Source organism: Corynebacterium gallinarum, assembly GCF_014837045.1.
GTDB classification, from domain to species: domain Bacteria; phylum Actinomycetota; class Actinomycetes; order Mycobacteriales; family Mycobacteriaceae; genus Corynebacterium; species Corynebacterium gallinarum.
The window spans coordinates 1-56856 of sequence record NZ_JACSPR010000007.1 but is presented as its reverse complement, the minus strand read 5'-3'; the positions used below and the strand labels follow the sequence as shown (position 1 = coordinate 56856).

General features: G+C 62.8%; 55 protein-coding genes and 2 tRNA genes (1 of these 57 only partly in view). 33 read left to right on the top strand and 24 right to left on the bottom strand.

Annotated features, from left to right (window positions below; translation table 11 throughout):
* Together H9627_RS10375 and H9627_RS10370 are read left to right on the top strand one after the other, a co-directional pair.
* Positions 1 to 1231 carry the 3' portion of an ABC-F family ATP-binding cassette domain-containing protein gene (locus tag H9627_RS10375; protein ID WP_191733969.1) on the top strand. It extends 677 nt beyond the left edge of the window, so 1231 of the gene's 1908 nt are visible here — the last part of the coding sequence; its start codon lies beyond the left edge, outside the window; it ends in the stop codon at positions 1229 to 1231.
* A 5-nt stretch (positions 1232 to 1236) separates the two neighbouring features.
* Complete coding sequence (locus tag H9627_RS10370; RefSeq protein WP_191733968.1) at positions 1237 to 2073, top strand: pyridoxal kinase; 837 nt, start codon at positions 1237 to 1239, stop codon at positions 2071 to 2073.
* A 7-nt stretch (positions 2074 to 2080) separates the two neighbouring features.
* On the opposite strand, the gene H9627_RS10365 is transcribed toward H9627_RS10370, so the two are convergent.
* Positions 2081 to 2560, bottom strand: a complete 480-nt coding sequence (locus H9627_RS10365) for a TlpA disulfide reductase family protein (protein ID WP_191733967.1) — start codon at positions 2558 to 2560, stop codon at positions 2081 to 2083.
* Positions 2561 to 2680: 120 nt separating this feature from the next.
* Here H9627_RS10365 and H9627_RS10360 point away from each other — a divergent pair, with 120 nt between their 5' ends.
* From H9627_RS10360 to ppk2, 3 genes are all read left to right on the top strand, one after another.
* On the top strand, positions 2681 to 3004 hold the full coding sequence (locus H9627_RS10360) for a putative quinol monooxygenase (protein WP_191733966.1): 324 nt from the start codon (positions 2681 to 2683) through the stop codon (positions 3002 to 3004).
* Between the two features lie 99 nt (positions 3005 to 3103).
* Positions 3104 to 3427, top strand: coding sequence for a putative quinol monooxygenase (locus H9627_RS10355; RefSeq protein WP_191733965.1), 324 nt, complete (start codon positions 3104 to 3106; stop codon positions 3425 to 3427).
* A gap of 106 nt (positions 3428 to 3533) precedes the next feature.
* Positions 3534 to 4553, top strand: coding sequence for a polyphosphate kinase 2 (gene ppk2 / locus H9627_RS10350; RefSeq protein ID WP_191733964.1), 1020 nt, complete (start codon positions 3534 to 3536; stop codon positions 4551 to 4553).
* A 25-nt stretch (positions 4554 to 4578) separates the two neighbouring features.
* Here the strand turns inward: ppk2 and H9627_RS10345 are convergent, their stop codons facing one another.
* Entirely contained in the window at positions 4579 to 5391 is an 813-nt protein-coding gene (locus tag H9627_RS10345) for an HAD family hydrolase (protein ID WP_191733963.1), read from the bottom strand.
* A 112-nt stretch (positions 5392 to 5503) separates the two neighbouring features.
* Between H9627_RS10345 and H9627_RS10340 the strand changes: the two genes are divergently transcribed.
* Together H9627_RS10340 and H9627_RS10335 are read left to right on the top strand one after the other, a co-directional pair.
* Complete coding sequence (locus tag H9627_RS10340; protein ID WP_225213751.1) at positions 5504 to 6580, top strand: enoyl-CoA hydratase/isomerase family protein; 1077 nt, start codon at positions 5504 to 5506, stop codon at positions 6578 to 6580.
* An 84-nt stretch (positions 6581 to 6664) separates the two neighbouring features.
* Positions 6665 to 7387 (top strand): hypothetical protein, encoded by a 723-nt coding sequence (locus H9627_RS10335; protein WP_191733962.1) that lies wholly within the window; start codon positions 6665 to 6667, stop codon positions 7385 to 7387.
* On the opposite strand, the gene H9627_RS10330 is transcribed toward H9627_RS10335, so the two are convergent.
* The gene (locus H9627_RS10330) at positions 7380 to 8585 is read right to left on the bottom strand and encodes a DUF6882 domain-containing protein (protein ID WP_191733961.1); all 1206 of its coding nucleotides are present in this window, start codon (positions 8583 to 8585) and stop codon (positions 7380 to 7382) included. The two genes, H9627_RS10335 and H9627_RS10330, sit on opposite strands and share 8 nt — an antisense overlap.
* A 150-nt stretch (positions 8586 to 8735) precedes the next feature.
* On the opposite strand from H9627_RS10330, the gene H9627_RS10325 reads away from it, so the two are divergent.
* A complete protein-coding gene (locus H9627_RS10325; RefSeq protein WP_191733960.1) occupies positions 8736 to 10190 on the top strand; it encodes an alpha/beta hydrolase in 1455 nt (484 codons plus the stop codon).
* A 111-nt stretch (positions 10191 to 10301) separates the two neighbouring features.
* Here the strand turns inward: H9627_RS10325 and H9627_RS10320 are convergent, their stop codons facing one another.
* Together H9627_RS10320 and H9627_RS10315 are read right to left on the bottom strand one after the other, a co-directional pair.
* Entirely contained in the window at positions 10302 to 10889 is a 588-nt protein-coding gene (locus H9627_RS10320; protein WP_191733959.1) for a TetR/AcrR family transcriptional regulator, read from the bottom strand.
* Complete coding sequence (locus H9627_RS10315) at positions 10873 to 13266, bottom strand: MMPL family transporter (protein WP_191733958.1); 2394 nt, start codon at positions 13264 to 13266, stop codon at positions 10873 to 10875. The genes H9627_RS10320 and H9627_RS10315 overlap by 17 nt, the downstream gene beginning before the upstream one ends.
* A gap of 234 nt (positions 13267 to 13500) precedes the next feature.
* Between H9627_RS10315 and rraA the strand changes: the two genes are divergently transcribed.
* A complete protein-coding gene (rraA, locus tag H9627_RS10310) occupies positions 13501 to 14013 on the top strand; it encodes a ribonuclease E activity regulator RraA (protein WP_191733957.1) in 513 nt (170 codons plus the stop codon).
* 150 nt (positions 14014 to 14163) lie between these two features.
* Positions 14164 to 14826 (top strand): hypothetical protein, encoded by a 663-nt coding sequence (locus H9627_RS10305; RefSeq protein WP_191733956.1) that lies wholly within the window; start codon positions 14164 to 14166, stop codon positions 14824 to 14826.
* Between the two features lie 97 nt (positions 14827 to 14923).
* Here H9627_RS10305 and H9627_RS10300 read toward each other — a convergent pair whose 3' ends face one another.
* The 5 genes from H9627_RS10300 to pth (H9627_RS10280) form a co-directional block, all read right to left on the bottom strand.
* Positions 14924 to 16072 carry an NAD(P)-dependent alcohol dehydrogenase gene (locus tag H9627_RS10300; RefSeq protein WP_225213749.1) on the bottom strand — a complete coding sequence of 383 codons (1149 nt, stop codon included), beginning with the start codon at positions 16070 to 16072 and terminating at the stop codon, positions 14924 to 14926.
* Positions 16073 to 16147: 75 nt separating this feature from the next.
* Positions 16148 to 16669, bottom strand: a complete 522-nt coding sequence (locus tag H9627_RS10295) for a DUF2199 domain-containing protein (protein WP_191733955.1) — start codon at positions 16667 to 16669, stop codon at positions 16148 to 16150.
* A gap of 201 nt (positions 16670 to 16870) precedes the next feature.
* Positions 16871 to 18511: a peptide chain release factor 3 gene (locus tag H9627_RS10290; protein WP_191733954.1), complete on the bottom strand. Its 1641-nt coding sequence runs from the start codon at positions 18509 to 18511 to the stop codon at positions 16871 to 16873.
* Positions 18512 to 18546: 35 nt separating this feature from the next.
* Entirely contained in the window at positions 18547 to 19020 is a 474-nt protein-coding gene (locus H9627_RS10285; RefSeq protein ID WP_191733953.1) for an SRPBCC family protein, read from the bottom strand.
* Between the two features lie 116 nt (positions 19021 to 19136).
* A complete protein-coding gene (gene pth / locus H9627_RS10280) occupies positions 19137 to 19817 on the bottom strand; it encodes an aminoacyl-tRNA hydrolase (protein ID WP_191733952.1) in 681 nt (226 codons plus the stop codon).
* Between pth (H9627_RS10280) and H9627_RS10275 the strand changes: the two genes are divergently transcribed.
* From H9627_RS10275 to H9627_RS10260, 3 genes are all read left to right on the top strand, one after another.
* Complete coding sequence (locus H9627_RS10275) at positions 19816 to 20832, top strand: nitronate monooxygenase (protein ID WP_191733951.1); 1017 nt, start codon at positions 19816 to 19818, stop codon at positions 20830 to 20832. The genes pth (H9627_RS10280) and H9627_RS10275 overlap by 2 nt on opposite strands.
* A 50-nt stretch (positions 20833 to 20882) precedes the next feature.
* On the top strand, positions 20883 to 22325 hold the full coding sequence (locus tag H9627_RS10270; RefSeq protein WP_191733950.1) for a glyceraldehyde-3-phosphate dehydrogenase: 1443 nt from the start codon (positions 20883 to 20885) through the stop codon (positions 22323 to 22325).
* A 319-nt stretch (positions 22326 to 22644) separates the two neighbouring features.
* Complete coding sequence (locus H9627_RS10260) at positions 22645 to 22830, top strand: hypothetical protein (RefSeq protein ID WP_191733948.1); 186 nt, start codon at positions 22645 to 22647, stop codon at positions 22828 to 22830.
* Here the strand turns inward: H9627_RS10260 and pth (H9627_RS10255) are convergent, their stop codons facing one another.
* The 6 genes from pth (H9627_RS10255) to H9627_RS10230 form a co-directional block, all read right to left on the bottom strand.
* Complete coding sequence (pth, locus tag H9627_RS10255; protein ID WP_191733947.1) at positions 22831 to 23364, bottom strand: aminoacyl-tRNA hydrolase; 534 nt, start codon at positions 23362 to 23364, stop codon at positions 22831 to 22833.
* A 139-nt stretch (positions 23365 to 23503) separates the two neighbouring features.
* Positions 23504 to 24112, bottom strand: a complete 609-nt coding sequence (locus H9627_RS10250) for a 50S ribosomal protein L25/general stress protein Ctc (RefSeq protein ID WP_191733946.1) — start codon at positions 24110 to 24112, stop codon at positions 23504 to 23506.
* Between the two features lie 259 nt (positions 24113 to 24371).
* Positions 24372 to 24992, bottom strand: a complete 621-nt coding sequence (locus H9627_RS10245; RefSeq protein WP_191733945.1) for a DNA alkylation repair protein — start codon at positions 24990 to 24992, stop codon at positions 24372 to 24374.
* Positions 24993 to 25020: 28 nt separating this feature from the next.
* Positions 25021 to 25998: a ribose-phosphate diphosphokinase gene (locus H9627_RS10240; RefSeq protein WP_191733944.1), complete on the bottom strand. Its 978-nt coding sequence runs from the start codon at positions 25996 to 25998 to the stop codon at positions 25021 to 25023.
* Positions 25999 to 26009: 11 nt separating this feature from the next.
* On the bottom strand, positions 26010 to 27470 hold the full coding sequence (gene glmU / locus H9627_RS10235) for a bifunctional UDP-N-acetylglucosamine diphosphorylase/glucosamine-1-phosphate N-acetyltransferase GlmU (RefSeq protein ID WP_191733943.1): 1461 nt from the start codon (positions 27468 to 27470) through the stop codon (positions 26010 to 26012).
* Between the two features lie 102 nt (positions 27471 to 27572).
* Positions 27573 to 28853 (bottom strand): MFS transporter, encoded by a 1281-nt coding sequence (locus tag H9627_RS10230; RefSeq protein WP_191733942.1) that lies wholly within the window; start codon positions 28851 to 28853, stop codon positions 27573 to 27575.
* Positions 28854 to 28962: 109 nt separating this feature from the next.
* On the opposite strand from H9627_RS10230, the gene H9627_RS10225 reads away from it, so the two are divergent.
* From H9627_RS10225 to H9627_RS10195, 7 genes are all read left to right on the top strand, one after another.
* Positions 28963 to 30501 carry a multicopper oxidase family protein gene (locus tag H9627_RS10225; protein ID WP_191733941.1) on the top strand — a complete coding sequence of 513 codons (1539 nt, stop codon included), beginning with the start codon at positions 28963 to 28965 and terminating at the stop codon, positions 30499 to 30501.
* A 134-nt stretch (positions 30502 to 30635) separates the two neighbouring features.
* Positions 30636 to 31604: an ABC transporter ATP-binding protein gene (locus tag H9627_RS10220; RefSeq protein ID WP_191733940.1), complete on the top strand. Its 969-nt coding sequence runs from the start codon at positions 30636 to 30638 to the stop codon at positions 31602 to 31604.
* Between the two features lie 36 nt (positions 31605 to 31640).
* The gene (locus tag H9627_RS10215) at positions 31641 to 32492 is read left to right on the top strand and encodes an ABC transporter permease (RefSeq protein ID WP_191733939.1); all 852 of its coding nucleotides are present in this window, start codon (positions 31641 to 31643) and stop codon (positions 32490 to 32492) included.
* A gap of 13 nt (positions 32493 to 32505) precedes the next feature.
* Positions 32506 to 33720, top strand: coding sequence for a sensor histidine kinase (locus H9627_RS10210; RefSeq protein ID WP_225213748.1), 1215 nt, complete (start codon positions 32506 to 32508; stop codon positions 33718 to 33720).
* A complete protein-coding gene (locus H9627_RS10205) occupies positions 33717 to 34340 on the top strand; it encodes a response regulator transcription factor (RefSeq protein WP_191733937.1) in 624 nt (207 codons plus the stop codon). The genes H9627_RS10210 and H9627_RS10205 overlap by 4 nt, the downstream gene beginning before the upstream one ends.
* Before the next feature lie 250 nt (positions 34341 to 34590).
* On the top strand, positions 34591 to 35808 hold the full coding sequence (locus H9627_RS10200; protein ID WP_318247780.1) for a YihY/virulence factor BrkB family protein: 1218 nt from the start codon (positions 34591 to 34593) through the stop codon (positions 35806 to 35808).
* Between the two features lie 53 nt (positions 35809 to 35861).
* Positions 35862 to 37559 (top strand): SWIM zinc finger family protein, encoded by a 1698-nt coding sequence (locus tag H9627_RS10195; protein ID WP_191733936.1) that lies wholly within the window; start codon positions 35862 to 35864, stop codon positions 37557 to 37559.
* A gap of 16 nt (positions 37560 to 37575) precedes the next feature.
* On the opposite strand, the gene ggt is transcribed toward H9627_RS10195, so the two are convergent.
* Positions 37576 to 39633 (bottom strand): gamma-glutamyltransferase, encoded by a 2058-nt coding sequence (gene ggt / locus H9627_RS10190; protein ID WP_191733935.1) that lies wholly within the window; start codon positions 39631 to 39633, stop codon positions 37576 to 37578.
* A 198-nt stretch (positions 39634 to 39831) separates the two neighbouring features.
* Here ggt and H9627_RS10185 point away from each other — a divergent pair, with 198 nt between their 5' ends.
* The gene (locus tag H9627_RS10185; RefSeq protein ID WP_191733934.1) at positions 39832 to 40113 is read left to right on the top strand and encodes a hypothetical protein; all 282 of its coding nucleotides are present in this window, start codon (positions 39832 to 39834) and stop codon (positions 40111 to 40113) included.
* 237 nt (positions 40114 to 40350) lie between these two features.
* Positions 40351 to 41073: a hypothetical protein gene (locus tag H9627_RS10180; protein WP_191733933.1), complete on the top strand. Its 723-nt coding sequence runs from the start codon at positions 40351 to 40353 to the stop codon at positions 41071 to 41073.
* 101 nt (positions 41074 to 41174) lie between these two features.
* Here the strand turns inward: H9627_RS10180 and H9627_RS10175 are convergent.
* Positions 41175 to 41246: transfer RNA gene (locus tag H9627_RS10175), tRNA-Gln, on the bottom strand.
* 131 nt (positions 41247 to 41377) lie between these two features.
* Between H9627_RS10175 and H9627_RS10170 the strand changes: the two genes are divergently transcribed.
* The 3 genes from H9627_RS10170 to H9627_RS10160 all read left to right on the top strand — a co-directional run bounded on the left by H9627_RS10170 (position 41378) and on the right by H9627_RS10160 (position 47075).
* Entirely contained in the window at positions 41378 to 42094 is a 717-nt protein-coding gene (locus tag H9627_RS10170; protein WP_191733932.1) for a TetR/AcrR family transcriptional regulator, read from the top strand.
* Between the two features lie 5 nt (positions 42095 to 42099).
* Positions 42100 to 45744: a transcription-repair coupling factor gene (mfd, locus tag H9627_RS10165; RefSeq protein ID WP_191734039.1), complete on the top strand. Its 3645-nt coding sequence runs from the start codon at positions 42100 to 42102 to the stop codon at positions 45742 to 45744.
* Between the two features lie 251 nt (positions 45745 to 45995).
* The gene (locus tag H9627_RS10160; RefSeq protein ID WP_191733931.1) at positions 45996 to 47075 is read left to right on the top strand and encodes an endonuclease NucS domain-containing protein; all 1080 of its coding nucleotides are present in this window, start codon (positions 45996 to 45998) and stop codon (positions 47073 to 47075) included.
* Here H9627_RS10160 and H9627_RS10155 read toward each other — a convergent pair.
* Genes H9627_RS10155 through H9627_RS10145 form a run of 3 tightly spaced genes read right to left on the bottom strand, consistent with a single transcriptional unit; the run spans position 47059 to position 49195 of the window.
* Positions 47059 to 47418 carry a hypothetical protein gene (locus H9627_RS10155; RefSeq protein ID WP_191733930.1) on the bottom strand — a complete coding sequence of 120 codons (360 nt, stop codon included), beginning with the start codon at positions 47416 to 47418 and terminating at the stop codon, positions 47059 to 47061. The two genes, H9627_RS10160 and H9627_RS10155, sit on opposite strands and share 17 nt — an antisense overlap.
* Entirely contained in the window at positions 47419 to 47688 is a 270-nt protein-coding gene (locus H9627_RS10150) for a hypothetical protein (protein WP_191733929.1), read from the bottom strand.
* Between the two features lie 10 nt (positions 47689 to 47698).
* Positions 47699 to 49195, bottom strand: coding sequence for an amino acid permease (locus H9627_RS10145; protein ID WP_191733928.1), 1497 nt, complete (start codon positions 49193 to 49195; stop codon positions 47699 to 47701).
* 94 nt (positions 49196 to 49289) lie between these two features.
* Between H9627_RS10145 and H9627_RS10140 the strand changes: the two genes are divergently transcribed.
* Positions 49290 to 49559, top strand: coding sequence for an Rv0909 family putative TA system antitoxin (locus H9627_RS10140; RefSeq protein WP_191733927.1), 270 nt, complete (start codon positions 49290 to 49292; stop codon positions 49557 to 49559).
* A gap of 11 nt (positions 49560 to 49570) precedes the next feature.
* On the top strand, positions 49571 to 50170 hold the full coding sequence (locus tag H9627_RS10135) for a MazG nucleotide pyrophosphohydrolase domain-containing protein (RefSeq protein WP_191733926.1): 600 nt from the start codon (positions 49571 to 49573) through the stop codon (positions 50168 to 50170).
* On the opposite strand, the gene H9627_RS10130 is transcribed toward H9627_RS10135, so the two are convergent.
* The 3 genes from H9627_RS10130 to H9627_RS10120 all read right to left on the bottom strand — a co-directional run bounded on the left by H9627_RS10130 (position 50159) and on the right by H9627_RS10120 (position 51483).
* On the bottom strand, positions 50159 to 50542 hold the full coding sequence (locus H9627_RS10130) for a hypothetical protein (protein WP_191733925.1): 384 nt from the start codon (positions 50540 to 50542) through the stop codon (positions 50159 to 50161). The two genes, H9627_RS10135 and H9627_RS10130, sit on opposite strands and share 12 nt — an antisense overlap.
* 108 nt (positions 50543 to 50650) lie before the next feature.
* Positions 50651 to 51031 carry a hypothetical protein gene (locus tag H9627_RS10125; protein ID WP_191733924.1) on the bottom strand — a complete coding sequence of 127 codons (381 nt, stop codon included), beginning with the start codon at positions 51029 to 51031 and terminating at the stop codon, positions 50651 to 50653.
* 137 nt (positions 51032 to 51168) lie between these two features.
* Complete coding sequence (locus H9627_RS10120) at positions 51169 to 51483, bottom strand: hypothetical protein (RefSeq protein ID WP_191733923.1); 315 nt, start codon at positions 51481 to 51483, stop codon at positions 51169 to 51171.
* 184 nt (positions 51484 to 51667) lie between these two features.
* Between H9627_RS10120 and H9627_RS10115 the strand changes: the two genes are divergently transcribed.
* The 6 genes from H9627_RS10115 (at position 51668) to H9627_RS10090 (ending at position 56364) form a co-directional block, all read left to right on the top strand.
* Positions 51668 to 52456, top strand: a complete 789-nt coding sequence (locus tag H9627_RS10115) for a lytic transglycosylase domain-containing protein (protein WP_191733922.1) — start codon at positions 51668 to 51670, stop codon at positions 52454 to 52456.
* 245 nt (positions 52457 to 52701) lie between these two features.
* Entirely contained in the window at positions 52702 to 53979 is a 1278-nt protein-coding gene (gene eno / locus H9627_RS10110) for a phosphopyruvate hydratase (RefSeq protein WP_191733921.1), read from the top strand.
* A gap of 129 nt (positions 53980 to 54108) precedes the next feature.
* A complete protein-coding gene (locus H9627_RS10105) occupies positions 54109 to 54666 on the top strand; it encodes a septum formation initiator family protein (protein WP_191733920.1) in 558 nt (185 codons plus the stop codon).
* 35 nt (positions 54667 to 54701) lie between these two features.
* On the top strand, positions 54702 to 55256 hold the full coding sequence (locus H9627_RS10100; protein WP_191733919.1) for a DUF501 domain-containing protein: 555 nt from the start codon (positions 54702 to 54704) through the stop codon (positions 55254 to 55256).
* Positions 55256 to 56224, top strand: a complete 969-nt coding sequence (locus H9627_RS10095) for a Ppx/GppA phosphatase family protein (RefSeq protein ID WP_191733918.1) — start codon at positions 55256 to 55258, stop codon at positions 56222 to 56224. The genes H9627_RS10100 and H9627_RS10095 overlap by 1 nt, the downstream gene beginning before the upstream one ends.
* Positions 56225 to 56290: 66 nt before the next feature.
* Positions 56291 to 56364: transfer RNA gene (locus H9627_RS10090), tRNA-Leu, on the top strand.
* Positions 56365 to 56856 lie beyond the last annotated feature (492 nt).

The window sequence follows — 56856 nt, the reverse complement described above, 5'->3', positions numbered from 1 at the left end:
GCGCCGGCAGAACCTGGCCCGCAAGGAACTGGCCTGGCTGCGCCGCGGTGCACCGGCACGAACCTCCAAGCCGAAATACCGCATCGAGGCCGCCGAGGCACTCATCTCCGATGTCCCGCCACCACGGGACAAGGTCGAACTCATGGCCTTCTCCAAATCCCGTCAGGGCAAGGTGGTCATCGAGCTGGAGGATGCCCGCATTGAAACCCCCGACGGACGGATGCTGGTGGATGATCTCACCTGGCGCCTGGCACCGGGTGAACGCATCGGTCTGGTCGGTGTCAACGGTTCCGGCAAGACCACCCTGCTGCGTGCCCTGGCCGGCGAACACCCCCTGACTGCGGGCAAACGCATCGAGGGTCAGACCGTGCGCCTGGGATGGCTGCGTCAGGAACTCGATGACCTGGATCTGAAACGTCGTCTCATCGACTGCGTGGAGGATGTGGCCAGCTACGTCCAGATGGGGGACAAGCAAATCTCCGCCTCCCAGCTGGCGGAACGGCTCGGGTTCTCCCCGAAACGCCAGCGCACCCCCGTCGGTGACCTCTCCGGTGGTGAACGCCGCCGACTGCAGCTGACCCGTGTGCTCATGGCGGAGCCGAATGTGCTGCTGCTCGATGAGCCCACCAACGACCTGGATATCGACACCCTCCAGGAACTGGAATCCCTGCTCGACGGTTGGCCCGGCACCCTGGTGGTCATCTCCCACGACCGTTACCTCATCGAACGTGTCACCGACTCCACCTGGGCCCTGTTCGGCGATGGCAAGCTCACCAACCTGCCCGGCGGCATCGAGGAGTACCTGGCCCGCCGCGTCGCCATGGCGGAGGCGGAGGGCGCGGGTGTGCTCGACCTCGGTGCGGGAATCACCGCGGGTTCTGATGCTGCAGGTGCCGCAGGTGCCGCAGGTGCCGCAGGTGCTGGCACCGGAAATTCCGGCGCCGCACGTTCCGCCACCCCGGCGGCAGGTTCGGGGGCTTCCGGATCCGCGACCTCCGGGCTGTCCGCCCAGGAACACCAGCGCATCACCAAGGAGATGAACGCCCTGGAACGCAAGATGGGCAAGCTGGATCAGCAGATGGATAAGCTCAACCAGCAGCTCGCCGATGCCGCGGAGAAGATGGACACCGCGAAACTGACCGAGCTGGACACCACACTCCGTGCCGTCCGTGAGGAGCACTCCGAACTGGAGATGCAGTGGCTGGAGCTGGGCGAAGAGATCGAAGGGTAGGAACGATGGCACAGGTCGGAAGCGGACTCCCGGAACACGAAGCCGCCGCAGCGCAGCGGGAGCACCGCACGCACGCAGAACTGCGGCAGACCCCCGCGGATGTTCTCATCATCGGCAGTCAGGTGGTCTACGGCACGGTGGGCATGAGCGCGGCGCTGCCCGTCCTGCACCGCGAGGGGTTGCACGTGCTGGCGGTTCCGACCATTGTGCTCAGCGCCATGCCGCATTACGCCAACTGCCATGCGGTGCCCCATGATGCCGGGTGGCTGGCCGACACCCTCAATGACCTGGTGGTGCTGGGTCTGGTCGATGAGATCACCACGATCGCCACGGGGTATTTCGCCTCCGCGGAACAGGTGGAGGTGGTGGCCACGTGGCTACGCCAAATCCGCCTCAGCCACCCGCATATCACGGTGGTGGTCGATCCCACCATCGGCGACTATGACGTGGGGGTCTACACCGCGCCGGGTATCGACGCCGCCCTGCGTGAGCACCTGGTTCCCCTGGCCACCGGCCTGGTCCCCAACGCCTTCGAGTTCTCCCACCTGACCGACCAGGCTGACGATCCGGTGGCGGCGGCCCGCGCCATGCTGGGCGAGCACGGCCAGTGGGTCGTGGTGACCAGTTCTGAGGTGGCGGGGGAGACGGTCACCGACCTGATCATCACCCGCGACAGCACCACGCAGGTGAGCAATCCCCTGGTGGTCACCGGCGCGAAGGGGGCGGGCGATGTGTACGCAGCAGCGCTGGTCGCCGGTCTCCACAACAAGATGACGCTTGTCGACGCCGCCACCCACGCCGCCGCGACGGTTCACGCCGGGCTCACCGCCCGCGCGCTCTAGGCGGGGGTCAGTCCTCCTCGGCGAGCAGGCTGCCGATGAGCAGGCCCAGCACGAAGTCATCCACCTGACCGAACTGGACCTGACGGATCCGGCCCTTCCTATCCACCAGGATCGTCGACGGCGTGCCCTCCAGGCGGTACTTCTTCATGGTCGAGGGAATGCGCTGGCCCTCCCGGGGGCGGTCCACCGCGACCGGGAAGGTGATCCCGAATTCCGACATGAACACCTTCAACGCCGCAGGTGTCATGACCTCGTGGTGCTCAAACACACTGTGCAGGCCGATGACCTGCAGGGCGGACTCCTCTACCTTGCGGTGGATCTTCACCGCCTGGGGGAGGGAATGATTCACGCATCCCGGACACAGCATCTGGAAGACCTCGATGAGCACCACCTTCCCCCGTAGATCGTCCGGCGTCAGACCGGGATGATTGATCCACTCCGAGACATCCAGTTCCAGCAGTGGGGCGTTGTCCAGGGCCGATGACATGGGGACCAGCTCCTCAGGTGATGATGTAGGGCCTGTCAGTGGTGTGCCTCACATCCTAGCGGTTCCGCCCATCATTGGGTCACGGCGACGGGCAGCGGTCCTTTCGGTAGGGTTGGTCACATGATTTTAATCAACGTTCGTTTCCGCCCCCTGCCCGAGTACGTCGACACCTTCCGCGAGCAGGTCGCCGAGTTCACCGAGAAGACCCGCGCGGAGGAGGGCAACATCTTCTTCGACTGGTCCATCAACACCGATGACCCCTCTGAGTTCATCCTCATCGAGGCCTTCGAGGATGACGCCGCCGAGGCACATGTCAACAGTGAGCACTTCAAGGCAGCTGGCGAGCTGTTCCCGAAGATCCTGAAGGAGACCCCTCAGATCATCAACACCCTCATCGAGGGCAAGACGGACTGGGACCGCATGGCGGAGTTCTCCGTCGGATAGCACATCCCTATTACCACCCCTGCGAAGTGAGGTCCGGCCCACAATGATATCAGAGTGTGGGCCATGGCATATTTGATAAAACGGCGGTAAGCTGGGGATATGCATATCGTCAACATCAGATTCAAGCCCAAGGCAAAGTACGTCGAGACTTTCCGCTACACCGTCGACAAATTCACCGAAGAGGCCAGGACCAATGAGAATTGCCTCTACTTCGAGTGGTTCCGCAGCACCGACTACCCCGGTGAATATGTCCTGATCGGTGTGTTCACCGATGAGGGCGCGGTCAGCTTCAAAAAGGGTGAGCCCTATATCCGGGCTCAGGAAACCCTGCCACCGCTGCTCCAGCAAACACCCCTCATCGTGGAAAGTGAATTTCCCAGGAAGAAGGGGTGGGAGCGGTTCCACGACTTCACCGTCTACTGATCATCCCACCACCTTCCGATACAACCCCTCACCTGTGGCATCAACCGTGCTGACAGGGGAGGGGTTGCGTTATCCCGCAGGCCCCGCACCCTTGTAGGATTGGATCATGGACAAGATGGACAACGCCCCGATGCCCACCTTCGGCAAGGAGCTTCCGAAACTCGACAACAGGGCCTATAAGAAGGAGCTCAAGCGACTTCAGGCGGAACTCGTCGAGATGCAGCAGTGGGTCGTGGAAACCGGCTCCAGGGTGGTCATCGTGATGGAGGGCCGTGATGCGGCCGGTAAGGGCTCGGCAATCAAACGGATCACCCAGTACCTCAACCCCCGTACCGCCCGCATCGAGGCGCTGCCCACCCCCACCTCACGGGAGAAGGGGCAGTGGTATTTCCAGAGGTACGTGGAGAAACTGCCCGCCGCCGGTGAGATCGTCATCTTCGACCGTTCCTGGTACAACCGCGCCGGTGTTGAACGCGTCATGGGATTCTGCACCTCCCAGGAGTACCGCCGTTTCCTCCACCAGGCACCGATCTTCGAGCGCCTGCTCGTCGAAGACGGCATCCATCTGCGGAAATACTGGTTCTCGGTCTCCGATGAGGAACAGCTGGCACGTTTCCGCAGTCGCCTCAGTGATCCCCTGCGCCGGTGGAAGCTGTCCACCATCGATCTCCACTCGATCACCAGGTGGGAGGACTATTCACGGGCCAAGGATGAGATGTTCATCCACACCGACATCCCCTCGGCCCCCTGGTACACCGTCGAGTCGGAGGACAAGAAGCGTTCCCGCATCAATGTCATCTCCCACATCCTCAACACCATCCCCTACGAGAAGATCGAGCGCCCCCTGCCGGAGATCCCGGAACGACCCGAGCAGGAGAGTGATTATATCCGTCCGCCGCGCGATGAGTTCCGTTATGTCCCCGATGTCGCCGCCTGTCTGGAGGAGCACCGGGTAGCCGCGGCCAGGGAGAAGGCTAAGGCGGAGGAGAAGGTCCGGGAGGAGGCGGAGCGGGCGCTGGCTGAGGAGCTGGCGGCCGAGAAGGTGAAGGCCGCCAAGAAGGCCAAGAAGGCCAAGAACGCCAAGGCAGTGAAGAAAGCCGGGAAGTCGGGGAAGGACGGGAAATAATCCCGGTCCCCGGCCTCGACCGGGCCTAGTTCTTCCCGTCGTTCTTACCGTCCAGCATGTCACCCAGCACCAGCAGGACACCATCCTCGGCATTCGAGGGTGCCCTGCGGTCGGCGATGGCCATGATGTCCGGGTGGGCATTGTCCATGGCGTAGGAGGTGCCAGCCACCTGGAGAAGCTCCATGTCGTTGAGATAATCGCCGAACGCCACCGACTGGTCCACCGGGATGTTCATGGCCAGGCAGAGGGACACCAGGGCCCGGCCCTTGTCGGCTGACTGGTCCATGATGTCCACCCAGTGCTTACCGGAGACCACCACCTTGTTATCGGGGGCCGCGTCACGCAGGACCGGTGCGACCATGGTTTCCGCGTCCTCGAAGGTGAACACGGCCACCTTGATCACATCATCGGTGACCACCTCGTGCAGATCCTCCACCTCATCGAGGGCGAGGTAGTACTTGGAGCCCTCGGCGCGGAAGGCCTCGTCATTGCGCTCGACGTACGCGCGTTCAGGGCGACAGACGACCACACCCATGTCGATATCCGAGTCGCGGGCCGCGGTGATGACCGCGTGGACAGCCTCGGGGTCGATGGGGGTCATGGAGATGATCTCACCGTCGTGGACCACCACCGTGCCGTTCTCGGCAATATACGACATCGGTTCACCGGCGCGTTCGAACTGGTGACGCAGGGTGGCGAGCTGACGGCCGCTGGCGGGGGCGAAGGCCACACCGCGTTCCCGGAGGTCGTCCAGAAGGCTCCAGAAACCCTCGGGGATGTGCCCCTCGGGGTTGAGCAGCGTGCCGTCCATGTCGGTGACGACAAGGCGAAAGTCCATTTGGTTGGTTTCCTTTCCGATTATGTCTTGTTCAGCCATTGTCCCACACCTCCGGCTGCCCGGCCATACCTATTTTCAGCCAGCCCGGCCTGTGATATGTCACACTTGATCCATGGCTGATAACACCGATAACACCACGTCCCTCACCACCTCTGTCACCGCACCGCGTACCGATACCCAGGTGATCAACTACTTCGTCCAGCATTCCACCGGGGTGATCGAACTCAACCGCCCCAAGGCGCTCAACTCCCTCAACCAGGAGATGGTTGATCTCATCCAGGAGGCCCTGGATAAATGGATTGATGATGACGCCGTGCACCGCGTGCTCATCTACTCGACCACCGACCGTGCCTTCTGTGCGGGCGGCGATGTCCGCGCGGTCCGTGAGGCCGTCCTGGGGAACAATATCGAGGCCGGTGACCACTATTTCATCGAGGAGTTCGTGATGAATGATGATCTGGGCAATTTCCCCAAGCCGGTCATCTCCATCATCGATGGCGTGGTCATGGGCGGTGGCCTGGGGGTGTCCATGCACGGATCCCACCGGGTGATCACGGAGAAGGCGTTTGCCGCCATGCCGGAGATGGCGATCGGGTACACCCCCGATGTCGGTTTCACCTACTTCATCCAGCAGGTCACCACCCCGGCCATCGGCAAGTTCCTCGCGGTCACCGGATGGCGGATGAGCCCCGCGGACATGCTCTGGGCGGGTGTGGCCACCGACTTCATCGAATCCAGGGACGTGGAGGCCTTCAAACAGACCGTCATCGAGCGGTCCCTGGAGGAGGCACTCGAGGAGTTCCGGTCCCAACCGGAGGGGGAGAGTGACCTGGCACAGCTCGCACCCCGCATCGAGGAGACCTTCGGGCACGAGCGGTGGGAGCTTATCGACGAAGCCCTCACCCACCACCCCGATCAGGAGTTCGTTGATCAGGTCAGGGACCTCATGGGTGGGGCGGCCCCCGCATCGGTGGTGGCGGCCATCCTGCTCATGGAGGCCAACCGTGGGGTGGCCACGTTGCGGGAGGGGTTGGACAATGAACTCGCGCTCAGCCTGCACATGATCCGTCAGCCGGATTTCGCCGAGGGGGTGCGCGCCGTCCTGGTGGACAAGGACCGCAATGCCGCCTTCACCCCGGCTGATTATGCCGGGGTGGATGAGGCGGTGTTCCGCGACCTGTTGTCATGAGTGCGGGGTTTCCTCCCACCTTTTGCTACCTTTGACAGTGACCCATTTGGTTGATGGGCACCAACTTTTGAAGGAAGGTGTGGAGTGAAGCCGCTGGCGAAGATCCCCGTGCCGTGGGGTTGGTACCTCGGCATCGTCGGATTGATCGTGGTGAGCGTGGCGGTGTCTGCATCGATGCTCAGCCTGGTTCCGCAGCAGATGCCGGCCCGTGTGAGCAGTGGGCTGGTTGCCCTGGGCGGTTCCTATTCACCACCGATGAGCACCGGTACGCTCATCGCCCGGGTTACCGCCGGTCCGCTGCTCGTTCTGATCATCTCTGTGGGAATCTCGGTTCTGATCTCCTCCCAGTCGGCCCGGTTGTGGCAGAACCACCCCGACGCCTCAGCCGTTGCGGTGGGACGGCGCTGGGCTTTCCTGAACAATGTGCAGTCCTGCCTGGGCTGGTTCAGTTTCTTCACCGCGGCGATCCTGGCGGTGTCCTCGATCCGCTTCAACAGCCCCGGTTTTGTCACCGCCATCGAGATGTCCGCCTATGTGGTGTGTATCGCGGTGCTGTCCTGGGCGTTGTTGGTGTCCCTGCGGCGCGGTCAGCTCCTCATCGACCGGGCTCTGCCCATGGGCGAGGATGACACCAGCCTGAAATGGGGGTTGGTCTATCACAATCCGGCTGACCCACGGGTGTTCGTGGAGCTCGACGGTGGACAGACCACGGTGGTGAACATGGCCCGCCCGGCATCCTGGGGGCTGGTGGTGGCCATGGTCATCCCGGCGATCTTCATCGTGGGCCTGGTCATCTACGTCAGCTGATCGACCCGATCTGATTGCCCCGGAATTCCATGGTGATATGACGGTTGTCCACCGTGATCCGGGACCCGTCGAAGGGGACCTGACGTTGGGTGGCATAAGCGGCCACAGCGCGCCGGGCATCCAGTTCCTGGTCCAGCCGCGTGTGCAGGGTCGCTTCGATAGCCGCATGGGAGGCCGGGGGCAGGTGGAGCCGGGGATGGTTGATCAGCAGCACGGTCTGGAATCCCTCCCCGGTATCCACGGTGGCGTGGGTCCACAGCTGCAGCACCGGTTTGGCCACCGCCGTTAGATCGAGCTGGTTGGCCTGCGCCACCGGCAGGGTGGGACTGACCAGGGGCAGTAACCCGTTGTCCACACCGAACTGACGCAGGCCCCCGGAGCCCTGCCCGCGGACCCGGGTATCAGCCCAGGCCCAGCGCCACACCCCACCGTCAATGGTGGCCAGGGGCAGGGCGGACACCTCGAGTTGCCCCTCGATGACCGCGGTGCCCGCCTGGGGGTTGTACGACACCTGGCGGGTGGGGGACAGGGCGTCGAAAAGCAGCTGGTGCTCAGCTGAGGAGAACGCAGAATCCGCGCGCACATCGCGCAGGGTCAGGCCCCCGGTCACCTCGACGGGGCGGTCCTGCCGGAAGGTGACGGCGGTGCCGTTGCTCAACGCGGTGTAGCTGGGGTTCCTCTGGATGCCCAGCCCCCGGAACGCGGCGTAGGAGGATAATGCGCGGTGGGCATCGGCGTGCGACGGCAGGAGGGCCAGTCCCTCCACGAGATCGGTGCGGATGTCGGTGGGGTGGTGGGGATCATTGAGCACCACCAGAGCCTGACCCCGCTTGCCGAAGGGGGCGATGAAGGCGGGGGCATTACCGTGTAGGGTCCGCGCCGCCCGGATCAGTTCATCGGACAGCGGTTGGGTGCCGTGCAGCTCGGGGATGTCAAAGCCCGCGCCCTGGTCCTCGACCCAGGTGAACTGTTCCCCGTTGATCCACGCCACCACAGTTCCTGTGGTGTCGAAGGGCTCCCCCTGCGCGCGGTTGATGCGGACCTGGGCGATGGGGGTGTTCTCGGTACCGTTGACCAGGTTGAACTCCACTCCCCGGATCCTCCCGAGCCGCGTGGCGAAGGCGCGGTCGACACCGGTCTGGGCCAGAAAACCGTCGGTGATGATATCGGAGAGGGATGTGGGGGGAGGGATCTGCATTCCTCAAGGATAGGCAATCTCACCGCACCCGACACTGTCCGCCTGATCACTACCGCTACCGGTGACGGGTTTGGTTTCCGGCTGCGGGGTCTGTGAAGATGGAGCATAGTGCTTAGAACAATTCCCTTATATTTACGGAAAGAGCCATCCGTGCGCGCTGTAAAATCCCGAATTCTCACCACCGCCGTGGCCACCATGCTGGGCGTGGGCACCATCGCCGCAGGCACCACTGGCGCCTACGCCTATGACTACGGCATGGACCCCCGGGCGAATGGCAATCCCATTCGCGATATCACCGAACGGCCTGCTGGCATATCCGATATTCCTCTTATTGGTGACTGGTTGACATCGACAGGTTCATCGGATGCATCAGCGTCCAGCGGATTCATCACCTCCGCGCGTCCGCAGGAAGGCGACCCACGGTATCCCGACGGCAAGGCTCATCTGCCGAAGGCCCAGATTGATATGAACCCCGAGGTGCTCGCGCGTCTGGAACGGTTCGCCAACGTGGATGGGGAACGGATCCGACAGATCAACGCCTACTCGCCGTCCATGGAACGGTGGATCCCCCTGGTGTGGATCGTGCCGGAGGACACCTCCACGCCCCGCCCCACCCTCTACGCCCTCGGTGGAGCCGACGGGGGGCTGGGGTATGACAACTGGATCAACAACACCGACATGGTTGAGTTGATGAGCTCGAACAATGTTAACGTCATCCTGCCAATGCTGGGTTCTTACAGCTATTACGCCGACTGGGTGGAGGAGAATGATTCCCTTGGAGGCAAGCAGCAGTGGGAAACATTCCTGACCCACGAGTTGCCGGAGCCCCTGGAAGCCGCCATTGGCGGCGACGGCCAGCGCAGCCTGATCGGCATGTCCATGTCGGGTGGATCTGTGGTCAACATCGCCTCCCACCAGCCCAATTTCTACTCCTCGGTGGCGGCGCTGTCCGGTTGTGCGGAGACCAACTCCTGGATCGGGCGACGGGGTATTGCCGCTACCGTCTACAACGGCAATGCCACCCCCACCCAGATCTTCGGTGAGGTGGACAGTGATTATTCCCGGTACAACGACCCGGTGATCAACGCCCACCGGCTGGCGGACCAGGACAACCTGTACGTGTTCGCCGCCTCCGGTGTGTGGTCCGAGATCGATGTGGAGGGCGAGAACGCTCCCACTGACGAGGACGGCCTGAAAGACCGCCTCACCGCCGGTTTCCGCATCGAGGCCCTGTCGAATACCTGCACGCATAACCTCAAGGCGGCAACCGACTACCACGGCATCGACACGATCCACTACGATTTCCGACCCACCGGCACTCATGCCTGGGATTATTGGAATGAGGCTCTCCACCGCTTCTTCCCCCTGATGATGCAGGGCTTCGGACTCGATGGCGGCCCGATCCCGGACTACAACGACACCGGTCTGGACCAGTCCACCCTGTCGTCCACGTTGTCCTCGGGCAGCAGTCTCGCCGGTGCAGCCGGAGCACTGGAGGGCAGTTCGCCGAGCGCCGGGACGGGAAGCTCCACCCGTGAGTTCATCGCCGGCAGCTCGGCTCTGGACTCGCTGTCCAGCGCCACCGGCAGCGTCTACGAGGACTAGCGTTGTTCGTGGCAAAGGCCCGACCCCCAGCGTGGGAGTCGGGCCTTTACCATGTCGCGGGTGCTTGTCGACGCGGGACAGTAAGGCGTCGATAAGCACCCGCTGCGGGGATCACCCGTCGAGTCGCACCATCCGGCAGGCACGGCGCACCAGTTGCGCGCCGACCTCGATGTCGCGGGGTTCGGGGAGCCGGTAGTACCAGTCCAGTGCCACACGAACGGTGGTGGCGATGGTGTTGATGGCCACGCACGCCTCGAACTCATCCAGCTCCGGTGCCCGGGGGTGGACCGCCGGAAGCAGGGGAACCACGATGGCCCCGGCATTCGGGTGCTGCGGGGTGGGGCTGAGCGCCCCGATGATCTCCGAGATCCGGAACAGGGAGCCGAAGGAATCCAGTTCATCCTCCCCGGTGCGCAGATGCTCCACGACGAGGTGTTCCACCGCCTCCACCAACCGCATCTGCTCCGGGAGTTCATCGAGTTGATCGATGAGGTTGCTGATCTGGTCGGAGAGGAAACCCAGCAGGGCCTCCTCACGTGAGGCGAAATAGTTGTGGAAGGTCCTGGCCGACACCCCCGCCCGGGCGGCGATCTCAGCGATGATCAGGCCCTCCGGGCCGTGATCCAGGGCGAGCTCGGCTGCCGCCCGGGTCAGTGCGGTGCGGGTTGCGGCCTTCTTGGTCTCACGAAGCCCCGACACCGACGGATTCCTTCGGGTTCTCACGGAGCTCGCGGGTGCGCTGCTCATCGTATTCGCTTAAGGCCTCACCCTCGACGTCGATATTGGGCAGGATCCTGTCCAGCCACTGAGGCAACCACCAGGCACGGTCGCCGAGCAGGAACATCGTCGCCGGGATGATGGTCATGCGGACGATGAAGGCATCGAAGAAGATGGCGATCGCGAGAGCGAAGCCCATCGTCTTGATGAACGACATGTCCTGCGCGATGAAGGCCGCGAACACGGAGATCATGATCAGGGCGGCGGCGGTGACCACGCGGGCACCGTGCTTGAAACCGTTGGAGGTGGCATTGCCGGCGGTCTTACCCTTGGTGAAGCCCTCACGCATGCGGGTGACCAGGAAGATCTGGTAATCCATGGCCAGGCCGAAGACCAGGCCGATGAGCATGATCGGCAGGAAGGACAGGATCGGCTGCGGATCGCTGATGATACCCAGCCAGCCCTCCTGGAAGATGGCGACGGTGGCGCCGAAGGTGGCGGCCACCGACAGGCCGAAGCCGAGCGCGGCGATCAGCGGGACCCAGATGGAACGGAACACCAGCAGCAGGACGATGAAGGCCAGGGCCAGCACGATCCCGATGTAGGGGAGCAGGGCATCGGAGAGTCGCTCGGAGATGTCGTCGTAGATCGGGGTGACGCCGGTGATGCCGTAGGTGGCACCGGTCGCGTCCTCGAAGCCGGTGATATCGGCGCGCAGCTGCCCGAGGGTCTCGGAGGTGCGTTCATCAATGGCATCGAATTCAGGGGTGATGAGGATCTGCGCGGTGTCGAAATTCTCGGTGGTCTGGGCGACCTGGGCATTGGCGACGCCCTCGGTGCCCAGGAACTGTTCCACGGCCTGACCGAAGACCAGCGGGCGTTCCTGCTCCGGCACATCCACGGCATCCACCAGCGCGATCATCGGGGCGTTACGGCCCGGGCCGAACGCCTCGGCTGTCATGTCGTAAGCCTCGCGTGGGGCGGTGCCCGGGGTGGCGGTGCCGTCGGTGGGCATGGCCAGACGCATGCCGGCGGCCGGGATGGCGATGATCCCCAGCAGGATCACACCCACCAGCAGGTGGGTGACCGGGCGTTTGCGGATCCGGCGGACCCACTGCAGGCCCATGGTCGGGTGCTCATCCTCGGGGTCGGGGACCTTCGGTCCCGGCACGCGCGCGGCGAAGATCCTGGTGCCCAGCAGACCGACGAGAGCAGGCAGGAAGGACACGGCGATGAGCACCGCGAGGAACACGGTGGCACCGGCGGCCAGTGCCATGGCGGTGAGGAACGGGATGTTGATGATGGACAGGGCCACCAGGGCGATGAGCACGGTGATGCCAGCGAAGACCACGGCGGAGCCGGCGGTACCCACGGCCATACCCATGGCGTGGGAACGGGTGGCCAGGTCCATGGTGCGCAGACGCTGGGCGAGTTCCTTCGGTTCCAGGTCATTGGCCCCGGACTGGGAGATCAGCTCATTACGGAACCTGGAGACGATGAACAGGGCGTAGTCGATGCCCACGGCCAGACCGATCATGGTGGCCAGCACCGGGGTCATGTCATTGATGTCATCGGAGAACACGGTGGCCAGGGACACACCGAGGACACCGATGCCGACGCCGACGATCGCGGAGATCAACGGCATACCGGCGGCGATGAAGGAACCGAAGGTGACGATCAGGACGACGGCCGCGACCAGGAGACCGACGATCTCGGAGGTCATGTTGATGGAGGTCGCCGCAGCACCGAAGACGTTGCCGTTGTACACAACGGTGAGATCGCCCTCGTTGTACTCGTCGAGGATGTCGGTGACCGCCTCACGCTCCTCGGCGGTGATGTCCATGACGGCCGGTGCATCGAAGGTCATGGAGACAATGCCGGTGGTCTCATCGGGGCTCAGGGGGCTGATGGCGGCCAGGTCGGCGGCGATCTTCTCCTCCGGGATACCCTGAGCCTGCAGCTGTGGGGTCATCTGTGCGGCCAGGCCCTGGGCAGCCATCACGGGGTCGATGACGGTGGTCTCGGGATCGACGAGCACACCGGTGTCACGGACCTCCGCGAGCATGGCGTTGACCTCGGCGGAGATCTCGGGATCGGTGAGGGTGGTTCCCTCCGGGGCCTGGATCACCACGTTGCCGGTGGGGGCGCTGGTAGCGTCCTCCGCTGCGGGGAAACGTTCCTGCATCTTCTCCATGGTGACCACGGAATCAATGCCGGGGATGGAAAACGAGCTGGTGGTTGGTTTGGCGAACAGGCCTGCGAGGGTGCCGACAGCGATGAGCAGCACCATCCAGAAGGCCAGGAACGGCCATTTCTTCCGGTAGGCGGTCGAGCCCAACCTGTAGAGGAGTTTTGACATGGGTCCTTCACTTGTTGATCGGTCCAGCGGGGTGGTGGGGAAGTTCCGGGTCCGGTGGTTATTTGCACACCGGATGAAAACTTGCAGAACGGGTGCAAGTTTACGGGCGGGGGGAGGGGATCAGCCAGTCACACGGGCTGTTTGTGACGCATCCAACGTCGAGGAAGGGGCGTGATGGGTGTTGCGGGCCGGGAAACCAGGACAGGCGTACTGAAATGGTTTTATGCTGGTGTCATGACTGACACACATGGCTCCTTCATTCCCACCGCCGACCTCGTTGACATCATCGGCGACGACGTCCGCTCCTGCGACACCCAGTTCCGTAACCTCGGTGGCCGCACCGACTTCCACGGAACCATCACCACCGTGAAATGCTTCCAGGACAACGCCCTGCTCAAGTCCGTCCTCGGTGAGGACAATCCCGGCGGCGTGCTCGTCATCGACGGGGATGCGTCACTGCACACCGCACTCGTCGGCGACATCATCGCAGGCCTGGGTAAGGATCACGGGTGGGCCGGAGTGGTGGTCAACGGTGCCATCCGCGACTCCGCGGTCATCGGTGAGATGGAGTTCGGCTGCAAGGCCCTGGGCACCAACCCCCGCAAGTCCTCCAAGACCGGCGCGGGTGAGCGTGACGTGGTGATCTCCTTCGGTGGGGTCGATTTCATCCCGGGGCATTACCTGTATGCGGACTCCGACGGTATCGTGGTTACCGAAAACCCGGTGGAGGCCCCAGCAGGCACCTAGCCGGACGTGACGCCGGAACGGCGTAACGTTTCCTGCGGCCGATCCGACATCCCCCACGGTGAATCGGTCCCGTGGCCGCTGAACAGATCTGAACAGCTACCCGGGAGAGGGTTTTCACCACTGTTGTCGATCGAATGAAAGAGTGCCCCTGTGCTACTAGCCGTGAGTTTCGCATTGCTGGACTCAGTAAATGTCTTACTCATCGGAATCGTCGTGGCGATCGGGGCCTTTCTTCCCCGGTCCGGCAGATACGGGCTGATCGCCTTCCTGCTCATCCTCGGTGACTGGCTGGGGGTGTTCCTCCTGTGCATCGTGGTCATGGTCATCTTCGATGGGCTCGGGGATCTGATCCAACAGTTCCTCGACTCACCGGTGTTCGGCATCGTGCTCATCGTCGTCGGTGTGGCCTCCTTCATCGCCACCAAGCTGAGCAGGGGTGATGGCAATACCGACATGATTGAACGGTTCCTGGCCCCGGTGCGCAGGCCCTCGTTGTTGACGGTCGGTGCGGGCCTGCTCCTCGGCCTCATCCAGTCCGCGACCTCCGCACCCTTCTACGCCGGCCTGGCGGTGCTCAGTGCGGGTGATTTCAGCGTGGCCGTCCGGTACGGCGGACTGATCATCTACGCCAGCCTCGCACTCAGCCTGCCGACGATCATCGCCTTCCTGGTCGGTTGGGTCCGGGCCTACCCGGAGAGCCCCGTGGGTGTTCTCTTCGACAAGGCCGGGCAGAACAAGACCGCGCTGGCCAAATGGGCCGGATACCTGGTGGCCATCGTGCTGACGGCCATGGGTGCACTCTCATTGATCTAGATGGCGTAATACCGCCACGGCATGCGACAACCCCCGAGTCCCGGGTGCCTGAACCGCGCCCCGGGATCAGGGGTTGCAAGTATCTGCTCGTGCTGCTTTAACCGTTGGTCGGGGAGACCTCCAGGACCGCCTTGATGGTGCCACCCTCGTGGGCATCATGGATGGCCGTGTCGATCTCATCGAAGCTGTAGGTGGTGATCAGCCGGTCGAAGGGGAACCGGCCCTGTTTGTACAGGTCGATGAGTGCGGGGATCAGGGTGAGGCTGTTGGAGGAACCACCCAGGGTGCCCACCACCGTCTTGCCGAACAGTGTGCGCATGTGGTCGAGGGAGAAGCGTGCCTCAGCCGGTGCGCCACCGACGAGAATGAAGGTGCCCATCAGACCGACGGCATCCGCGGCCTGCTCGATCACCCTGATGCTGCCGGTGCAGTCCAGGACGTAGTCGGCCGGACCACCACAGATCTCGGTCACGGCATCGACGATGTCACGGTCACCGGTGTTGACGGTGTGGGTGGCACCGAGTTCGCGTGCAAGTTCCAGGCGGGAATCCTGCAGATCCATGGCGATGATCTTCGTGGCGGGCGTGTTGTGGGCAGCCATGATCGCCCCGAGCCCGACAGCCCCGGCACCGATGATGACGATGGATTCCCCGGGCTGGGGCTGCGCGGTGTTGAACACCGCACCCGCGCCGGTGGTGATGCCACACGCGAGTGGCCCCAGCAGCAGAAGGTCGATGTCCTTATCCACCTTCACCACAGCATTCGCACGGGTCAGGGAGTAGGTGGCGAAGGAGGACTGGCCGAAGAAATGCCCGGACAGCGCGGTGCCGTCGGCGCGGGTGTAGGCGGAGGACCCGGCATCGGGTCCATGCAGACGCACACCGGCGAGCAGTTCGGCCCCGATGTTGAGGCAGTAGCGGTGCTCACCGCGGATGCAGTTGCGGCATTCACCGCAGTAGGGCCATCCCATGATGACGTGATCACCCGGTGTCACCGTGGTCACCCCCTCACCGACGGCCTCGACAACACCGGAACCCTCGTGGCCCAGAACACCCGGGAGTGGCAGGGGCATATCCCCGGACTGGGTGTTCAGATCCGTGTGGCAGACACCGGTGCCGACAACCCTGACCAGCACCTCCCCGGGGCCGGGATCTGCAAGGGTGAGCTGCTCACGGCGGAAGGGGGCGCCGATTTCCTCAATGACATAGGCATCGATGTTCATGGGGGTGTCCTCATTTCTGGGCATGGGTATGAGTGAATGTGTAGCTACCCCGGAGTATAGGTAGGCAACACCAGGCGGGGCGCCGAATTGGTTTTACGGTCAGGCGGCCGTGCTGCCGATGACCGACACGGAGAGCTCCAGGCGCATCTGCGCCTCCCAGTCCTCCAGTCCATCGTCATAGGCACGCCACAGGTCATTGTCATCCTCGACCGGGTGGATGAGGGGCCGCAGGGGGAAGGGGCGGGTGACCAGACGGACGGGGATGTCGAAGGTGCCGGGGAATTCCGGTGCCTCATTGGCCAGTCGGCCTTCCAGCACCAGTGGGATATCCTGACGCTCATACCGCTGGTACCGGGTGAAATCCTGTTCGGACAGCTCCACCCAGAGCCCGTACTGCAGTGGTTCGGTCTCCCCGATGACCGGGATATCCAGGTTCGCACGGATGAAACTGCGCCGCGGTTTCGGATAGAGGACGCGGCAGACATCATCGCCGACCTGCAGACGCCAGGGCAGGGCCCGGTGGATCTTCTCCGCGATGATGTCCGGATGGATCCGGGCGATGGCAGGGATGCCGACGTGGGCGTGGTCGCAGTCGGGGCAGAAGTAGTGGACGGGTTTCATGACGGTCCTTTCGTGCACGGGTTGTTCAATCAGCCCTCACGCTAAGCCGCCTGGTGCAGCCCCGACCAGCATGGCCGTGCAGAACCTGTGGATGGTTCCCGACCGTGTCGCCCCCGCTGTGGATAACCCACCCCGGGAGCAGGTCACAGACAACGACAAAACCCACCCTGCGGACAGGGTGGGTTCTTGTCGCGACCGTGACTATTCCGCCACGAGGGACTCCAGCACGAACTCCGGGTGCTCCTTCTCGATGAAGGACAGACGCCACTTGTCACCGAACAGGGCGATCAGTTCGCCGTCGGTGCGGGTGAAGATCTCCACACCGCGCTGCTTGGACAGTTCCACCGCGGTCTCCGGGGTGGTGCGGCGTGCCACGGTGTACGGGATCGGATCGGCGACGGTCTCCACGTTGTACTCGACCTCCATGCGGGCCTGCATGACCTCGAACTGCATGGGGCCGACAGCGGCCATGACCGGGTTGGCCTCGCCACGCAGGTCGTTGCGCAGGATCTGGACAACACCCTCGGAATCGAGCTGCTCCAGTGCCTTGCGGAACTGCTTGTACTTGCCCAGGGACTTCGCACGCAGGATCCGGAAGTGCTCGGGGGCGAACTTGGGCATCGGCGCGTACTGGATCTTACGCCCGGCGTAGATGGTGTCACCGGGTGCCAGGGCACCGGCGTTGACCAGGCCCACGATATCGCCCGGGAAGGCTGTCTCCACGGTGGACCGGGTGCGTCCGAACACCGTCAGGGCGTACTTGGTGGAGAAACTGCGGGAGGTCTGCGCGTGGGTGACCTGCATGCCACGGTCGAACTCCCCGGAGACCACACGCATGAAGGCGAGGGTGTCACGGTGGTTGCGGTCCATGCCGGCCTGCACCTTGAACACCATGCCGGAGAACTCGTCGGTGACCTCACGGCGTTCATCCATGGCGGTGGTGGAGGCCTCAAGGGCCTTCGGGTCGGCATCGCGGCCCTGCGGGGAGGGTGCCAGGGCGCACAGGGCGTCCAGGATCTGGTGGACACCGAAATTGAGCATCGCGGAGGCGAAGATCAGTGGGGAGGTGGTGCAGCTGAGGAACATCTCCTGATCGTGCACGGCGCCGTCGGCAGCGAGCAGTTCAGCCTCCTCGGTGGCGTTCTCCCACACCTCACCCTCCCGTTCCGCGGCCTGGTCCGGGGTGTAGAAAGCCTCCGGGGCGATGGTGGAACCACCGGCGGTACGGGTGAACTGGATGTACTCCTCGGCTTCACCGTCTTCGTTGATGCGGGCTAGTCCACGGAAGTCGCCGGCCTCACCGACGGGCCAGAACAAGGGGGTGGGCTGGAGGTCGATTTCCTGGACGATCTCGTCGACAAGCTCAAGGGGGGTACGACCGACACGGTCCCACTTGTTGATCACGGTGATGATCGGCAGGCCGCGGGCTTTGCACACGCGGAAGAGCTGCAGGGTCTGCGGCTCGAGGCCCTTGGCGGCGTCGATGAGCATGACGGCGGCATCGACGGCCATGAGCACACGGTAGGTGTCCTCGGAGAAGTCGGCGTGACCCGGGGTGTCCACGAGGTTGATCATGTAGGGCTCGCCCTCGTGATCCTCGGGCGCGTACTCGAACTGCAGGGCGGAGGAGGCGATCGAGATACCGCGGTCCTTCTCCATCTCCATCCAGTCGGAGACGGTGGCCTTGCGGCCGGCCTTGCCGTGGGTGGCACCAGCCTCGGAGATGATGTGCGCATGCAGTGCGAGCGCCTCGGTCAGTGTTGATTTACCGGCGTCGGGGTGGGCGATGACGGCAAATGTCCGGCGGCGTTGTGCCTCTGATGCTGTGCTGGTGGTGCTCATGGATATCAAGAATAGCTGGTGGGGTGGGCCAGACCCTAGCTGGTACTGGTGGACTGCCTGTCGGCATCATCGTGTGCTTCCAGTGCCAGGTCATGGAGGCGCTGCAGAGTCTGGGTGATTCCCCTCTGGTTGCGCTTGGGAAAGCCCAGCAGTCCCATCATGAACCGGCGTGTGGAGGTGCTGGCATCCCAGGTCTCCGTGACGATGGTGCCACCGTCGACAGGTGTGAAGGCGTAGCTCCAGGTGTAATCACCTTGTGGTTTCCAGGTGATGAGGCGGCCTTCTTCATATTCGGTGACGGTGTTGGTCATGGTGTAGCTTTTTCCGAATTTCATTCCGATGCCAAAGGTGCTGCCCAAGTGAAGTTTGGTTGGCCCGTTGACATCGGCGCTCTTGACGCTGCCGGATCCATCGATACGTGGATGCTGACGCGGATCGGCCACAATGTCGAAGAGTGACTGTGCTGGAACAGGGATGAATCTGCTGGACGATACCCGAAATTTACTCATACCCCCCAGGGTATCAGGAGTATTGGCGTATCCGCTTCTGTGCAGGGGGTGTGGAGCGGGGGTCGATATGGCATGGGGCGCCACGGAGTGCCCTAGTGGGTGATCAATCGGCTCGATCAGCGGCTGTGAATCTCATTCTGAGCAGCCGCCAACCCCCGCGCGATGATCAGATCCACCGCATCGGCTGCCACATCGATACCGGGTTGCTGTTCCGTCACCGGGGCCAGGACGTAGTCGGGGACACTCATGCCCGTGGGTGGGCGGGAGATGCCGATGCGCACGCGCAGGTAATCACGGGTTCCCAGCTCCTGTGTCAGGGATTTCAGGCCGTTGTGGCCGTTTTCATTACCGCCCTTTTTTAGACGCACCTTACCGGCAGGCAGGTCCAGCTCATCGTGGATGACGATGATCCGCTCCGGCGGGATCCCCAGTTTCTCCGCCAGGGGTGCGACACCCTGACCGGAGTGGTTCATGAACGTCGTCGACCGCACCGCGAGGGCACGCTCGGCCGCGTCGGGCAGGGGAGCGGTGAGCACCTTCAGTCCCCGGACCGGGGCCAGTGGCGGGGCGGCGTTGTCGGTGCGCCTGTCCAGAAGCGTATCGACGCACATGTAACCCACATTGTGTCTCGTGGATTCGTATTTCGCACTTGGATTGCCCAGACCGACCACCAGCCACCGGGCCTCGGGCAGGTCGGTGTGGCCGGGGACCTCGGAAACCTCGGGGGTGCGGGAGGACTGGAAGAATGCCTGAATTCGGGAGAAGAAACTCACCCGGTCAATAGTATGGGGTGCCATGGGTATTCTCGATTCGCTGTCCACTCCCGTCATCATCGCCCCGATGGCCGGGGGACCCTCCACGCCCGCGATGGTCACCGCCGCCGCGGAGGCGGGTTCCCTGGGTTTCCTCGCCGGTGGCACCTCGAGCGTGACCCAGTTCCGGACGGAACTGGCGCAGGTGTCCGGCCGTTTCGGGGTGAACCTGTTCCGGCCACAGGAGCAGAAGCCGACACCATCCGATGTTGATGAGGTGGCCGGCCTGCTCACCCAGGCCTTCCGTGGGTATGGGCTCGGTGACCCGTCGGTTCCCACTGTGGACCTGAGCAACGGTTGGGAGGAGAAGTTCCGTCTCGCGGTGGCGGCGCGTCCCGCAGTGATCTCCTGCACCTTCGGAATCTTCACGCCGGACGAGTTCGCCACCCTGCACCAGGCGGGGATCCAGGCCTGGGTCACCGTGACCAATGAGGCGGATGCCCACGCGGCGGAGCGTGCCGGTGCTGATGTCCTCGTGGTCCAGGGCCCCGAGGCCGGTGGGCACCGGTCCACCTGGTCGCTCACGGAGGAACCGGATACGACACCGCTGGAGGAGCTGGTGCGCGCTGTGGTGGACAAGGTGCGGGTGCCGGTGGTCGCCGCGGGCGGGGTGACCACCCGCGCGGATGTGCGCCGGATCCTGGACCTGGGTGCCGATGCCGTGGCGTGTGGGTCGGCGTTCCTCCTGGCCGATGAGGCCGGCACCTCCGCAGCCAACCGTGAGCTGTTGCTCTCGGCCACCGATCGGGGTCTGGATACCATCTGTTCGAGGGGCTTCTCAGGGAGATACGCCAGGGGGGTGGCCACCAGGTTCGTGAAGGAGAATGACAGTTTACCCCCGGTCTACCCGTACCTGAACCCGATGATCTCCCCACTGCGTGCTGCTGCGGGGGCGACACGGAACTGGGATTATGCCTACTGCCTGGTGGGAGCCGGTATTGATAATATCAATCAGGGGTCGGTGAAACGGATATTGAGCACGATGAATCCTTCCGTGTGAGCTAGGCTGAGGGGGCTTGTTCTCCACCTACCCATCGAAGGACGCATTAAATGACGAACAACCACAAGGACTGGAACGAACGCATCGCAGTTGCGGAGCAGATGGTGCCCCTGATCGGGCGTCTGCACCGCAATAATAATGTCGTGGTGTCGGTCTTCGGTCGTCTCCTTGTGAATGTCTCTGACATCGACATCATCAAGTCCCACCGCTACGCACGCCACATCACCTCCAAGGAACTTCCCCTGGAGGACACCCTGGCGATCCTGCGCGAGCTGGCGGACATGAACCTCGGCACGGCGTCGATCGATCTCGGACAGCTGGCCTACAACTTCGAGACCTCCGAAGGCACCGATCTGCGTGCCTTCCTGGAGGAATCACTCGCGGATGTCATCGGCACCGGCCCGACCACCAAACATGCCGATGTCGTCCTCTACGGTTTCGGCCGCATCGGACGCCTCCTGGCCCGCATCCTCGTCTCCCGTGAGGCCCTCTACGACGGTGTCCGCCTGCGCGCCATCGTCGTGCGCAAGAACTCCGAGGATGACCTGGTCAAGCGCGCCTCCCTGCTGCGCCGTGACTCCGTGCACGGTGCCTTCGACGGCACCATCACCACCGATTATGAGAACAACATCATCTGGGCCAACGGCACCCCGATCCAGGTGATCTACTCCAATGATCCCACCACGGTCGACTACACCGAATACGGTATCGACAACGCCATCGTGGTCGATAACACCGGCCGCTGGCGTGACCGTGAGGGCCTGAGCCAGCACCTGCAGGCCAAGGGTGTGTCCAAGGTGGTCCTCACCGCGCCGGGCAAGGGCGATCTGAAGAACATCGTCTACGGCATCAACCACTCCGACATCGCCGAGGATGACACCATCATCACCGCGGCATCGTGCACCACCAATGCCATCACCCCGGTGCTCAAGGTCATCAACGACCGCTACGGTGTGGAGTTCGGACACGTGGAGACGGTCCACTCCTTCACCAATGACCAGAACCTCATCGACAACTTCCACAAGGGTTCCCGCCGTGGTCGCGCAGCAGGCCTCAACATGGTTCTCACCGAGACCGGTGCTGCCAAGGCCGTGGCCAAGGCCCTGCCGGAGCTCGCCGGCAAGCTGACCGGCAACGCCATCCGCGTCCCCACCCCGGATGTGTCCATGGCGGTGCTCAACCTGACCCTCAACCAGGAGGTTGACCGCGAGGAGGTCAACGACTTCCTGCGCCGGGTGTCCCTGCACTCCAACCTGCGTCAGCAGATCGACTGGATCCGCTCCCCGGAGGTGGTCTCCACCGACTTCGTGGGCACCACCCACGCTGGCATTGTCGACGGTCTGGCCACCATCGCCACCGGCCGCCACCTGGTGCTCTACGTCTGGTACGACAACGAGTTCGGCTACTCCAGCCAGGTTGTCCGCATCGTGGAGGAGATCGCCGGTGCACGCCCGAAGGTCTACCCGGAGCGCGCCCTGCCCGTCGCCCTCTAACCCCGGCTAGCCCGGAGAGTGATCCGGCTGCCCACCAGTGAGACATCACCGGTGGTGCAGCCGGATTTTTTGTTAGGTGTCCCTTGCCTCAGGCGCTACACTGGGAACCATGAGCAAGCGTAGGAAAAGACCCACCTCACGCGTGACGGTGACACAAAATCCGCTCGGGTTGAAACTGAAGAGTACGTGTTGCCGGAAGACACCACGGTGCACTAACTGCCCGGTGGTCTACACCCGACTGCTCAAGTCCGGGGCCCTGGAAAACGATGATATCGACCTGCCCCGCCGCCTCAAGGAAGCACGCAGGAAGTAGGGGGCCATGGGCAAATCCATGACCAAGGTGCGCAAACGCCTGGAATCCGGCAAGGTCAAGAAGAAGTGCTGCAAGGACAACCCCCGGTGTTCCTCGTGCCCGACCGTGGCGCACCGCCTGCGCAAGGCGGGCGCCCTCGAGCTTGACGACGCCGCACTGCGCAAGGCCCTCAAACACGCCCGCCGGTGGTGATCACAACGTCCTGATGTGCTCCTCGATGAGGTCCGCGGCATCCGCGGCCATGATCGGCACACTGTCCTGCTCCTGCTTGGAAAAGGGTTTGAGCACAAAGCTGGCCGGGTCCATCCGGCCCGGTGGCCTGCCGATGCCCACGCTGAGTTTCCAGTAGTCCTTGGTTCCCAGGGATTTGCTGGTGGACTTCAAACCGTTGTGGCCATGATCGCCGCCACCCTGACGCAGTTTGACCTGACCGAAATCCAGATCCAGTTCATCATGGACCACCAGGACATTCGCTGGGGAGATCTTGAAGAAGTCACACAGCCCGCGGATCGGGGTGCCGGACAGGTTCATGAAACTGCGGGGCTTGGCCACGATCAGACCGGGCAGCTGCGCGATCTCGGTATTGGACCGCTTGTGCACGCTGAAGTTCGCGTGGTTGCGGTCCACGAGTTCCTCCACCACCTCGAAACCGATGTTGTGGCGGGTACCGACATATTTCGGGCCCGGGTTACCGAGACCGACAACAAGAACAGGGGAGTCATTCACACACCCCAGTCAACCACGCCGCGTCCCCCGGTCAAACGGTGGGGTACGCGGGGTGGTCGGGGCGTCGACAAGCATGAGAAAAGGCCGCTGAGGTGACTGTGCACTGTCACCTCAGCGGCCCGGTTGGAGCAGAGGGGGTTTAAGCCTCGGACTCGCCCTCGGTCTCGCCCTCTTCGTCCTCGGCAGGAGCTTCCTCGACAGCCGGGAGAACGACGTTGACGATGAGCAGCTCAGCGTCGTCGATGAGGGTCATGTCCTCACCGAGCTTGATGTCGCCGGCGGTGATCTGGGAGCCGAGCTCCAGGCCCTCAACGGAGACGATGAGCTCTTCAGGGATGTTCAGGACGTCAGCCTCGATGCGGATGGTGTCGGCATCCTGGACGACCATGGTGTTCGGTGCAGGCTGGCCCTCGATGATGACCGGGATCTCAACCTCAACCTTCTCGCCACGGGTGATGGCGAGGAGGTCGACGTGGTCGATGTTGAAGGTCAGGACGTTCTGATCGATGTGCTTGATCATGGCGAGCTGCTTGACACCCTCGACGTCCAGCTCCATGACGGCGTTGACGCCGTTGCGGCGAACCAGGCCGGCGAAGTCGCGGTGGCTGAGGGTCAGGTGGAGGTTGTTGTCCAGGTCGGCGCCGTAGACAACGGCGGGAACCAGGCCGGCGACGCGGGCGCGGCGTGCGGAGCCCTTGCCGAACTCGGTGCGGTTGGCAGCCTCAATGGTTTCGAACTTGTTAGCCATGTGTTTCTCCTTGAATGGGATGATCCGGATCAACTCGGCCGCGACAACAAATAAAGCCCACGACCGACTCGAGTGTCTTGGTCGAGTCTTCGCAGGCGTGGGAACCAGCCGGTGGGTATCATGCCCACCCGGGTGGCTTCCATGGAAGTCTGAATCGCGTCGATAACGGCCGTGACCACTGTGGCGGATTCTCCCGCGTGATCGGCCCTCGCCGAGACTCAGACAGGCTAGCACGCCACATCAGCGGAAACCAAACCGGTCACAGGTTCTTCAGCGCCTCCCTGCGACTCAGGGAATGCAGGTCGGTTGCATCGACGAAGGCCCGGACCCAGGCGGGATCATGGTGGGCCAGATCGCGCAGTGCCCAGCCGACGGCCTTATTGATGAAGAACTCCCCGGATCCGAGGTTCTGCCGGATGATCCAGGCGAGCAGGTCCAGGTCGGTGTCGGTCTTCCTGCCCAGCTGGTGGAGGATCGCGACCCTGCGCACCCAGAAATCCCCGTGGGTTGCCCAGGCACGCATGGTGTCATCGGCGTGGTTGGCGCCGATGGGTTTGGCCAGGGCATCGACGGTGTCCCACCAGGATTTCGTCCGGACCAGACGCTCGGCGAGGTCCAGGTCGGTGATGCCGACCCGCCGGATGTGATCGCAGGCCACATACTGGTATTCCCGCTCCTCCGCGTCGAAACAGGCGGTGACCAGGTCGGTATCGAACTCACGGAGGGTGCGCAGGATCGGCATGGTGGCTGTCCTGCGCGCGGGTGTCCCGATCCCCAGAAACGGAAACCGACCCCGCATGTACGCCGTCATCTCGGCGGCACGTGCGGGGTCGGCCAGTGGCTCAAGAGCCTGCCGGATACGGGTGAAGGAATCAGGCATCCGAGGGCTCCTGGGTGAAGAGGGTGGGTTAGGCGTCGCCCTCGAAGAGGGTGGTGACAGAACCGTTCTCGAAGATCTCGTTGATGGTGCGGGCCAGTAGCGGTGCGATCGGCAGGACGGTCAGGTTGGCCCAGCCCTCGGTGGACTGCGGGAGGGTGTCGGTGGTGATGACTTCCTCGGCGCCACAGCTGGACAGACGCTCACGGGCCGGATCGGAGAACACACCGTGGGTGCAGGCGATGACCACGGACCGGGCACCGGCCTCCTTGAGCACGCCCACGGCACCGGCGATGGTGCCGCCGGTGTCGATCATGTCATCGAGCAGAACACAGTCCTTGCCTGAGACATCACCGACGACACGGTTGGACACGACTTCATTGGCCACCTCGGTGGAGCGGGTCTTGTGCACAAACGCCATCGGGGCATCCCCTAAGGTGTTGGCCCACTTCTCGGCGACCTTCACGCGGCCGGCATCCGGGGAGACAACCACGATGTTGGACAGGTCGTACTTGTCCTTGATGTAGTCGGTGAGGATCGGCATGGCGTGCATGTGATCGACGGGGCCGTCGAAGAAGCCCTGGATCTGGTCGGTGTGCAGGTCGACCGACACGATGCGGTCGGCGCCGGCGGTCTGGAGCAGATCGGCGATCAGGCGTGCGGAGATGGGCTCGCGGCCGCGGTGCTTCTTGTCCTGACGGGCATAGGGGTAGAACGGCAGGATGGCGGTGATGCGCTTGGCGGAGCCACGCTTGAGTGCATCGATCATCAGCAGCTGTTCCATCAGCCACTTGTTCAGTGGCTGGGTGTGGGACTGGATGACAAAGCAGTCGGAGCCACGGACGGACTCCTCGAAACGTACGTAGATCTCACCATTGGCGAAGTCGCGGGCGGTCATCGGGGTGACCTCCACCTCGAGATCGCGGGCGACGGCCTCAGCCAGCTCCGGGTGTGCACGGCCCGAGAAGAGCATGAGGTTCTTATGGTTTTCTTTCCAGTGAGCAGTCATGGTGAGTCTGCTTAGCCTTCCTGGTTTGGGACAGAGTTCTGTGCGGCTGCTGCGGCATCGGCGGCGGCCGTACCCGGGCGCTTCTTCTGCACCCAGCCTTCGATGTTGCGTTGACGTCCCCCCGACACGGCCAGGGCCCCCGGAGGAACATCATCCTTGATCACTGTACCCGCACCGGAATAGGCGCCATCACCCACGGTCACCGGAGCGATGAACATGGTGTCGGAACCGGTGCGCACATGGGAGCCGATGGTGGTGTGGTTCTTGTTCACACCGTCATAGTTGACGAACACGGAGGAGGCCCCGATGTTGGAGTACTCACCGATGGTGGCATCGCCGACGTAGGTCAGGTGGGGGACCTTGGAGCCACGGCCGATGGTGGCCTTCTTGGTTTCCACGAAACCACCGAGCTTGCTCTCCGCGCCGAGCTTGGTGCCCGGACGGATGTAGGTGAAGGGTCCGACGGTGGCGTCCTCGCCGATCTCGGAATCGGACCCGTGGGTGCGGATGACGGATGCTCCGGTGCCGATGACCATGTTGGTCAGGGTGGTGTCGGGACCGATCTCCGCGCGGTCACCGATGGAGGTGGTGCCCCGAAGCTGGGTGCCCGGGTTGATGAGCACGTCACGGCCGATGGTGACCTCCACATCGATCCAGGTGGTGGCCGGGTCGACGATGGTGGCACCCCCGCGCATGGCGGCCTCCACGGTGCGACGGTTGAGTTCAGCGCCGGCCTCGGCGAGCTGGACCCGGTCATTGACACCGGCGAGTTCGCGCGCATCGGCGGCGATGTGAGCGCGGACCGGGTGGCCCTCGCTGCGGGCGATGCCGAGGACATCGGTGAGGTAGAGCTCGCCCTGCGCGTTGTTGGACTTCAGCTGGGAGAGGGCGGACCGCAGGATGGTCGCGTCGAAGGCGAACACACCGGAGTTGACCTCGGTGATGGAGCGCTCCTCATCGGAGGCGTCCTTCTGCTCGACAATCGCGGTGACCTCACCGTCGGAGTTGCGGACGATGCGGCCGTAACCGGTGGGGTCGTCCAGGTTCATGGTGAGCACGGTGACCGCGGTGGGGGTGGCGGTGTGGGCCGCCAGCAGGGAACCGAGGGTGTCGGAGGTCAGCAGGGGCACGTCACCGTTGGTGACGATGATGGTGCCGTCGAATCCCTCGAGCTGGTCCATCGCGCATTGCACGGCGTGACCGGTTCCGTTCTGCTCCTCCTGGATGGCAACCCGGACCTCATGGCCCAGCTGCGTGGCAACGCCCTCAACCGCAGGACCGACCTGGTCGCGGCCGTGACCGATGACGGCCACGATGTGGGTCGGGTTCAGCCCCGCAGCCGCATGCAGGCTGTGGGAGATGAGGCTGCGACCCCCGATGCTGTGCAATGTCTTCTGAAGATCTGACTTCATGCGGGTTCCAGCACCCGCTGCCAGTACAACAACTGCGCTGGAGGAATCGCTCGCGCTCAAGATGACCTCAACTTCTAAAAATTTACCGGGGGCACATGTACGCAAGACAGCATAACGCCCGAAGCGGGCGGGGCGTGGTTATTCGCAGCTGTGGTGGCTCACTTATCCGGATTGTGGTGCGGAGACCTCTTCCAGGGTGCGGGAGAACACCACCCCCACCAGTCCGATGACGGCGAGGAAGATCAGTGCCCAGCGGGTTCCCAGCATGGCGATGGCACCCGAAATGGCACCCACGACCAGCAGGATCACACCCATCAGCGTGTTGGCCGCCGCGACATACCTGGTGCGCTGATCCCCTTCGGCCATGTCCACCACATAGGTTTTGCGCGCCACGCGGATGGCGGTGTGGGCGAGGTTGACCAGGAAGAACCCGGCCGGGAACGCGATCACGTTGACGATCGACGGGGCCCACTGCGCGCTGGCGACCAGGGCGAACAGCACCAGGGAGCCGAGCAGGGCACCACCGGCCATCACATCGCGGGAGGAACGATCAGACCAGATCCCGGAGATGCGACCACCCACCATCGAGGCCAGGCCTGAGGCGATGACGAAGAAACCGAGTGCGGTGATGTCCTGCTCCGCCTCCGCGGCGAGGGTGACGATGAACGCGGTGGACAGTGCGGTGACGAGCATGAGTGAGCGCACGATGACGAACTTCCGGAAGTTCACATCCTCCACGAGCAGGTCCGCGCAGTCCTTCCACCAGTGGTTCTTCTCCTCAGGATCCCAGGGTAGTGCCTCATCCCGGGTATCCGGTTCCCGGATGCCGGCGAAGATGAAGGAGGCGATCAACCAGGAGAAGGAACTGGCGATCACGGTGGCGGCCAGGACCCAGGAGGGGGAGTCCGCATCAAGCAGGAAGGTGATGGCCAGACCGACGGCCAGACCGACCGCACCACCGATCGCGGTGGCACGACCATTGATCAGGCCGCGGCGTCCCTTGGTGATGGTCTTGCCCTGGACATCCTTGGAGGAGATGGAACACATCGACCGGAACAGTGCCAGGATGCCCAGCAGGGCCACCACGGTGATACCGAGCGCCCACCCCTCGAGGAACAGTGCCGCGATCCCGATGCCCAGCCCGGAGAGGAACTGGCCGTTGGAACCGATGATCCACACCCGGCTGCGGGAGGCCTGCCGCAACACCCACGGGGTGATCGCGGCCTGCGGCAGCATGGACCCGGATTCACGGATGGGGACGAGCAGCGCGATGAAGAACCCCGGCGCGCCGCCGGCATGCAGCAACCAGGGCAGCACCGTCTTGGCGGCGATGATCTGGTCACCGACGTTCTGCAGGCCGTTGGACCAGATGAACCGCGATGCGTTGTGTTCCTCCAGCGCCGGGTCCGGGTTGTCCTGGTGGGTGGTTCCGTCTGTGCTCATGGCCGTCATTGTAGGCAGGGCCGGTGCCGGGGGTTGGATCACGCTTCCCTCGCTCAGTAGGATGATTACTAGTGTTTTCACCGTAGAAAATCAGGAGTGGGCCCACATCATGCAGCTGCCAGAGATCAACCGTCGGGCGTTCATCAAGGGTGCGGGAGCGACGGTGGCCATGGTGGCGGCCTCGCGGTTTCTGGTGGCCTGTGCCGGGGATTCCACACCCCGGGGTTATGGCGGTGAACCCCGTCCACTTCCCATCCCGCCGCTGGCAGAGGGCGAACGGGAGGGGAACCGGGTGATCTACCGGCTCACCGCCCAGGAGGGGCAGAGCAATATCCTGCCCGATGTGACCACCCGAACCTGGGGTTTCAACGGCGACCACCTGGGCCCGACGCTGACTGCCCGCAAGGGTGATGAGGTCACCGTCGAGATCACCAACGGGCTGGGGGAGATGACCACCATCCACTGGCACGGGATGAAACTGCCCGGCATTGCCGACGGTGGACCCCATTCGCCCATCGAACCGGGGGAGACCTGGTCCCCGTCCTGGACGGTGAGCAACACCGCGGCCACCCTCTGGTACCACCCGCACCCACACGGGTTGACCGGCCTGCACGCCTACCGCGGACTGGCGGGCGCCTTCGTCATCGAGGATGAGGTCTCTGATTCCCTCGACATCCCGAAGGACTACGGCGTGGATGACATCCCGGTGGTGCTCATGGACCACCGTTTCCATGAGGATGGTTCCCTGGACGAGGAGGATCTGCCCGACCTGGGTCTGCTCGGGGACACCCCGACCGTCAACGGCATCACCGGAGCGCATTTCGACGCCACCACCCGCCGCGTCCGTTTCCGTCTGCTGGATGGATCCAACATGCGGTTTTTCAATCTGGCCTTCTCCGATGACCGTCCCTTCCAGGTCATCGCCGGTGATTCCGGTTTCTTCGCCGAACCACTCGAGCGCAGCAGCCTGATCATCGGCCCCGGTGAGCGCTGGGAGATCCTGGTGGATCTGGAGCCGGGGGAGGATGTCACCCTGCGGTCGGTGGCGTTCCCCGGGAATTTCGGTGTGCCGGAGGATGAGTACACCCCGGATTTCGGGTTCGCGGATTCCTTCGACCTGCTCACCATCACCGGCCCCGCCGAGGAGGCACCGTCCACCCCGGCCATTCCCGGTGTGTTCGATCCGGCCGCCCGTCAGGATCCGGATGTCATCGACGCACCGGAGCGTACCTTCGTGCTCAACACCTTCTCCATCAATGACCAGATGATGGACATGCAGCGGGTGGATGTGGTCATCGACCACGACGGCCCGGAGATCTGGGAGGTCACCAACGACAACTCGGACTGGCCCCACAACTTCCACATCCACAACGCACGCTTCAAGGTCGTCTCCATGACCGGCACCGACATCGAGGTGCCTGTCGACGGGTGGAAGGACACCGTAGGCCTCCCACCCGGTGCCACCGCGCGCCTGGCTGTGGAGTTCGGTTACCACCCGGATCCCGCGTGGCCGTACATGTACCACTGCCACATGCTCTACCACGAGGACCAGGGCATGATGGGTCAGTTCGTCATCGTGGAACCCGGTGGGCAGCCGGCGGACCAGCTCGGGGGTGGGTCCCACGCACACGCGCACCACGTGGGGTGATCGGGGCGTCGTCAAGCACCGTTGAGCACCGGGTTGCCCATGACATTTGTCATGCCCGGGAGGTGACAAACCGGCATCACACTCCTGACATATGACTCTGGTGACGGCGGCAGATCCGGGGAAGAATCAGTGTCATGACAGGCACACTGAACACTCCGGACATTGCAGGGCAGCAGACCACCACCGTTATTGAGGTCACCGACCTCTCCCGCACCTACGGCAAGGGGGACAAGGCGTACCAGGCGGTGCGGAACTGCAGTTTTAACGTTCAGCGTGGTGAGGTGTTCGCCCTGCTGGGCACCAACGGTGCGGGCAAGACCTCCACACTGGAGATCATGGAGGGACTCGCCCCACCCACCGGCGGGCAGGTGCGCATCAACGGGCTGGATCCCCTGGCCGATCGGAACGTCCTGCGCCCGGAGCTCGGCATCATGCTGCAGTCCGGGGGTCTGCCCTCGCAGCTGACGGTGCAGGAGACCATGACGATGTGGCACGGCACGTGCTCGTATCCACGGGACATCGATGAGGTGCTCACCGACGTCGATCTCACCCACCGCGGGGATGTCAAGGTTGGCTCGCTGTCCGGCGGTGAACAACGACGCCTCGATCTGGCCTGCGCGCTGCTGGGGGATCCGTCGATCCTGTTCCTGGATGAACCCACCACCGGCCTGGACCCGGAATCACGCCGCCAGACCTGGGACCTGCTGCTCACCCTGAAGAAACGCGGCGTGACCATGATCCTGACCACCCATTACCTCGAGGAGGCGGAATACCTCGCCGACCGGATCGCGATTATGGACGCCGGGGAGATAGCCCTGGAGGGCAGTCTCCGGGAACTGGTGGGGCGGGTGCGCGCGGAGATCAGCTTCACCACGGACCACCGGCCCTTAGATCTCCCGGAGCTCACCGGTGCGGAGGTGCGGCGAGACAACAACCGCGTGGTCATCTCCACCACCCAGCTGCAGGACCACACCCTCCAGCTGCTGCAGTGGGCGGCGGATCAGGGTGTGGAGCTGGAGAATTTCGCCGCGCGCCCGGCCACCCTGGAGTCGGTGTTCATGGGCATCGCCGGCCACAACATCGCCGACAACATCGCCCAATAATTGACCCGTCACGAACCGACCCCAGGAGAAACAGACATGAATACCTCAGCCAGCTCCATCTCAGCCGCCCCGTCCGCCCCGTCTGTCCCGTCCAGGAACCGGCCTCCCAGTACCTCCCTGTCCCGGTTGAGATCACTGGGTACCGCCGAGTGGTTGCAGTTCCGCCGCAATAAGACACTGCTGTTCATCGCGGCCTTCCCTGTCGGCATCCCACTGTTTCTGTTCGGTGTCGGGGACCGTGGTGCCCTGGAGGCTGCCAACACCTTCGATATCTTTGCGCTGTACACCCTGTTGTTCGTGCAGTTCTACACCGTGTTGTCGATGGTGACCACCCGGCGTGATGAACGTGTGCTGAAAAGGCTGCGCACCGGGGAGGCCCGTGACGGGGAGATCCTCGGGGCGATCTGCGTGCCGGGTGCGCTGCTGACGGTGGTGTTCACCGTCATCGTGGTGGCCCTCCTGATGCTCATGGGTGCGCCGGCCCCCGTCAATCTCATCCCGGTCATCGTGGCCGTGCTCATCGGCATCGTGTTGGTCAGTGCGCTCGCGTTTATCACCAGCGCGTTCACCCGCAACGCCGAGGCCGCCCAGCTGACCTCGATGCCGGTGTTCACCATCGCCCTGATCGGCCTGGGGACTGTGCGGCCCATCTTCGGCGATGGGGTGGTGGCTGACATCATCAGCTACACCCCCTTCGCCGCGATCAGCGACCTGGTTCAGCTCGGCTGGGCGGGGCAGACCTTCACCGCGGCCATGAACGGTGCAGAGGCACTCGATTTCACCGGTGTCCTGGGTGCCGGCGTGCAACCACTGCTGATCGTGACGGCGTGGACGGTTCTGGCGGTTATCGCGGCACGACACTTCATGCGCTGGGACACCCACCGCTAACATGGGTTTTCCGATGACTGAACCACACTCGTCCACACACTCGTCCAGGTTGGAGAACCTCCTCACCCCACTGCACCGGTGGCGGGGACTCGGGGGCGTGGACAAATACGCGCTGTACACCCGGGTGTCCATGCAGCTCATTCCGGTGGCCGTGATCCTGAGCTACCTGGTGGGCACCGCCGACTTCCTCTCCACCGCAGGCATCCCCTCCTGGCGCCTCGTGGTGGAGGGTATCTATGTGGTGCTGCTCCTGATCTTCCCCATCATGATCTTCGAGGTGCACCCGGACCTCAACACCCGGCAACGCAGACCCGTGGAACCACTCTTCCGTGCAGGGCTGGCCATCACAGTGCTCGGCCTGGTGGTGTCACTGGCGTTGCAACATCCGTCTTTTTCCATGGCGGGGCGTCAGGCGGCGGTCATCATCACGGTGATGTCACTGTTTGCCCTGTCGATCGCCTATGTGCCCTGGTTGAGGCACTCCTGGCTCATCATCATCGGTCTCACCCTGATGGTCGGGATGATCGTGAACATGACCGTGCCGGCGTCCTCCTGGTGGTTGGTGTTTGCACCGGTCACGGTGGTCACGGTGCGCATGACCATCTGGACGGTCAATGTGATGAAGGAGGTGGAGCACTCCCGCGAGCTGGAGGCCTCCCTCCGGGTCACGGAGGAACGTCTGCGTTTCGCCCAGGAACTCCATGACACCCTCGGCCAGCACCTGGCGGCCATGTCGTTGAAATCCGAGGTGGCCCTCGCCCTGGCCACCCGCGGTGATGACCGGTTGGAGGATGAGCTGCGTGAACTGCAGACACTTGCACGCACCTCCATGTCGCAGATGCGGGAGGTGGTCCAGGGGTACCGCTCCATCAACCTCGCCACCGAGATCGACGGTGCCAGAAGCCTGCTTGACGACGCCCGCATCACCCTCCACGTCCACGGTGCCGCCGGTGACGTCCCCGCACCCCACCGTGAACTGGCAGCCTGGTTGGTGCGGGAGGCCACCACCAATGTCCTGCGCCACTCGGATGCCACCACGGTTGACCTGTACCTGTCGGACACGGATGTCCGCATGACCAACGACGGTGCCAGCGGCGCGGTGGGTAGACTCTCAGGCCTCGGTGCCCTGCGACAACGCGCGGACGCTGCGGGGGCAGCCCTGCAGGTGAACTGCGAGGGCGAGCACTTCACCGTCCGACTTCTCCTGGAAAGCGCGGTCCCGGCATGATCACCATTGCCATCGTCGATGATGAATCCCTCGTGGCGAGCTCCCTTGCCACCCTGTTGGGCCTGGAGGCTGACCTCGAGGTGGTGGCCGTCTGCAGCTCCGGGGAGGAACTACTCACCTGGTGGCGTGAACGGCAGGCCGCGGGGGAGGAGTGCGCCGATGTCTGTGTGCTGGACCTTCAGCTGGGTGGGATGGACGGCATTGATACGGCCGTGGCGCTGCGTGCGTTGACTGAGGACCTTCCCGTGCTGATTGTCACCAGTCACGCCCGACCCCGACAGCTCAAACGCGCCCTGACCAGCGGGGTCCGGGGATTTCTGCCCAAGACCTCCACCGCCGCCGACTTCGCCGACGCCATCCGCAGTGTGCATTCCGGCCGACGCTATATCGATCCGGAGCTCGCCGCCCTGACCATCAGCGCCGGTGAATCCCCACTCACCCCGGGTGAGGAACGCGTCCTGGAACTGGCGGGCAAGGGGCGGAGCGTCGAGGAGATCGCGGCTGCTGTACACCTGGCTCCCGGCACCACACGTAACTACCTGTCGCAGGCGATGGGCAAGGTGGGGGCACAGAACCGTTTCGAGGCGTTCACCCGGGCCCGTGAACTGGGGTGGCTCTAAACGCGATGGACGTGCCCCGGCCATGGCGAAGGCCCCGGCACCGTTGGATGCCAAGGCCCTCATGACCTGGTGCCAGACTGCAGCCACCAGGTGAAACTACAGTGATCATGGATATCACGGAGTATGCCTCAATGCTATCCGGTTGATGGTCACCGGGGAAGATGAAAAAGGTCTATACCCGCATGTTGTGATCATGGGGCAGGCCGCCATACCCACCACCGGGTCAGGGTCCTATGGGAGGATTGAGAATGTGGTACAACCCAGTGAATACCTGAACGCAACATTGATCGCGGCGGACACCGATACCTCCGGCGAAGAGATCGATGTGGACAAACTCCGTCCACTCTCCGCCGAGGGTTGGCGTCATGCGATCAAACGGGTGGCCAAGGAATTCTTCATTGAACGGTTGTGGGATCTGGGTGCCCTCCTGACCTATTTCTCGGTGCTGTCCGTCGCCCCGGGCCTCCTGGTGGCCTACTCCCTGGTCACGCTGGTGCTGGCCAGCGGACCCCTGGAAGTACTTGATCAGGCCAGGGAATTCATCGCCCAGCATGTCGCCGAGGACCAGCAGCAGATTGTCCTCAGCGTGGTGGATGCCGTGGCAGGCTCCGCCTCCGCGGGTCTGGTCGGCCTGATCGTGGGTATCGTCGTCGCGCTGTGGACCTCCTCGGCGTATGTGCGCGCCTTCTCCCGCTGCGCCAACACGGTCTACGGGCGCACCGAGGGGCGGTTCCTGCTGAAGCACTGGTTGATGATGGTGCTCATGAACCTGTCCTTGCTGATGGGTGTGGCCGCCATCCTGATCTCGCTGCTGATCAATGAGACCACGGTGATGCGCCTGTTCGGACCGATCGCCGCACCCCTGGGACTGACCGATGTCCTCACCTATCTTTCCGAGACGTTCCTGCCGGTGTGGAACTGGGTGAGATGGCCGGCGATCCTCCTCATCCTCATGGGGTTGGTTGCGCTTCTCTATCACCTCGCCCCCAACGTCAAACCCCATAAGTTCAAATGGTTGAGTGCCGGATCCGTCTTCGCCATCCTCGGAATCCTGTTCGCCGGTTGGGGTTTGAACATCTACTTCACCACGTTTGCCGCCTTCAACAGCTACGGCGCGGTGGGCTCGGTCATGGCGTTGTTCGTAGGCATGTGGATCCTCAACATCGTGCTCATCCTCGGCATCAAGATCGACGCCGAGGTCAGCCGCGCCCGCCAGTTGCAGGCGGGCCTGCCGGCGGAGGAGAACAACCTCGCACCACCCCGGTCAACCACCGCGGCGGTGCGGGACAAGAAGATCCGGGAGGGCATTGTCGAGGATGCACGACAGTTCCGGCTCAAGCATGTCGCAGAGAATGTGGCAGCAAACGGGGCCTCCGACCAGGAGGATGAACCGGAGGAGTCAGAGGCGGATACTCTGCGGATTGAGCATCGGGGTTCGCGGCGTGTGGGGTACCGCGAGGTGGAATAACTGCCGGTGCGGAAGTCCCGGCTGTCTGATCTCAGGCCCCCTATACTGACCCCATGACTTCACCCATCACCACTCTGCGTGCCGCCCTCAGCAGAGATCTCCTCGAAGCTAACGCAGGATCGGATGTCTTCGAACGGGGTGAGCAGCTGCTGCATGCGGTGACTATTGAGGGCGACGGTGATCGCCAGGTGGAGGGTGCTGTCCGGGGCACCCGCCTGTACGAGGTGGGGTTTCGGCTGGTGGGTGGGCAGATCCAGTCGTTTTGTTCCTGTCCCCATCACCAGCGGGGATTCTTCTGCAAACATCTGGTGGCTTTGGGCCTGGCCCTCCTGGATGAACCACTGGAACCGGGGGTATTGTCCTTCGATGATGACGCGTTCGACGATGTACCCGTTCCTGGGCAGCCCCTTGAAACCGACCCCGTCTCACAGATGCTGGCCACCCTCGACGGGGAGGATCTGCTCACCGTGCTCGATGCACTGCGTGACGCGGTGCCCGGGGTGGAGGAGTATCTGATGCAGCTATCCCACGCAGTCCTCACAGGTTCGGGTATCGCTGCCGATCTGACCCCGGAGGAGGTGGAGAACCACGTCAGGCAGCTGATCACCGACGCCTGCCGCGTGGGCCCCTTCGTGGACTATCACCGCGCCGGGGAGGTTGCCGACCAGCTTGGGCAGGTGGTCCATGAGATCGAAGCCCTCGCCATGGCGGGTCACCAGAAAGCACTCATCAAACAGTCAAGAAGGCTGGTGGATCGGATCTCCACGATCCTGGAGCGAACTGATGATTCCGATGGTTATCTCGGCGGGGTCCTGGAGGATGCCTCAGCACTGCATGCCTTCATCTGCGTCACGGGGGAGGCGCACCCGGGCAAGGTGGTGGATTGGGTGCTCAAGGTGCAGCTGACGGGTCCCGGGTGGCCGGAGGTCAGCATCGCGGATTTCTGGCCCATCCTTGATGACCGGGCGCAGGGGAAATACCGTCGGGGTCTGGAGAGCGCGCTGGATAATCCTGAGGGGGACAGGCACGATAGTCGACGCTGGTCAATCAGTCGCCACCTGGTTGAGTTCGCCGATGCCGCGGGCGATGTGGACCTGGCGGTCACCACCCTGGAGCACACAGGCAACCTCAAGGAGGCATTCCACCGGCTGGTGGAGGCCAACCGGATGGAACAGGCCCAGGACCTCTTTGAGCAGATGCTCGGGAACTGGCAGGGCCTGCCGGGTCACCGCCTTGCCGCTGGGGAGATCATGGACATTCTCGTAGAAACCAACCGGGCCGATGAGGCCGTGGAGTTCGCCCGCCGGGAGCTGGGCAGGCACCAGAGCCTGGGCAACTACCTCCTCCTGGTCGAGGCGGGTCAGGCCTGTGGGGACAAGCTGCAGTCAGAGGCACGGGCCATGATCACCAATGTATTTGCCCTTCAGGAAGTGCTCCTGCATGAGGAGGACACCGATGCCCTGTGGGAGCTCATCGCCACGAGGGAGGCGATGCTGGTTCCCGATTCGGTGATCACCTACTTTGAACGCAACGCCCCGGACAGGGCGCTGGAGTTGCTCATCCGGTTGGGCAGGGACGTGGCCAGCGGCCCGGCAGTTGAAAAGAACTACAAACGTGCTGCTGAGTTGTTCTCACGGGCGAGAAAACTCCAGCCAGCCTCGCTGGAGCTGTCCCGCACTCTTACTGAGCTGCGTCACACCCACTACCGGCGGACCAAGATGCTCGCGATCTTCGACCGCCACGGGCTGTAGGGGAACAGCCCCCGGGTTACCCGCCCAACACCACCCCCTCGCGGCGGGGGTCGGCGCCACCGATGATGGAGTTGCCCGTTCCGCGCATCAGGGCTGATAGGCCACTGGATTGTTCGGTCGGGTTGACCTCATGACCCAGGTCCTCCAGGGCGTCGATCAGCTCGGCTTCGTGTTCCGCCATGAGGGGGTGTTCAATGCCGATGCCGGTGGCGGGCTGGTTCATGGCACCGAAGTTCGGTGCGGAGACAGCCTGCTGGGGGTTCATACCCCAGTCGATGATGTTGACCAGGGTCTTCACCACGTACTGGATGATCAGGGCGCCACCGGGGGAGCCGAGGACCATCTCGAGTTCACCGATGTCACCATTGTCGCCGGTGGCGAAGACCAGGGTGGGGGCCATGGAGGAGCGTGGTCGTTTCGCCGACTCCACACGGTTGGCCACCGGCTCACCGTTCTCATCCACCGGTTCTGCGGAGAAGTCCGTCAGCTGGTTGTTGAGGATGAAACCACGGGTGAAGTGGAAGGATCCGAAGGCGGCCTCGACGCTGGTGGTCAGGGAGGCGGCATTGCCGTAGGAGTCGATGATGGAGACATGGCTGGTGCCACTTTCTGGAACCGGGGCCCCGACGGGGACGTCATCCAGGCCGGCCTCGGCTGTGCCCATGGAGGTTTTTTCGTCGATAAGCTCGGCGCGCCGCTGCGTGTACTCCCGGCTGATGAGCTCCTCGACGCCGCCACCCGGCACGTCCACGAAGGCGGGGTCGGCGATGTAGGCGTTGCGGTCGGCGTAGGCCAGGCGCTGGGCCTCGGCGATGATGTGGACCGCCTCGGGGTCGGGGAGTCCACCGTCGGGGCCGGCATCGGTGGGGGCGTACTGGCCCAGGTCGAAGTGGTTGAGGATGCCGAGGGTGCCCAGCACCGTGGAGCCACCCGAGGAGGACGGGGGCATGCCGCACACCATCCGGTCCCGGTAGGGGGCGCACAGCGCGTCGTGGGTCATGGGGGTGTAGGCAGCCAGATCAGCGGTGCTCAGCAGCGACGGGGTGACACCCTCAACCTCCCGGGTGGCACGTTCGACGATGTCGGCGGCGATGTCACCGGTGTAGAAGGCATCGGGGCCACCCTCGGCGATCAGGCGCAGGGTGTCGGCGTACTCCGGGTTGCGCAGCAGCGTGCCCGGGGACTTGGCCTGACCGTCACGGTCGAGGAAGTAGGCCGCCGCCTCGGGGTCACGGGCGAGATCCTCCGCGGAGTTGGCGATGGATGCGGACATGCGCGGGCTGATCTCGAAACCGTCGGCGGCCAGCGTCTGGGCTTCCTCCAACAGCCCGGACCATTCGGTGCGCCCTTGCGACTCGTGGAGGTGTCCGAGGGCGGCGACGATACCCGGCACGCCGATGGAGCGGCCGGAACGGCGGGCATCCGGGACGGGTGCGGACTCATCCTCGGCCGATACCCGGATCAGGTAGTTCTCGTCGGCGGCCACCGGTGCGGTCTCGCGGCCGTCGATGGCGGTGACCTGGTGGGTGCCGGCGTCATAGTAGAGGATGTAGCCACCGCCGCCGATGCCGGAGGACTGAGGCTCGGTGAGTCCAAGGACGAACTGGGCGGTGACCAGTGCATCCGCTGCGGTTCCGCCCTCGCGGAGAATATCGCACGCGGCACGTGATGCGTGTGGGTTCGCGGTGGAGACCGCATAGTTGCGGGTGGTGACCGGTTCCATGCCGGACCGGTAACCGGTGGAGATCTCCGGGGCGACCGAGATGTCCTCGCCCGAGTGGGAGCCGTCCTTCCCCTCCTCACGGTTGGCGTCCTCGGGTAGTTCGCAGGGTTCCATGGGCGGGGGAGCGCTTCCGGTTGTTGTTTCTGTGACGGTCACGCTGGAGGTCCCCGCCGATGTGGTGGCGGAGGTGTCGGCGGTGGTCGCGGTGTCCTGGGTTTGAGTGGTGTCAGCTGCCTCAGTGATGGCGACGCTGGATCCGTCCTCGTTGACACAGGAGCTCAGAGTGAGGGCCAGGGCGGCCGCGGACAGTGTCGCCACAACCCGGCATGGTGTGTTCTCTATCACATTCATGCCATGAGATTAGCAGGGTTTCCGCTGGTCGGGAAGGGGTTGGCGGCACGCTAGGTAGCGCGACTGCTTTGCGACGCTAATTTGCCCCGCCCCACCCGCGTTAATTGGACATTTAACTAAAGATGAACTAAGGTTAACAGTAGGTAAACAAAAGGGGTTAAAAGAATTAACTCCACCCGTTCTGGAAAGGGACGAACAGTGAGGAATATCAACGACGAGATCACCCGGATTGAGCGCAGCCACGATAACCTGTGGAGCATCCGGGAGGATCTTCATGAAAAATTCGATGGACTGGTCAAGCCGCACCTTGTCGATGGTGTACTCGATGCCGTTGCAGCCGGATACGAGGGGCGCATCAACCGCTTCCACAAGATCTTCATCGAGAAGAAGGCCATGTTCCAGCTTGAGGAGATGGCAGGGGTCCACCCGGACTTCACCGTCCCCGGTGCCTGGGCGGCCCGTGGACTGACCGCGGCTTAACAGCTGGCCTTAGCTACTGGCTGAGCACTGCGCTGTAGAGGTGCCGTAGAGGCGCCGACCAACCACCCGTCCACCTGCTTTCACAGAGCAGGCGGACGGGTGGTTGTTGTTTTCCGGGTTCGACGAATGGGCAGCACACGCCCTATGAAGTGAATAGGCTGGTGCCCGTAACTGTCATCGTTAACTGTCATCGTCCCGAAGGGATCCGCTGTGCACGCATCGTCCAGGAACCTGTCCATGCCCCGGCTCAATTCACGGTCCACCGGTTTCATCCTCTTCGCAGCCCTGCTCGCCTCGGTGTTGGTGCTGAGTGGTTGTTCCTCCGCCGAGGAGGAGACGGATCCGGCCACGGAGACAGCCTCCGTCACCGGCGCAGGTGATCCGGAGGTGAGGGAGGAGTACGCGGCACTCAACGGAAGCACCACCCCGGATGGTCAGGAGTACCTGGACGTTTCTTTAACCGATGATCACGTCTTCTCCACCATCACCGAGGACGAGGCGGTGGTGATGCTGCAGCAGGGCACCGGCGTGTTGTACTTCGGTTTCCCGGAGTGCCCGTGGTGCCGTGCGGCCATGCCGGTGATGGATGAGGCAGGTAAGAACACCGACATCGGCCAGATCCACTACCTGAATGTCTCCGAGATCCGTGATGTCCGGACCCTGGATGCGGACGGCAACATTGTGGAGGAGGAACCTGGCACCGAGGGCTACTCCGAGATCCTCGCCGAGCTGGGGGATGCCGCCCCTGAGTATGAGGGCCTGGATGATCCCGAACAGCGCCGGATCTACGTCCCGCTGGTGGTCGCGGTCAAGAACGGTGAGGTGGTCGGTAGCCACATCTCCACCGTTGACTCCCAGACCGATCCCTTCGAGCCGATGACCGATGCCCAGCGCGATGAGCTCCTGGGGATCTACGAGGACCTCTTCGCGGAGGTCGCCCAGGATACCCAGGTGCGTTAGATAGACGCCCCAGGGACGCACAACACCCGCCCACCCGGAGTGAATCTTCTACCGGCTGGACGGGTGTTGTGCGTCCGTGTCCCAAGAACACGAAATGAAAGCTTCCCCACAAGGACTCGAACCTTGAACGACGGTACCAAAAACCGCTGTGTTGCCAATTACACCATGGGGAAATGCTGCGAAATATACAGAAATGCGGGGGTATGCACGTGAATACGGAACATAGACCGCACCGCTAGATATTACACAATTGCATCGTGGTTCCAATTATCGGGGTGGACTGGGCTGGGATAGTCTGGAGATCATGGTTCGACAGCGGATGACCGGGCAGGAACGCCGGGAACAGTTAATCTCCATCGGGCGTGCGTTATTCGCGGAACGCGGATTCGACGGCGCCAGCGTGGAGGAGATTGCTGTCCGCGCGAAGGTGTCCAAGCCGGTGATCTATGAGCACTTCGGGGGCAAGGAGGGGCTCTACGCGGTGGTCGTGGAGCGTGAGATGGTGAAGCTGGAGACGGCGATCACCCAGTCCCTGGCGCAGGGGCGGTCCCGGCACCGCATTGAACAGGCGGTACTCGCTCTGCTGACCTATGTGGAGGATGAGACCGATGGGTTTCTCATCCTGGTCCGTGACATGAACCCGGGTGTGCGGGATGAGGAGTCCGGTCGGGAGCGCACCTACGGGACCCTGCTCAATGACGCCACCACGCAGGTGTCGCATATCCTTGGTCGGGCGTTCACCCGGTCCGGGTTGGATCCGCAGTACGCGATCCTCTACGGGCAGGCGTTGGTGGGGATGGTGTCCATGACTGCCCAGTGGTGGTTGGATCAGCGTCATCCCAGCAAGGAGGAGGTGGCGGCGCATATCGTCAACCTCTGTTGGAATGGCCTGGCCGGCATGGAGATCAACCCCACGCTCTCTGAGGAGAGCAGCCCCGTCGGGGCGATTCTGGGCAAAGAGAAAAATGATGGCACGAACACCGTGAATACTGTGAACACCGTGAAGGAGATCCGAGAGTGACACCGATGCTCGCCGGCCTGTTGAAGGTCGCGGCCACAGATCCCAAGCTGAAGGGCATGATCTCGAATGTGGGCGCACGCAATCTGCATCTCACGGGTGTGGATCAGGCACGTCCCTGGGTGATCGGCACGCTGGCGCATCATGCACCCGTGCTGGTGGTCACGGCCACCGGCCGTGAGGCGGAGGATCTCACCGCGGAGCTGCGCGCGATGATGGGCGACAAGGTCGCCTGGTTCCCGTCCTGGGAGACGCTCCCGCATGAGCGTCTGTCCCCCGGCGTGGACATTGTGGGTCGGCGCGCGCAGGTGCTCAACAAGCTTGACGACGCACAGATCATCGTCACCGCTGCCCGCGCGTTCTGCCAACCTGTTCTCAAGGAGGCAGAGGGACGCAGGCCCCTCATCCTGAAGGAGGGGGCAGAAGCAGACTTCTCCGCCCTGAGCGAGGAACTGGTCTTCCGTGCCTACAAGAATGTGGACATGGTGGCCAAGCGTGGGGAGTTCGCCACCCGCGGTGGCATCCTCGATGTCTTCCCGACCACCCTCGACTATCCCGTCCGCATCGAGTTCTGGGGCGACGAGGTCTCCGACATCCGCCAGTTCTCCGTCGCCGATCAGCGCACCATCCCGGAGATGACCCTGGATGAGATCGAGATCTACCCGGCGCGTGAACTGCTCATCACCGATGCGGTGGCCGCCCGCGCCGGGGAGCTGATGGTCAAACACCCCGGCAACCCGACGCTGGTGGAGATGTTGTCCCGTATCTCCGACCGCACGGATGTCGACGGCATGGAGGCCCTGATCCCGGCTCTGGTGGACACCCCGATGGTGCCGCTGCTGGAGCTGATGCCGGAGAACACCCACATCATGGTCATCGCCCCGGAAAAGGTCCGCACCCGCATCGCGGATCTTGAGGCCACGGATGCGGAGTTCATGGCCGCCGGTTGGGAGGCCGCAGCCATGGGGGCGGATGGCCCGGTCTCCGTCAAGGGACTGGATCTGGAGGCATCTTCCTACCGCAGCTATGAATCGCTGGAGGTATCGGCGTCGACAAGCAAGCTGCCCTGGTGGACCTTCGCCCCGACCGGGATGTTCGAGGCGTCGGACGCGGAGACGCTGCCCCTGGATTTCGAGCCCGGCCCCACCCCGCGTGGTGATCTGGAGGCCATCAATGAGATGATGGCGCTGCTGCTGGCGCACACCAGGGCCGGTGGACGCGCGGCGTTCATCGCCCCGACCGAGGGTGCGATCAAACGCATGGTGGAGCGCTTCGCCGAGCAGGGTATCCCCACCCATGTGGCCACACCAGGCTGGGAGCCCAGCCCCGGACAGGTGACGCTGTACCACGCGCTCAGCCACGCCGGTCTGGTGTTCCCGAAGGTACGCAAACACCGCGACGCCGATGCGCTGCCGCTGGTGGTCATCACCGAAACCGACCTCACCGGCAACCGCGTCGGGGATATCGCCGGTGCCAAGAGGCGTCCCGCACGTCGACGCAACAAGGTCGATCCGCTGGCGCTGACCCCGGGCGATCTGGTGGTCCATGAAACCCACGGCATCGGCCGGTTCATCAAGATGACCGAACGCACCATCTCCTCCGGCGATGAGACCTCGCGCCGGGAGTACATCGTCCTGGAATACGCCCCGTCCAAGCGCGGGCAGCCCGGTGACCAGCTGTATGTGCCGATGGATTCCCTCGACATGCTCAGCAGGTACGTCGGCGGCGAGAAGCCGACGCTGTCCAAGATGGGTGGCTCCGACTGGAAGAACACCAAGAAGAAGGCCCGCGCCGCGGTCCGGGAGATCGCCGGGGAACTGGTGGAGCTCTACGCCAAGCGACAGGCCGCGCCGGGTCATGCCTTCGGCCCCGACAGCCCCTGGCAGAAGGAGATGGAGGACAACTTCCCCTACGTGGAGACCGAGGACCAGATGCTGGCCATCGACGCGGTCAAGGAGGACATGGAAAAACCCGTGCCCATGGACCGCGTGATCGTCGGCGATGTCGGTTACGGCAAGACCGAGGTGGCGGTGCGTGCGGCCTTCAAGGCCGTGCAGGACGGCAAGCAGGTCGCGGTGCTGGTACCCACGACCCTGCTCGCGCAGCAGCATGAATCCACCTTCAAGGAACGCATGGCAGGTTTCCCCGTGACCATCCACGGACTGTCCCGGTTCACCTCCACGGCGGAATCGAAGGAGACCCTGGCTGGCCTCGCCTCAGGTGAGGTGGACATCGTGGTGGGCACCCACCGCCTCCTGCAGACCGGTGTGCACTGGAAGAACCTGGGCCTGGTCATTGTGGATGAGGAGCAGCGGTTCGGTGTGGAACACAAGGAACACATCAAGGCGCTGCGCAGTCACGTGGATGTGCTGACCATGTCCGCCACCCCGATCCCACGAACCCTGGAGATGTCCATGGCGGGTATCCGAGAGATGACCACCATGCTCACCCCGCCGGAGGACCGTCACCCGATCCTCACCTACGTCGGCCCCTATGAGGACAAGCAGGTGGCGGCGTCGATCCGTCGTGAGCTGCTGCGTGACGGCCAGGTGTTCTTCATCCACAACAAGGTCGCGGACATCGAGAAGAAGGCCCGCGAGCTGCGTGACCTGGTTCCCGAGGCGCGCGTGGTGGTGGCCCACGGGCAGATGAGTGAGGAACTGCTCGAGCAGACCGTCCAGGGATTCTGGGACCGTGAATATGACGTGCTGGTCTGTACCACCATCGTCGAGACCGGCCTGGACATCGCCAACGCCAACACCCTGATCGTGGAGAACGCCCACCACATGGGTCTGTCCCAGCTGCACCAGCTGCGCGGTCGCGTGGGTCGTTCCCGTGAACGCGGGTATGCCTACTTCCTGTACCCCAAGGGTGCCACGCTGACTGAAACCAGCTACGACCGTCTGGCCACCATCGCCCAGAACAATGACCTGGGTGCCGGCATGGCTGTGGCCATGAAGGACCTGGAGATGCGCGGTGCCGGCAACGTCTTGGGCGCGGAGCAGTCCGGCCACATCGCAGGCGTGGGCTTTGATCTCTACGTCCGTCTCGTCGGCGAGGCGGTGGAGGCCTACCGCGCCCTGGCGGACGGCAAGCCTGTCGACGGCACCGTCAAGGGACCCACTGAGGTCCGTGTTGATCTGCCCGTGGATGCCCACATCCCGGAAAGCTACATCAACTCCGAGCGCCTGCGTCTGGAGATCTACCGCAAACTGGCCACCTCTGAATCAGAGTCGGACCTGCAGCTGGCGGTGGAGGAGATGGAGGACCGCTATGGTCCGATCCCGGAGGAGGTCTCCCGCCTGCTGGCCGTGGCCCGCCTGCGTCACCAGCTGCGTGCCGCCGGGCTGACCGATGTGGCCGTGCAGGGCACCCGCATCAAGATCCACCCGGTGGACCTGAAGGACTCCCAGCAGGTGCGCCTCAAACGCCTGTTCCCGAGTGCCACCTACCGGGCCGCGGCGAAGGCGATCCAGGTGTCCTTCCCCAAGGCCGGCCGCAACGTCACCGACCCCCTGTTGCGTGATGTGGATCTGCTGCAGTGGGTGGCAGACTTCATCACCAAGATGTTCGACGTGGATGAAGTCGATGTCCGTGGCCCACGCGCCGGACAGGGCAAGAAGAAGTCCGGTGTGATCTCAGTGGGGCAGTAGATGCTGTCCCATATGGCAAAAGCCCTTTCTGAAGTACCCCCCTAATGTCGGGATGCGTCAGGGAGGGCTTTGCTCCTGGGCTGGTTGTACATTGGTGGAACTTTAAGGGCTTCACATGTGCATAACCTCAGGATGGGTTTCACCAAGTTCCACAAATGTACGCCGGAGGGTGCTGTGAAAGCCGCTGGGAGAAGCCCATCCCTTGTTAATGTGGAGAAACTGCTTGATCACTAGTGTGAGGGAACTGCAATATGACATTGGAGATGGGCCTGTGGCGTACCGAGGGCAATAAACTGGTGAGGATTGCGCCCACGTCGGTGGGGTTGGAATCCCAGCTGGAGGATTTCATTGAGTCTGACCCCGATATCCTGGGCAAGAAATTGCTCATCATTGGCCGGCAGGTTCAGACGGCACATGGTGGATTCATTGATTTGCTCGCCCTGGATGAGTCGGCAGCGGTTCATGTCATCGAGCTCAAGCGTGACAAGACGCCCCGTGACGTCACCGCGCAGACCTTGGATTATGGTTCCTGGGTGGCAACCCAGAGCCGTGACCAGATCAAGGCGATGTTTGAGGCCTACCGTCCGGGTCTGGCTCTGGAGGAGGCCTTCGACACCACATTCAATGACACCCTGCCGGAGGAGGTCAACGCTGAGCAGGTGTTCACGATCGTGGCCTCCCACATTGATCCGGCAACGGAGCGAATCGTCCGTTTCTTGAATGAGAACTTCACCGTCCCCATCAATGTTGTATTCTTCCGGCATTTCACCGACCAGGGCTCCAACTACCTGGCCAGGACCTGGCTTGTCGATCATGAAGGGGTGACGCCTGCAGTCGGGACGGGTGGCAAGAAGAAGACCAGGGAAACCTGGAATGGTACAGATTGGTATGTATCCTTCGGTGATGACCCCACCGGCAGGAACTGGTCTGATGCCCGGAAATATGGCTTCATCTCCGCTGGTGGTGGGGAGTGGTACTCACGGACAGTGAAGAACCTGAAACCGGAAGCACGCATCTTTGTCAACATCCCCAAAGCCGGATACGTAGGGGTTGGGATAGTGATTGGACCTGCCGAAATCTTTGATCGTGCGCGGGTCAACATCGACGGGGTGGAACAGTCATTGAAGGGGCAGACACTCCAGGGGAGCTATCACTATGGGCCCGGTGATGAGTTGGCTGAGTGGGTTGTTCCGGTGAAGTGGGTTCATACGGTCCCGCGGGAAGCAGCCTTCTGGAAGAGGGGGATGTTCGCCAACCAGAACTCAGTGACCAAACTCCGCCAGCAGTTCACCATTGAACAGGTGAGCAAGGCGTTTAATCTTGATTCGTGACTGGATCAGAGTGCAACCACTTCAGTAACTCCATGTGTGCCAATTCAGACCCACCGGGATATTCCACATCTAGGATTTTTTTGAGAGCTCCGTGGCCGCCGAAAAACTGTTCTTCGGAGTCATCAAAAACCTGTCGTGCATAGGTGAATTTTTGATCAGAACTCCATTCCAGACGTGCCTGATCCAGTGGTAGGTTGGCGTCAAGCTGGCCAGAATAAGACCAGGTAGCGGCGGGATCTGCATAAATGAAGGAATGAGTGCGGTTGTGGAATGATTCCAACACCACGCGCCCGAATTCCAAACTGGTGTGAGTGACCTCGCCGTTGACGATGTGGCCACCCAATCAGTGCACCAGCTGGTTTTTGTAGTCTTCAACCCTGTCTGCGTGCCGTGGGTCCAGTGACACCCGGTAGAAGAGTTCATCAGCAACAGACCTGCGTAGTGCAGGATCAAGGGTATCTCGGAATTGCTTCAAGGGCAGGTCCATGCTGCCGATACCAGATCCCTGTCCTGGAATATTGTCCCCGTCCAGTCTCTTGACCTCCGTGGATCTCGTGGAGGATTCGAAGAGGACAGGACCGATCTCCAGTGTGATGACCTCTGTTTCTTTCATGCGCCCAAGCTTAGAGCGTCAGCCCGCCACCGATCAGGCCAAAGAGTCCGAAGCCGGCAGCGATCACCAGCAGGACCAGCACGCCGTATTCGAAGGTGTTGAAGATCTTTTCATTGCGGTGCATGCGGGTTAACACATAGGGGATCAGACCGGGGAGCAGGGCGATGGCACCGAAGAGCAGGTACTTGGGGTCAGCTGCGTAGAAGAGCCAGATGGAATACACGGTGGCCACGATGCCGACGAGGGCGTGGCGCCTATTTTCCGCCACAGGGATGGTGGGGCCGGAGTCGTCGAAAAGCTTGCCGGCATGGGGGTGGCTGATGCCGCGGCCGCGGGTGGCCAGCGCAACCAGGTAGAGCGCTGCAAAGAAATAGGGCACCAGGTAGAGCACGGTGGCCAGTTGCACCATGGACACATAGGTGGTCTCGTTGAGGAAGAAGATCACGATGAAGATCTGGATCACGATGGTGGAGATCAACTGCGCCATCCAGGCAGCGCCACGAGAGTTGATGGCACCAACCTTGGAGGGGATCAGGCCGTCTGCAGCCATCAGCGCCAGCGGTTCGGCACACAGCATCTGCCAGGACACATAGGCACCCAGCACCGACAGGCACAGGCCAGCGGAGATCAACGCCGCACCCCAGTCACCGACCACAGCTTCCAGGACAGAAGCCATGGAGTTATCCGGCAGCACCGCCAGTTCCTGCTGGGTGAGCACACCGTAGCTCAGGGATGAGATGGTCACCAGCAGCACCAATACGGAGAAGAATCCGATGATGGTGGCGCGACTGATGTCCTTGCGGGAACGTGCCTGGCGGGAGTAGACCGAGGCACCCTCAACACCGATGAACACCCACACCGTGAACACCATGATCGCCTTGAGCTGATCAAACACCGAGCCCACGGTGCTATCAGCGCCGGTGCCCCAGAAATCAATGGTGAACTTATCCCAGCTGAAACCGAGGAAAGCCACCAGGATGATGAAGGCCAGCAGCGGCAGAATCTTCACCACGGTGGTCACCGTTGTCAGGAAGGCGGCCTGTTTGACACCACTGGCCACCACCGCGAAGATCAGCCAGGTCAGGACACTCACCGCGAGTGCTGAGATCACCGGATTGTCCGCTGAGAACAGCGGAACATAATGGCCCAGGGTGCTGAAGAACAAGGTGGCGTAACCCACCTGGGCGATGACAGAACCCAACCAATAGCCCCAGGCGGAGCAGAAGCCCACGAAGTCGCCCAGGCCCACGCGTGCATAGGAATACACACCGGAATCCAGGTGTGGTTTCCGCCGGGCCAGTACGTGGAAGACGAAGGCCACGGACATCATGCCAAAGCCAGCGATGACCCAACCGATCAGCATGGTGCCGGGTGCTGCGACCGATCCGATGTTTTGGGGAAGTGAGAAAATTCCTGCACCGACCATCGATCCGACGATCAGGGCGATGAGGGTGCGCATGGGAACGGTGTGGCTTGTGGCCTCCGGCGCGGTGGTGTCATTGAGCATTAGATAAAACTAAACCACCCTGACAGGTTTATCGAACTTTGCGTATCCTGGCGGGGGAACTGACTAAGTACGAAACACAGGGATGTGAAAGCACATGGGTATTTTTGACAATGCCAAGAACAAGGCAACCGAGTTCCTCAACACCGATAAGGGCGAGCAGCAGTCAGATGCACTCCTGGACCGTGCTGCTGATGCTGCCAAGGCCCGTCTGGGTGAGGGGAAGTCGGATCATATCGACCGTGTTCGCGACACCCTGGATGAGCGTGTTGGTAACAATAATGATGGCAACCAGCCAAACCCTGAGCAGAATGAACCGGGCCAGGAACCACACGCTGAGCCAGGCAGGGAGCCAGGCAACGCCTAAACTATTGGCCTATGGCCGATAACATCACCGTCCTCATCGACTCCCACGATCCCGTCCTGCCCGCTGAACTCCTCGACGCCACACTGCGTCGGGGGGACAGCGTGGAGGTGGACGACTCCGTGGGAGTCGATTTTGCATCCTGGGGCATCACCATTGACGCCGGGGCACGGTGGTTCATCACCGCAGACCCTTCCACTGCACGCCCAGGCATGCTTATCGACGCCCGCCGCACCCACGTGGCTGAAGCCATCGAGGTCATGCAGCGTGCCCTGGCACAGGGGGAGTGGGAACAGTCCCAAACCCACCACTCCCTCATCCCGTACCTCCGCGAGGAATCTGAGGAATTCATCGAAGCCGTGGAAACAGATGCCCCGGAGGAAGAACTGCTCAAGGAACTGGGTGATGTTCTCCTGCAGGTGTTGTTCCATGCGGAGATCGCCGCGCGCCGGGGAGCATGGGACTTCACTGATGTTGCCGCCAGCTTTGTGGCCAAGATGCGTTCCCGTTCGCCCTATCTTTTTGATGGCACCGAAGGTGTCATTGACACCGAGGAGCAGGAGCGGCTCTGGGCTGAGGGGAAGGCTCGGGAGCAGGAATCATCAGGAAGATAGCAGTTGGCTCAGTAGCTGGAAACCTCTGATGGCGGGGAGGGGCTCCTGTGGATCCTTCCACACGATGCCACAGGCTACAGCCCGGTCTGCGAGACGTCCGGCGTAGTTGTGGCCACTGATTCCTTCCAGCAGGTAGCTGATATCACCGAGGTTGGAGGTGGTGTTCAGTGCTTCTGCGAGATCAGAACGTGTCATATTGGGGCGGGGCAGGCCATTTTCTGCCAGTCCTCCATGGAGGCTGGAACAATGGATATTATCCACCCTTGAGGTAGGCCCTTCGGGATAGGCGGTGGCCGGAGTGAACGTCGCGGTGAGTGTGAGGGTGGCACCCAGGGTGAGTGTCAGAGCAAGGCGTGAGTGGCGCTTCTTCATCAGCGGGTCCTCAGAGGATCAGTGGGGGATAACAGAAAAATGCCACACCGCGCCCATCCATGCGGATGAGACAGATGCGGCAGATGAATGCCCGTTGCCGGGATATTCCTATGAGGACAGGTTGCTGGAGATGGTCTGCAGCTGAGCGAAGATGTCCTGCTGTGGGTCAGCCTTGACGATATCACAGGTCAGTGCGCGGTTGGCGAGGCGGTCAGAGTAGACGTTGCCCAGAAGGCTGAGAGAGACATCAACCTCGCCAAGATTTGCGGTGTTCTTCAGGCTTGCTGCCAGTTCAGCGCGGGTGGTTTCTGAGGTGACCAGTCCGCTACGGGTGAGGCCTTCACGCAGAAGGTTGCAATCGAGGTTATCGATGATTTCATTAGCGCCTCCGAGCAGGTCTCCCAGTCCCTGGGCAGAAGCTGCCGGGGTGAGGCCTGCGGTCAGGGCGATGGTTGCTGCAGCGATGGTGAGGGTACGACGAATCTTCATGAGTTTCCTTTAAAAATAACGAGGGGAGGGGCAAAGCTGTGAAACGCATAAACGCCACACGCGACACATCATATGTGATGGATGTGACTCATGTGGCGTTTGTGGCAGGCGGGGTTGGTTTCCTGCTGAGGTCTGTCTTAGGAAGACAGGCCTGCGAAGGTGGAGCTGATGTTGGTGAAAATGGTGTCCGGCTTGACCAGGCCGCAGTCCTCAGCCGTGTCGGCGGTCTTGGAGGCGGTCTTGGCGTTGTAGCCCTTCTCTTCAAGGGCGTCAGAGAGCTCGGTGTTGCGCATGTTCTCTTCAGGCAGGCCCTGGGCCTTCAGGAAGAGCTCGAGCGCTCCACACTCGAAAGCGCTTGGATCCTCTTCTGCGGCGATTGCAGGTGCAGAGAAAGCGGACATTGCCAGGAATGCAGATGCACTGATGGCAGCGATGCGAGTTGAGATCTTCATGATGAAATACTCCTTTTCGATGCGGATTCTTATCTGTTCTTAAGCAAGTGTACCTGTGGCGCGGCCCACATAAAACTGTTTTTTCATCAATTAACACAGCAAGAAACTCTGCTGATAATGCATAAATGCCGCTTGACTTCCAACAATGAGGCTCTGTGGGCTGCGAACGGTACTATCGCTACTCATGAGTTCTGGGGCAAAAAAGGCGGCTGGATGTGGTTGTGGGGCGGTTCTGGCTGTCATCATGGTCATCTCGTTTGTGGGATGGGCGTTGAGTTTCATGGATGGGGCCGCCCCGATCCGCCAGTTGCAGCCGATCCCGGACAATGTCCCTCCGGCGGCGGGGGAGCCGGTGCCCTCCATCGACATCCACGCTGACGGACGCACCTCCCAACATCTGACGTACTGGGCTGATCCCATCGCCGCGGATACCGGGGTGTCCTCCCAGGCCATCGCGGCCTATGGCAATGCCGCCCTGATCGCCGCGGAGGCATGGCCGGAGTGCGGTATCGCCTGGACGACCCTGGCGGGCATCGGATATGTGGAAACCCGTCACGGCACCTACAACGGGAAGATGTTCGGCGGCAGTTCGCTCGATGAGAACGGTGTGGCCAACCCGCCGATCATCGGCATTGCGCTTGATGGTTCCCCGGGGGTTGCCCGCATCCAGGACACCGATGACGGCAAATACGACGGGGATACCGAGTATGACCGGGCGGTGGGTCCCATGCAGTTCATCCCGGAATCCTGGAAACGCTACGGCCGGGATGCCAGCGGGGATGGGTACGCCGATCCGCACCAGATCGATGATGCGGCGCTGAGCGCCGCGCACCTGCTGTGTAAGACGGGTGGCAACCTCACGGCTGCGGAAGGGTGGACCACGGCGCTGTACGCCTATAACAGGTCGACCGAGTATCTCATCAATGTCCGTGATGCGGCGGCCTCCTACGCACTGCGCCAACCGGTGATCTGAACCCGCGTCCCAGGCGACTTTCAGCCCTTCCCGTAACCCCGATTGTGACGCCCCACGCACCCAAAAACCCCATTTCAGCCATGACACTGCGATGAATCTGATCCCTTTGCGTCACGAAAAGGAAATTCGTGTAACAATTGGACCCAGACGTGACTGATGGTCCATTCCGGTGCATGCCGCCGCCCTGGTTCCTTTTGTCGCGTGAACATATCTGGTTAGTTCCCAAGTTGGCATAGGAGGCCACAGTGGCTGAAATCATGCACGTATTTGCTCGCGAGATCATGGATTCCCGCGGAAATCCCACCGTTGAGGCGGAGGTTTTCCTGGATGACGGTTCCCACGGCGTTGCCGGCGTTCCCTCCGGAGCGTCCACCGGTGTCCACGAGGCTCATGAGCTGCGTGACGGCGGCGATCGTTACCTGGGTAAGGGTGTTCTCAAGGCTGTTGAGAACGTCAACGAGGAGATCGGCGACGAGCTGGCTGGCCTGGAGGCCGACGATCAGCGCCTCATCGATGAGGCCATGATCAAGCTGGACGGCACCGAGAACAAGTCCCGCCTGGGCGCCAACGCCATCCTCGGAGTCTCCATGGCTGTGGCCAAGGCCGCTGCTGACTCCGCTGGCCTGCCACTGTTCCGCTACATCGGTGGACCAAACGCCCATGTTCTCCCAGTTCCGATGATGAACATCATCAACGGTGGCGCACACGCCGACTCCGGTGTGGATGTCCAGGAGTTCATGATCGCCCCGATCGGCTTCGACTCCTTCTCCGAGGCCCTGCGCGCAGGCGCCGAGGTCTACCACGCACTGAAGTCCGTCATCAAGGACCAGGGCCTGTCCACCGGCCTGGGCGATGAGGGCGGTTTCGCTCCGTCCGTCGACTCCACCAAGGCTGCCCTCGACCTCATCGTCGAGGCCATCAAGAAGGCCGGTTTCGAGCCGGGCAAGGACATCGCCCTGGCACTGGACGTTGCGTCCTCCGAGTTCTTCAAGGACGGCAAGTACCACTTCGAGGGTGGCGAGCACACCGCCGAGGAGATGGCGAACGTCTACGCCGAGCTGGTCGACGAGTACCCGATCGTCTCCATCGAGGATCCGCTGCAGGAGGACGACTGGGATGGTTACGTCGCACTGACCGCTCAGATCGGTGACAAGGTTCAGATCGTCGGCGATGACTTCTTCGTCACCAACCCGACCCGTCTGAAGGAGGGCATCGCCAAGAAGGCCGCCAACTCCATCCTGGTCAAGGTCAACCAGATCGGTACCCTCACCGAGACCTTCGACGCCGTCGACATGGCGCACCGCGCGGGTTACACCTCCATGATGTCCCACCGTTCCGGTGAGACCGAGGACACCACCATCGCCGACCTGGCTGTCGCCCTGAACTGCGGCCAGATCAAGACCGGTGCACCGGCACGTTCCGACCGTGTGGCTAAGTACAACCAGCTCCTGCGCATCGAGCAGCTGTTGGGCGACGCCGGCGTCTACGCCGGACGTTCCGCGTTCCCGCGTTTCCAGGGCTAGACGCTTGTCGACGAAACCCTAACCCAGCATCCCGTCACCTCCTGAAAGGTGGCGGGATGTTGTCGTATCCGGGCATGTTCGGGCGTCGCAAAGCAGCTGGCGTGACGGGTGGGACTATGATCGTTGATTATGGCGAAGCAGAAGAAACCCCACAGGGGCATTGTTCCGGTCTCCAGCAGAGATCGTGCACCTGAGACTGTTTCTGCTGCTCGCGCGCCTTTCCGGCTCGGTGCGGTGGGGGTGGTGGCCCTGGCTGTGGTGGTGTTGCTCATCCTCATCGCGGTGGCGATCCCGCTGCGCAACTACTTCCAGCAGCGCGCGGAGATCGCCCGCACCGAGGAATCCATTCTGGCCAAGCAGCAGCAGATCGAGGACCTGACCGGAGAGTTGGAGCGGTACCGCTCGGAGGCCTATATCCGTGAGCAGGCGCGTCTGCGGCTCGGTGTCATCGAGGAGGGGGAGACCGCCTTCCGCATCCTGGACCCTGCTCTAGAGAACGATGCGACCGTCACCTCCGACGGCACGGAGCAGGAACCCCGCGGCACCTGGTATGAGACCCTCTGGGAGTCGGTCACGGAACCTGAGCTGCTGGAACCCGATGAGTTGCCGCCGCCACCGGCGGATCCGGTCATCCCGGACAACGGGACCGGTGAACCCGCTGTACCTGAGGGGGAGACGGTGCAATAGGGAGGACTTCGCACACTCATGACAGAATAGAGCGCATGAGTGTATCTGAAGCAGACCTTCTCGCGGTCGAAGAACAACTGGGGAGGGCTCCCCGCGGAGTTCTGGAGATCTCCTACCGGTGCCCGGACGGAGCCCCCGGTGTTGTGATGACAGCACCCAGGTTGGAGGACGGTACCCCGTTCCCGACCTTGTACTACCTCACCGATCCACGCCTGACCACCGAGGCCTCCCGCCTCGAGGTGGCACATGTGATGAAGTGGATGACGGATCGCCTCGACACCGATGAGGACCTCCGTGCCGACTACCAGCGGGCACATGACCACTTCCTGGCCAAGCGCAACGCGATCGAGGATCTGGGCACCGATTTCTCCGGTGGTGGCATGCCCGATCGCGTCAAGTGTCTGCATGTCCTGATCGCCTACGCCTTGGCGGAGGGGCCGGACCACTTCCGTCTGGGCACTGAGGCCGTGGCACTTGCCGCGGATCACGGTGAGCTGCGTGGCACCGCCATCCCACAGGACTGGCCGACCACCGCGGACCTCGGCATTGAGCTGACCGATTTCGATTTCTCCCGGGCGGGGGGACTGTGATGACCCGTTTCGCCGCGGTGGACTGTGGTACCAACTCCATCCGTCTGCTCATCACCGAGGTGACCGCAGATGGTTTCCGGGAGATCACCCGGGAGAACAGGATTGTGCGCCTGGGCCAGGGCGTGGATGCCACCGGGGAACTTGATCCGGAGGCCATCGAACGCACCCGCGTCGCGCTGACCGAGTACGTCGAGCTCATGGAGGCCGAAGGCGTGCAGGTGGTACGCATGGTGGCCACCGCCGCCACCCGTGATGCCGCCAACCGCGATGCGTTCTTCTCCATGACCCGCGTCCTGCTCTCCCGGATCCGCCCCGGATACCAGGCGGAGGTCATCACCGGGGAGGAGGAGGCACAGCTGTCCTTCCGTGGTGCGGTGGCCGATCTGGATCCCGCACAGGGACCGTTCTGCGTCATCGACCTGGGCGGTGGCTCCACCGAATTCATCGTGGGCACCCACGACGGTGAGATCCTCGGCTCCCACTCCGCACAGATGGGGTGTGTCCGTCTGACCGAACGCATCATGCGCAGTGATCCCCCCACCGCCACCGAGGTCGAGATCGCCCGCGATTATGTCGCCGAACGGATCGCGGATGTCAGCGCCATCGTGCCGATCTCCAAGGCGAACACCTTCGTGGGTGTGGCCGGTACCTTCACCACCATCTCGGCGTGGGTGCAGGGACTGGAATCCTACGACCGGGCGGCCATCCATCTCTCGGAGCTGAATTTCGACGCCCTGCGGGTGGTCACCGACGAGATCATCCGGGAGTCGTCCGCACAGCGGGCCAGTAACCCGGTGGTGGATCCGGGTCGCGCCGACGTCATCGCCGGTGGATCCGTGGTGGTCCAGGGGGCCATCGACCTGGCTGCCCGTGAAGCCGGGGTCAACTCCATTGTCATCTCGGAGAAAGACATCCTCGACGGCCTCATCCTGGGGCTCGTGGAGGAATACGGCGCCGTGTCACCCTAACCGGGCCCTTCTCACCTGACCGGCCGGTGCCATGTTCTATGATGTTCTGGTGTCGGCTGGTACGGCGCCCCCATAGCCCAATCGGCAGAGGCGGTTGACTTAAAATCAATTCAGTGTGGGTTCGAGTCCCACTGGGGGCACAGTGACCAGTGTAAAGACTGGTGAAGTGGAGACTAGATGGAGGTAACTCTCCAAAAAGTCTCCACTTATTATTTTCCTTCACTCAATCTGCACGTTCGGGGCACCTCCATGCGCGCGTGAGCGTGGAACGTCCCACCACTTTTCCCAAGCGGGTACAGGTGCTGTCTCTGATCATTTCCCGGTTTTTTGCCCTCTCTGTCTCTAGCACTACCCGGGGTCGCGCGTGTGAAACCTTCGCAACAGTCCTTTCCCAGTGATGAAAACAGCCCAACCCAACCGGAGAGAGAGGGCCTCACGGCAACATGATGGGGGGGGGTGAGGAACCCAACCCCGTCAGGAAAACTGCTGGGCGGTCTCAAAGCATGACAAAACCCGCGGCCAAATGATGACCGCGGGCTCTGAGGATGTGGTAACAGCTTCTACCTTACCCAACCCTTCGGGGCTGGTTCGCCTGCACTATTGATAGTTGGGTCCATGCCATACCCAATTTC

Excerpts from the sequence above, each read along its gene's own strand:
- H9627_RS10370 (WP_191733968.1), top strand. The coding sequence starts at position 1,237 with ATGGCACAGGTCGGAAGCGGACTCCCGGAACACGAAGCCGCCGCAGCG.
- H9627_RS10365 (WP_191733967.1), bottom strand. The coding sequence starts at position 2,560 with ATGTCATCGGCCCTGGACAACGCCCCACTGCTGGAACTGGATGTCTCG.
- H9627_RS10360 (WP_191733966.1), top strand. The coding sequence starts at position 2,681 with ATGATTTTAATCAACGTTCGTTTCCGCCCCCTGCCCGAGTACGTCGAC.
- H9627_RS10355 (WP_191733965.1), top strand. The coding sequence starts at position 3,104 with ATGCATATCGTCAACATCAGATTCAAGCCCAAGGCAAAGTACGTCGAG.
- ppk2 (WP_191733964.1), top strand. The coding sequence starts at position 3,534 with ATGGACAAGATGGACAACGCCCCGATGCCCACCTTCGGCAAGGAGCTT.
- H9627_RS10345 (WP_191733963.1), bottom strand. The coding sequence starts at position 5,391 with ATGGACTTTCGCCTTGTCGTCACCGACATGGACGGCACGCTGCTCAAC.
- H9627_RS10340 (WP_225213751.1), top strand. The coding sequence starts at position 5,504 with ATGGCTGATAACACCGATAACACCACGTCCCTCACCACCTCTGTCACC.
- H9627_RS10330 (WP_191733961.1), bottom strand. The coding sequence starts at position 8,585 with ATGCAGATCCCTCCCCCCACATCCCTCTCCGATATCATCACCGACGGT.
- H9627_RS10315 (WP_191733958.1), bottom strand. The coding sequence starts at position 13,266 with ATGTCAAAACTCCTCTACAGGTTGGGCTCGACCGCCTACCGGAAGAAA.
- rraA (WP_191733957.1), top strand. The coding sequence starts at position 13,501 with ATGACTGACACACATGGCTCCTTCATTCCCACCGCCGACCTCGTTGAC.
- H9627_RS10300 (WP_225213749.1), bottom strand. The coding sequence starts at position 16,072 with ATGCCCAGAAATGAGGACACCCCCATGAACATCGATGCCTATGTCATT.
- H9627_RS10295 (WP_191733955.1), bottom strand. The coding sequence starts at position 16,669 with ATGAAACCCGTCCACTACTTCTGCCCCGACTGCGACCACGCCCACGTC.
- H9627_RS10290 (WP_191733954.1), bottom strand. The coding sequence starts at position 18,511 with ATGAGCACCACCAGCACAGCATCAGAGGCACAACGCCGCCGGACATTT.
- H9627_RS10285 (WP_191733953.1), bottom strand. The coding sequence starts at position 19,020 with ATGAGTAAATTTCGGGTATCGTCCAGCAGATTCATCCCTGTTCCAGCA.
- H9627_RS10275 (WP_191733951.1), top strand. The coding sequence starts at position 19,816 with ATGGGTATTCTCGATTCGCTGTCCACTCCCGTCATCATCGCCCCGATG.
- pth (WP_191733952.1), bottom strand. The coding sequence starts at position 19,817 with ATGGCACCCCATACTATTGACCGGGTGAGTTTCTTCTCCCGAATTCAG.
- H9627_RS10270 (WP_191733950.1), top strand. The coding sequence starts at position 20,883 with ATGACGAACAACCACAAGGACTGGAACGAACGCATCGCAGTTGCGGAG.
- H9627_RS10260 (WP_191733948.1), top strand. The coding sequence starts at position 22,645 with ATGGGCAAATCCATGACCAAGGTGCGCAAACGCCTGGAATCCGGCAAG.
- H9627_RS10250 (WP_191733946.1), bottom strand. The coding sequence starts at position 24,112 with ATGGCTAACAAGTTCGAAACCATTGAGGCTGCCAACCGCACCGAGTTC.
- H9627_RS10245 (WP_191733945.1), bottom strand. The coding sequence starts at position 24,992 with ATGCCTGATTCCTTCACCCGTATCCGGCAGGCTCTTGAGCCACTGGCC.
- H9627_RS10240 (WP_191733944.1), bottom strand. The coding sequence starts at position 25,998 with ATGACTGCTCACTGGAAAGAAAACCATAAGAACCTCATGCTCTTCTCG.
- H9627_RS10230 (WP_191733942.1), bottom strand. The coding sequence starts at position 28,853 with ATGAGCACAGACGGAACCACCCACCAGGACAACCCGGACCCGGCGCTG.
- H9627_RS10225 (WP_191733941.1), top strand. The coding sequence starts at position 28,963 with ATGCAGCTGCCAGAGATCAACCGTCGGGCGTTCATCAAGGGTGCGGGA.
- H9627_RS10220 (WP_191733940.1), top strand. The coding sequence starts at position 30,636 with ATGACAGGCACACTGAACACTCCGGACATTGCAGGGCAGCAGACCACC.
- H9627_RS10215 (WP_191733939.1), top strand. The coding sequence starts at position 31,641 with ATGAATACCTCAGCCAGCTCCATCTCAGCCGCCCCGTCCGCCCCGTCT.
- H9627_RS10210 (WP_225213748.1), top strand. The coding sequence starts at position 32,506 with ATGACTGAACCACACTCGTCCACACACTCGTCCAGGTTGGAGAACCTC.
- H9627_RS10205 (WP_191733937.1), top strand. The coding sequence starts at position 33,717 with ATGATCACCATTGCCATCGTCGATGATGAATCCCTCGTGGCGAGCTCC.
- H9627_RS10195 (WP_191733936.1), top strand. The coding sequence starts at position 35,862 with ATGACTTCACCCATCACCACTCTGCGTGCCGCCCTCAGCAGAGATCTC.
- ggt (WP_191733935.1), bottom strand. The coding sequence starts at position 39,633 with ATGAATGTGATAGAGAACACACCATGCCGGGTTGTGGCGACACTGTCC.
- H9627_RS10180 (WP_191733933.1), top strand. The coding sequence starts at position 40,351 with ATGCCCCGGCTCAATTCACGGTCCACCGGTTTCATCCTCTTCGCAGCC.
- H9627_RS10170 (WP_191733932.1), top strand. The coding sequence starts at position 41,378 with ATGGTTCGACAGCGGATGACCGGGCAGGAACGCCGGGAACAGTTAATC.
- mfd (WP_191734039.1), top strand. The coding sequence starts at position 42,100 with ATGCTCGCCGGCCTGTTGAAGGTCGCGGCCACAGATCCCAAGCTGAAG.
- H9627_RS10160 (WP_191733931.1), top strand. The coding sequence starts at position 45,996 with ATGACATTGGAGATGGGCCTGTGGCGTACCGAGGGCAATAAACTGGTG.
- H9627_RS10150 (WP_191733929.1), bottom strand. The coding sequence starts at position 47,688 with ATGAAAGAAACAGAGGTCATCACACTGGAGATCGGTCCTGTCCTCTTC.
- H9627_RS10145 (WP_191733928.1), bottom strand. The coding sequence starts at position 49,195 with ATGCTCAATGACACCACCGCGCCGGAGGCCACAAGCCACACCGTTCCC.
- H9627_RS10140 (WP_191733927.1), top strand. The coding sequence starts at position 49,290 with ATGGGTATTTTTGACAATGCCAAGAACAAGGCAACCGAGTTCCTCAAC.
- H9627_RS10135 (WP_191733926.1), top strand. The coding sequence starts at position 49,571 with ATGGCCGATAACATCACCGTCCTCATCGACTCCCACGATCCCGTCCTG.
- H9627_RS10130 (WP_191733925.1), bottom strand. The coding sequence starts at position 50,542 with ATGAAGAAGCGCCACTCACGCCTTGCTCTGACACTCACCCTGGGTGCC.
- H9627_RS10125 (WP_191733924.1), bottom strand. The coding sequence starts at position 51,031 with ATGAAGATTCGTCGTACCCTCACCATCGCTGCAGCAACCATCGCCCTG.
- H9627_RS10120 (WP_191733923.1), bottom strand. The coding sequence starts at position 51,483 with ATGAAGATCTCAACTCGCATCGCTGCCATCAGTGCATCTGCATTCCTG.
- H9627_RS10115 (WP_191733922.1), top strand. The coding sequence starts at position 51,668 with ATGAGTTCTGGGGCAAAAAAGGCGGCTGGATGTGGTTGTGGGGCGGTT.
- H9627_RS10105 (WP_191733920.1), top strand. The coding sequence starts at position 54,109 with ATGGCGAAGCAGAAGAAACCCCACAGGGGCATTGTTCCGGTCTCCAGC.
- H9627_RS10100 (WP_191733919.1), top strand. The coding sequence starts at position 54,702 with ATGAGTGTATCTGAAGCAGACCTTCTCGCGGTCGAAGAACAACTGGGG.
- H9627_RS10095 (WP_191733918.1), top strand. The coding sequence starts at position 55,256 with ATGACCCGTTTCGCCGCGGTGGACTGTGGTACCAACTCCATCCGTCTG.